Source organism: Chloroflexota bacterium (assembly GCA_020161265.1).
In the GTDB taxonomy this organism is placed as follows: Bacteria; Chloroflexota; Chloroflexia; order Chloroflexales; family Herpetosiphonaceae; genus Herpetosiphon.
The window spans coordinates 1-57671 of sequence record JAIUOC010000013.1 but is presented as its reverse complement, the minus strand read 5'-3'; the positions used below and the strand labels follow the sequence as shown (position 1 = coordinate 57671).

The following is a 57671-nucleotide window of genomic DNA, read 5'->3' as shown; positions in this document are numbered from 1 at the left end:
TTATATGGGCCATTCGTTGGCGTAGCCTTGATTATTTGTTTGCAATTGGTTGAACCAATCAGTGCCGCCACCGGCTTGCCCCGCGCAACGATCACGATTTTTGGGGTAATGTTGATGACGGTGATGATGCCAATTTTTATTGGGCGAATTCGACCAACCGTTGATACCTTGATTTATCGCCAAGATAGTGACGAAGTGCGTTGGATGCGCCGCTTCGAGGAGCGAGCTTTCACCCGCCAAGATTTACGCCAATTGCTCGAAAATACCTTGGTGGCAGTTTGTGGCTCGTTGCGGGTTGAATCAGGCTTTGTGCTGGCTCCTAATGAAGAGCATTTTACCGTTCAAGCATCGTGTGGCCCGCGCCGCACCATCAAGCAATTTTTGAATGTTCATGATATCAACGAGCTATTGCAAAATCTGCCGCACATGGCCTTCAGTAACGATCGCATTCCCGAAGTTGAGGATTTTAGCATTCGCGATGGCTTTTGTTTGCTACCACTGTACAATAGCCAGCAGGAATTATTGGGTGCAATTGGGATTGGTTGTCGGCCAGAACAACTGACCGTCCCCACTCGCCAGTTAATTGCAACCTTGGCGCATCAGATGGAATTGGCGCTGACCCATATGCAATTGCAGCAAAATCTATTTAGCTCGTTGCGTGGGCTAGCCCCCCAAAGCGCTTCGCTGTTACAATTAACCAGTGAAATTGAAACGCCCGCCACCGAAATGGCCGATGCGCTGGCTGATGTGGCCTTGCATCCTGAGTTTCCACAGTTGGTCAAGGATGCACTTTCACATTATTGGGGCGGTCCAAAACTGAGCGATAGCCCTTTGCTCGATTTGCGCACAGTGCGCCAATTGCTTGATACCCAGGGTGGCAGCCCAACGCGGGCTTTGCAAGGCGTGTTACGCCAAGCAATCGAAAACATTCGGCCTGAAGATCAACTTGATCCAACGGCTCCCGAATGGATGATTTACAATATTTTAGAATTACGCTTTCTCAAAGGCTTACGGATACGTGAGATTATAGATAAGCTCGCGATGAGCGAATCGGATTTTTATCGAAAACAACGGGTGGCGGTGGAAGAAGTGGCCCGTCAGTTGGCGCTGATGGAAGACCAAGGCGATCGCCCTTCCGGCTCGGTTGAGCGACAACGTCCCTAAGCGCGAGGCATCTGGAGATACCTGTATGGATAGCTACGAACGCCGTTCTCGTTTTGTTCACCGCTTTGCAACACCCCTGACCACGTTAAACGCGGGGTTGGCGTTGCTTGAGCGTTATTTAGCTGAAAGTAATGCCAACTCGGCCCAAATTGCTGAGGTAATGGGCTTGCTCAATCGCTCGGCAACCCGCTTGGGTAGTGCGATTGATGTGCTGCAAGAATATATGTTTGATCATCCAACTGGCATTCAGGTGATTATTCCCGATGAGGTGCTGGCGCAGCGCCCACAGCAGCCAACCCAAACGCCCACCGAACAGCCCAATTTGGCTTTGCCCAAATATCCACCTGATATCGACACCAGCAAACCATGTGTCTTGCTGATCGAAGATTCGCAAACCTATCGCGCAGTGGTTTCCGCACGTTTAACTCAATCGGGCTATAACGTGGTAACCGCTCCCGATGGCATGGCTGGCTTGGATTTGGCGCGGGCTTATCAACCAGTGGCGATTATTCTCGACCTGATGTTGCCCCACCTGAATGGCGAGCAAGTGGCTTTTGTGCTGGGCGAAGACCCTGAAACCAAGCATATTCCAATTATTATTTACACTGGTTTAGAGGCCAAGCAAACCGAAAAACTAGAGCTTGACCCACGCCTGCAAATTATTCGCAAAGACGAGGCCTTGGATCGTTTGCCAATCATGGTTAGCGAGTTGGTGATCAAAAGCCGCAAAAAAACCATCGCCGAGCTTTTGGTAATCGAAGATGATCAAGAGATTCAGCAAGTGGTCAGTCAAGGCTTATCGAACGCTGGTTATTCGATCACGGTCACGACCAGCGGCGAGGAAGGCTTGCGCTTAGCTATGCGCCAGCCCTTCGATTTGATTATGCTCGATTTGATGTTGCCCGATATTGATGGCTGGACGGTGTTGCGCCAGTTGCGCGAACGCACCCAAACCGCGACCACGCCGTTGATGCTGGTTTCGGCGCTGGGCAAGCCCGAAGAAAAAGTACGCGGCTTTCAACTTGGCGCAGACGATTATATTACCAAGCCCTTTGATTGGAACGAATTGCTAGCGCGAATCAGTGCCTCGTTGCGCCGCCGCGAAGTCGAAGGCAACGCCAACCCATCGACGATGCTGCCAGGCAATCGGGCGATTGAACGGGCGATTGCCGCTCGCTTAGATCGCAAACAGCCGTTTGTGGTGGGCTACTGCGACCTCGACCACTTCAAAGCCTACAATGATCAATATGGCTTTCTCAAAGGCGATGCGATTATCCACCAAACTGCGCGAATTATCACTGGTGCGGTGGAGCGTTCGGGAGCGGCTGGCGATTTTGTCGGCCACATCGGCGGCGACGATTTTGTGTTTCTAGCCCATCCCGACAACGTTGCAGCAATCTGCGAATCGATTATTCGTGAGTTTGATCAGCTTGCGCCTTTGTATTACGACATCGAATCGCGCCAACGCGGTTTTATTCGCCAAAACGACCGCGAGGGCAATCCCAAGCAATTTCCGTTTGTCAGCATCTCGATTGGCGTGGTTTCGAGCCTCAACCACCAGATTACCCACTTTGCCGAATTTGGCGATTTGGCCGCCGATGTGAAAAAGCGGGCCAAAGCCCACAAAGGCAGCGTCTATCTGATTGAAACTGGCGACAAAGCCACGGTCAACGCAGCAGGCTAAGATCCCTCACCCCAACCCCTCTCCCAATTGTTGGGAGAGGGGCTTTTTTATGTTATTTGAGCTAAATAGGGCTTGCGACCGATATAAATGATTAAGGATGAAGCTTATACTAGCTGTGATGATTAACAATGTGGAGGTTCTATGATTGAGCGCGTTCGTATCGCCGACATTATGACTCCCGCCGACGAAGTAATTTTCTATGATCCAGCGATGGAAGATGAATGTGTAAAATTTTGTAAAAACCGAAATATTGAATATTTACCTTCTCTTGAAGATCCTAATAATAAGGCGTATTGTAGGAGTGAAAAAGGCTTCTTTGAAGAAATAACCCTTGATGATTCCTTAAAAATCGATGTAAATTTAGACGCGTTTAGTGAGCAAGCTCTTAGTAAGTTCAAACAGAATAAAGTTCTATTTGTTTATAACTATGGTGAATTTTGCGGTATTATTCATTTCTCTGATTACAATAATGATAAAATTAAGGTTTATATTTATTCGATAATTCTTTTATATGAGACATCTCTGAGGAAAATACTTAGAATAAACAATATCAAAGACTTAAGAGGTATGGATTTTGAGAAGCATCGTATAGGAGAATTAATTGATGAAATCTCAAAAAATGATAAGATAAAAATGAGAATTACTAATAAAGATATATTAAGGAATTTTAGAAATAGCATAATGCATTTTCATACAACAATTAAAAATAAAGGAATAAATCTAGATAAATTTATTTATGAAGAAAATGATTTTATTGTTTTTACAAAAAATGTGAATATATTGATGTATGAAATTAGAAGAGTAAAAACATATATATTAACTAAATAATTTACCGAAAGCCTCGATTTTGAAATATAAAGCCGAGGCTTTCAACTTATCTGTCTTAGCGAAATTTAGGGGTGAGGTAAGGCTAAATCTTCGCCTCGATCAACGGCAATAGAAAGTAAACCAAGAAGGCTACGGCAACGAACCACAATAACGGATGCACTTGCTTGGCCTTGCCCAAGGCCAATTTCAGTACCACATAGCTGATAAAGCCAGCGCCAATGCCATTGGTAATGCTATAGCTGAATGGCATAATCGTCATGGTCAGCAAGGCGGGAAATCCCTCTTCAAGCTCGCCAAAATCAATTTCGCGAATGCCGCCGGACATCAAAAAGCCCACGATAATCAAGGCTGGCGCGGTCGCTTCGCTTGGCACAACCCCAGCAAATGGCGCGATCAGAATGCTTAGCAGGAACAAAATTCCAGTAACCACGGCGGTTAGGCCTGTGCGCCCGCCTTCGCCAACGCCCGCCGCACTTTCGATGTAGGTGGTGACCGATGATGTGCCGAATACGCCGCCAGCAATCGCCGCAACTGAATCGACCATCAACACCCGATTGGAATTGGGCAAATCGCCATCGGCTTTGACAAAACCTGCCTGTTCGCCCACGCCGATAATCGTGCCCATTGTGTCGAAGAAATCCGAGAGCATCAGCGAGAAAATCACCAAGACTGCTGAAAGCACCCCAGCTAATTTAAACACATCGAAATTAAGGCCTTGGCCAATGGTTTCGAAGCTTGGGCTAGCTAGTTCGGTGGGGAATGCGCCTTGCACGCCTGTCTGAGCACTGGCATCTGCACCAAAGGCGTAATGGCTTACCACCCCAATCACGGTTGTGGCCAGAATGCCAATCAGCAAGGCGGCTTTGACCTTACGCGCCATCAAAATCAAGGTCAAAAATAAGCCAACCACGGTTAGCAAGATTGAAAAGGTGGTGAAATTGCCCAAGGCCATAGGCGTGCCCGTGCCGCGTTGCACAATCCCAGCGTTATTCAACCCAATGAACAGAATGAACAAGCCAATGCCCACGCTAATCGCCCGTTTTTGCGAAAGCGGAATCGCATGCATCACCGCTTGGCGAAAGCCCGTTAGCACCAAGAGTGTGATCAAAACCCCTTCGAGCACGATCACGCCCATCGCTGCCTGCCATGGCAACCCCATGGTCAGAATTAATTGAAAGGCGACGACTGCATTCAAGCCCAAGCCTGGAGCCAAGGCAAAAGGATAATTGGTAAATAAGCCCATCGCGATACACATCAAGGCCGAAACCAAACAAGTAGCGGTGAGCGTTGCGTTGAAGGGTGGTCCAGCCTCAGCCAACGGCCCACTTGATAAAATCGAGGGATTAACAAAAATAATGTAGGCCATCACGAAAAAGGTGGTTACGCCCGCCAGAATTTCAGTCCGAAGGTTAGTTCCACGTTCGGCAAAGCGAAAATAGCCTGCCAAGCCAGCGTCAAGCCGCGAATTGCTGCGTGCCACAGGTCAACTCCTTTGAATCAAGCCAACAATGCACGCCCGGCAAATGCTGGCCATGCCCAAGAAAGCTCCATCCAGCAGGCTGCCGTAGGCTTCAAGATGGGGAAATATTGTTAAATTAGGCGTAGCGCTATTATACGATATAGCGGGGGAAAGGATGAAGGATGAGGGATGAGGGATGAAAATAAGAACATAGAGCAAAGAGCAAAGAACATAGAGGTTAGGGTTTATTGGATTAACAAAGGCCAATATGCCCTAACCCCCTTCTGGGCGTGCTCCCCTCGCCCGCCGCAGTGGGAGAGGGGGCTAGGGGTGAGGGAACGACTACTGGTTGTTAACTCAATGAACCATTACAATTAGGGGCTAGGGTTCAGGGGGCAGAAAATGCAATGGGAAAACAGAAAGCGGATTAGGTTGAGCAGCATAATCAAAACAATCTGTGGAATCTGTGGCTAAAAACTTACCCTTCGTGCCTTCGCGTCCTTCGTGGTTTCGTTCTTCGTGCCGTGGATCAACGACGATCCCCACGATAAAGAAAGATGGTATCATGGGGCGTAACAAACGAGGAACTCATGAATATTTACGATCTTGATTTGAAGGGCTTGACCGCGCAATTAACCGAATTAGGCCAACCAGCCTTTCGGGCGCGGCAAATTTATGCCCATTTATATAAAAAATTAGCTAACGATTTTGCCGCCATGACCGATTTGCCCGCCGCGCTACGTGAGCAATTGGCAGCAAATTTGCAAATTGGCAACCTTGAGTTGGTGCGCGAACAAACCACCGATGATGGCTTAACCCGCAAAGTGCTTTGGCGTTGTCCAGGCAATGCGGTGATTGAAACCGTGCTGATGATCTACCCGCCAGATCGGGCGACGATTTGTGTTTCGACCCAAGCGGGTTGTGCCATGGGCTGCGTCTTTTGTGCAACTGGCAAATTAGGCTTGTTGCGCAATATCTCCAGCGGCGAGATTATGGAGCAGGTGCTATATTTCGAGCGCTATCTGCGCAATGAAGGCGCTGCGATTGCCAAACGCCATGGCGGGCCAGTGCCCGACCATATCACCAACTTGGTGTTTATGGGCATGGGCGAACCATTTGCCAACTACGAGCGTTGGTGGGCGGCGGTCGAACGGCTCAACGATAAACAGGGCTTTAATCTTGGCGCTCGCAACATGACCGTTTCGACCGTGGGCTTGGTCAAAGGCATTCGCCAATTGGCCGATGAAGCCTTGCAGGTCAATTTGGCGGTTTCGTTGCATGCTCCCAACGATCAATTGCGCAGCGAACTTATGCCCGTCAACGATCGCTTTGATATCAGCGATTTGATGGATTCGATTCGTTATTACACCGATAAAACCCATCGGCGAGTTTCATTTGAATATGTGCTACTCGACGATAAAAACGATACGCCTGAACTTGCAGCCCAACTTGCCAATTTGGTTAAGGGCATGCTCTGCCATGTCAATTTAATTCCGTGGAATCCTATCCCTGGAACGCCCTTGACGCGTTCGCATCGTGAGCGGGTTACGGCTTTTCAACGAGTTGTGCAAGCAGCAGGCATTTCGTGCACCGTGCGAGTGGAGCGCGGGGTAGAAATCGCCGCCGCCTGTGGTCAACTTGCCGCGATTCCATCGCCAACCAGCCCGATAAACCTGTATTAGAAGGATGAAGGATAAATTATGAGGGATGAAAGGCTGAAATTATCCAATTCGTAAATTGATCATTGCAATAAACCATACCTGAATGGGGGATAGGCTGAACGTTCATACTTCATCCCTCATCCTTCATCCTTCCAAAGGGGACTTTTTTGTGCTTGATACCTATCGTGTTTTAATTAGTGCTGCGCCCGAGATGCTTGAGGCAGCGATAGATGAAATTCGTTATGGCAAATATGGGGTTGCCGTTCAACGGCTCGCGCCAGAAGTGGCCTTGGTTGAGTTAGAGCAACCACTCGCTGAATGGCATGCCTTCTTGCTCAAACGGCCAGCCATTTTTGTGCGCCATATCGCGCCAGTTCATCGTGAAGTCGTGCTCGAAGGTACGCCTGATGATTTAGAACGCCTAACCCAAGTGGCCTTGAATCTTGCGCCACATTTGCCAGCGCGTAAACCATTTGCAGTACAAACCCGCTTGCTCGATGAACATGTCAAATTAACCCGATTTGAAATTAACCAAGCTTTGGCCGAAGCAGTTTCGCAAGTCAGCGGACTACCGTTGGATGTGCGCAATCCGCAGGGCGTGCTTTCGGTTGCCTTGAGCATGGATCGGGCTTATTTGGGTGTTTCGACCGTGGAGTTTAATCGCTCGGCTTGGGCGGGTGGCGCACATCGCTTTGCCCGCGAACAAGGCCAATTAAGCCGTGCCGAATTTAAATTGCTCGAAGCCCAAGCCTTATTCAACATCGAATGGCCTGATCATGGCCAAGCCTTGGATTTAGGGGCTGCACCTGGCGGTTGGACGCGCATTTTGCGGCGAGCAGGCTTACCAGTAGTTGCGATTGACCCAGCCGATTTGCACCCCAGCCTGCGGTACGATCAAGGCGTGCGCCATTTACAAATCTTGGCTCAGCGCTTTTTGCCCACCCAAGAGCGTTTTACTGTAATTGTTAATGATATGCGAATTGATGCCCGTGATTCGGCGTGGTTGATGGTTGATGCTGCCAATGCGTTGACTAATGATGGTTTGGCCGTGGTGACGCTTAAATTGCCGCATGAGCATAGCGCCCAAATCGCCTATCACTCGCTGAGTATTTTGCGCACGGCCTATTGGGTGATTGGGGCACGTCAACTGTTCCATAATCGCTCGGAAGTGACTGCTGTGCTACGTAAAAAACATGAAAAACGCCCCAAACCTGAGCAATTACCAAGAGATTAACTGTGATCCACGAAGGGCACGAAGCTACACGAAGAACAAGGCTATAGGCTGTTGGCTATCGGAACAAGGGTTGATCTTTCCCAAGCATCACCGATTGCCCATAGCCCATAGCCACTTTTATTCTCTGCGCCTCTGCGTTAAGCGATTGGCGCATCGAGAAGTTTGCTGATGAGAGTCAACGTTTAGCGTGGAGCGATCAATGGATAAGAATGCTCTGTATAGTGCTAGCAACATTCAACTGCCAGCGAATCGTAGCCCAATTCAGTTTCGCCGCGAGAATGGAGCTATGTACTATGGTGGCAATGATGGCGAGGCAATTCAACGATTATTAGTTGAATATATCGATTTTCTCCTAAAAAACCAACATACTCAGCGCGTTCAGATAACCATCTTGCCCGAAGCCAGCTTTATTGTGCAAGATTTTGGGTCAACGATAGCATCGGTTGATGGTTGTGGTTTACCAGAAGATCAGGTATTCCATCTGCTTGGTGCTGCCCAAAAGTGCAGTGTCGATCTGCATTCTGCTGGGCAACATTATCAATTAAGCTACAATGGCGAGCTTACCGTCCCAACGTTACAGCTAGTTGGCTCAAGCCAAGCTGCCTATCACCGAATCTATTTTGAGCCAGATCGAACAATATTTAACAACCGTTCTATTTCAATTCATCAACTTCTGGGTTCGTTGCGCGGCTTGGCAATGCTATTTCGTGGCTGCCGCATCGAAATTGTTGACGTTATGCAAGCGACAACCAACCAGCTTTTTTACCCCAATGGCTTGCGTGATTATCTTGATGAGTTAATCTATCACGATTTGAATCCACAACGATATTTAGCGTTTGAGGGTGCTAATGAGCATGTTCAAATCAAGCTTGGCCTGCGATTTGGCTATTTCAGTCGGATCGAGCAATGTTTGCTGCGTTATAAGCATGTGCCGTTTGAGCCAAGTTATCGACGTGGGATGCTCAAGGGTTTGGCCGCAGGATTAACAACCTATGCTCAAGCTCATGGCCAAATTACTGCCAGCCAAATAATCGAGCCAGCCCAAATTCGTGATTTTGGTTGTTTACTCGTTTTGGATCAGCTGCCAAAAACACTCCAAGATGCAGGCGGACGGCCTAGCGATCAGCTATTAATTGAACCAACAATTCAACAAATAATCCAACAGCAACTCCCTGAGAAACTTGTAGAATTAACCGATGCTGAAATTCATGCATTGGTTATGTGGTAGGTTTCTGATCCACGAAGTTTTTTAGCCACGAATTGCCCGAATTACACGAATAATAATTATTGTAGCCACAGATTACACAGATCGTTTTGATTTATTCTGCTCGACCCAATCCGCCTTCTGTTTCGCCATTGCATTTTCTGTCCCCTGATCCCTGAATCCTGACTCCTCACATCCCTCTGCGCCTCTGCGTTAAAACGCGCAGCTACTTTATTCTTTCAATGCTTGTAGTAGACCAAGATTTTGCTCCATAACCACCCATGGCTTAAAATAGAGGGTTTTGGATTTGTGATCCATCTAATGATTTGGAGAACTTCAATGCATGACCCTTGGGGCGATACATTTACCGCTGACGAGCAGGCGATTCTTGCGCCATTTGTCACCAACCTCGATCAGCCAATTTTTGGCTTGCGCAACTTACCTGAAGTTGTCAAAGGTGCGTTGTTTTCGCGCTATAGCCGTAGCGACAAAAGCTTGCGCCGCATGTTGCTCGATGAGTTTATTCAAGCGCCAGAGGCTGGTTTTCAGGCGATTGTTGGCCATGCTGCGGCTAATGGCAACGATCAACTGGTAGCGACCAAACAAGCTGAGGCTTTTTACGAACGGGTGTTGCTGGGTTATGGCGATGATTCGGTCGCTGAATTGGGCGGGGCGCACGTTGCCTGCGAAGGCGTGAGCAACATCGTCGCCAAAGCGCTCGAAGATAGTCGCTTGGGCCTCGATCCGCTTGAAAAATCGACCCGTTATGTGCCGTTCGATCGCCAAGTGGCGGGCAAATATCGCTATCATCGGGTGGCTGAGCTTATGCAATCGCCGCATGCCACGCTCTATGAACAAACGCTTGATCAGTTGTTCAACACCTACCGCACATTGATCGAGCCTGTACAACGCTGGGTGCAAAGCGCCACACCACGCGATGCCACAACAAGCGAACGGGCTTATGCTAGTGCCACCCGCGCCAAAGCTCTCGATTTGCTGCGTGGTTTGTTGCCAATGGCGACGCTAACCAACGTTGGTTTGTTTGGTAATGGGCGGGCTTTTGAATATTTGCTAACCAAACTAGCCAGCTCTGAACATAGCGAGGTACGCAACGTTGGCGTTAATTTGCAACATGAGCTTGATCAATTAATTCCTTCGTTTGTGAAACGGGCCAAAACTGAGCGCGGCGCAGCCTATAGCCACTATCTCGCGACCATGCGCCAAGCAGGATCCGCTTTCCAGCCCGAAATTCCTACAAGCAACGATCTACAAGCAGTAACCTTGGTTGAATATGATCCTGATGCTGAGGCCAAAGTCGTGGCGGCGATTCTCTATCCACATAGCGACCAACCGTTGGAAACCTTGCAAGGCTGGGCACGAAATTTGCCAACTGAAGAGCGCAGCGCAATTATTCGCGCCTATGTCGGCGAACGTGGCTCGCGCTTCCATCGCCCAGGCCGCGCCTTCGAGGAAACCTACTATACCTTTGATTTCTTGGCCGATATTGGGGCGTATCGCGATTTACAGCGTCATCGGATTTTGACCCAAGAGCGCCAGCGTTATAGCGTGGTGCATGGCTACGCGCTTGCGCCTGAACTTGAAGCCGCTGGAGTTGCCGCTGCTTATTGTGCAGCACTTGATCAGGCAGCCGCAGCAGTTCAAGCTATTGAAGCCGATTTTTCGGCAGCCGCTCAATATTTGGTGCCGTTTGCCTACCGCATTCGTTGGCGTTTTCGCTTGAATTTACGCGAAGCCTACCATTTGATTGAGCTACGTGCGGCACCACAGGGCCATCCCAGCTATCGGGCAATCGCTCAGCAAATGTATTTGGCCTTACAAAACATCCACCCAAGTTTGATTGAAGGCATGCAATTCGTCGATTTGGGCGAGCATGCTTTAGAACGTTTGGCAGCTGAACAACGCTTCGACCAAAAATTGGCTGAGCGTCAACAATAGGAACGAACTATGTGGCGGCGTGAATTTGATGATTTGCTGAATGGAATTGCTGGCGCGTTTTTGTTTGGTATTCCATTGCTCTACACCATGGAAGTTTGGGATATTGGCAGCGATCTCACGCCGCTGCATATGTTGTTGTACCTTGGCTTAACCTATGTTGCTTTGGTGGCGCTCAATCGTGCTACCGGGTTTCGGCGCAATTCCGACGAAACGTGGAGTCGCTCGCTGGCTGATAGTATCGAAGCCTTGGCACTGGGCGCGTTAGTTGCTAGTTTCAGCTTAATTATTTTGCAGCGGATTACATTTGATCTGGCCTACGATGTGATTCTGGGCAAAATTGTTTTAGAAACTATGCCCTGCGCGATTGGCGTTGGCATGGCCAATGGCTTGTTGCGGCGTGAAGATAACGACGAGCAGGAGGCAGAGCAACGCAGCTTTTGGCATGCAACCTTGGTTGATGCAGGCGGCACCATGCTTGGGGCAACGGTGGTGGGGCTTTCGATTGCTCCAACCGATGAAGTTGGCGTGATTGCTGCATCCTTGCCGCCATGGTGGTTATGGCTGATTATGGCAGCTTCGTTGCTGATCTCATACGTAATTGTGTTTCAAGCTGAGTTTGGTGATCATCAGCAGCGCAGGCGTGAACGCGGCTTATTTCAATCGCCGCTCAGCGAAACGATTGCCTCATACATTATCTCGCTGGTGTTTGCCTTAGTAACGTTGCGGGTTTTTAATCAGCTTGGGACTGGCACATCGCTGCATCAAGTGATCGATTACACAATTGTTTTAGGCTTGCCTGCCACAGTTGGCGGCGCAGCTGGGAGATTAGCAGTATGAGCCGTGAAACTCGCAGCACTGCCGAATGGATTTCGCTGATTATTTCAATTGGGCTATTGAGTTGTTTGGTTGGCTTGATCGGCTGGCTTTGGGTGACCGAAGGCGATCGGCCTGCCCAATTCAGGCTTGAACTGGGCCAAGTGCGTCAGGTTGAGCAACAATTTTACCTCGATCTAACCGTGAGTAACGATGGTGATCGGGCAGCAGCGGCGGTTGAAATAGTTGGCAGTCTAGATGATCAGCAAAGCAATGTCACGCTTGATTTGCTGCCTGGCCACGCTGAGCAAACCGTTACTTTGATTTTCAATAGCGATCCTCAGCTAGCCAAAATTGCCGTTGTGGGCTATAGCGAGCCGTAAAATATGGCTATAGGCTATGGGCTTTTGGCGAAAGGATTTTGATTTATAAAACGCACCAAGAATGAAACCACGAAGGACGCGAAGAGCACGAAGGTTAAGTTTTTAGCCACAGATTGCACAGATTATTTTGATTATTGCTCTATTCCACACACCTCACATGCTCATCCTGTTGGAATTTCATCCCTCATAATTCATCCCTCATCCCTTGATTCTCTGCGCCTCTGCGTTAAGCGATCGATCCACAAAGAGCATGAAGGTTAAGTTTTTAGCCACAGATTCCACAGATTTGTTTGATTGTTCTGCTCCGCCCAAACTACGTTCTGTTTTGTCATGGCATTTTCTGTTCCCCGATCCCCGATCCCTGGCCCCTAGTCCCTTAAAGTTTTCAGCTTTTTATCAGCAGCAAAGCGAAGCAACCATGGTACACTACGCAACGTTGAGATGAACAATGGATTGTACAAGGGATAAACTGCAATGCACAAACGCTTGCTCCCTCTGGTGCTGGCGCTGGTGCTCGTCGTCACACCGTTTTTGCTAGCCAACCCCGCTACTCCCGCCGCTGCTGCCGAGATTCCATGGGGTGATAAATCAACGCCATTTGGCATGGTCGTGTCGCTGGGCAATCGCGTGCGCTCCGATGAAATGCCGACGATGATTCGCTTGATGCGTGAAGCTGGTGTTCAGTGGAACCGCGAAGAAATTTGGTGGGATCAGGTTCAGTTTGAGCCAAATGGTCCCTTTCGTTGGGATGGCGATAGTTCGCGCTTCTATAATTATGATCGGGCAATTCAGTTGCAAGCTGAGGCTGGCATCAGTATTTTGGGCTTGCTCGATTATAATCCTGCTTGGTTCAAAGGCCGCAACCCACACCCCGAAGAATGGCTCAGCGATTGGGGTGATTATGTATATGCCACCGTCGCTCGTTATGGCCGTGATCGCGGCCAGATCAAATATTGGGAAGTTTGGAACGAGCCGAATCTCGTGCCATCGGGCTATGAAAGCGGCCTCTACAACGTTGAAGATTTTGTACGAGTGCTGCAAACTGCCAGTGCTGCAATTCGAGCGGCTGATCCTGAGGCCAAAATTGTGCTAGGTGGGGTGGCCGATATTTGGAGCGAAATTCCTGAATTTGCCTATGATACTCCCGATTATCTCCAGCGTTTGTATGCGCTTGATGCTTGGCCGATGTTTGATATTTTGGGCTTGCACCCCTACCGCCCTGATGCACCCGAAGTACCGGTGCTGCGCCGCGATCGTAACCAAACCTACCGCGAACAGGCTGCCGAAATCGATGCTCTGCTCGCGCAATTTGGCAACAAGCCGATTTGGTATACCGAGGTTGGTTGGTCTACCGAAAGCGATGGGATTGTCAGCGAAGATGAGCAGGCGGCTTGGCTCCAACGCTTCTATCTGCTGGCCATGACCCATCCTGGGATTGAAAAAATCTTCTGGTATGATTTTCGCAACGATACTGGCGATAACAGCAATTACACCCGCCCGATTAACGACCCAACTGAAAATCAATTTCATTTTGGTTTGTTGCGGCGTACCTACCCCTTAAATTTTGATGATCAACGCATTCGTAAGCCAAGTTATAGCGCCTACTACCACCTGACCCATAATTTGGGCGGATTAAGTTGGCAAGCCAATTATGCCTTGCCCTACGATGGCGGGCTTGGCTGGCAACACTGGACTAACGGCGATCGCTCGGTGGATATTTTGTGGTGGCTGCACGAAGCTCAATCACCGCCCTACCTTGAAATTAACTGCGATTGTAGCCATGTGCAAGTGCGAGCCTACGATGGAACCTTACTGCGTGTGATCAATACCGAAACTGGCAATGTCAAAATCCAGCCTGATCAACGGGGTATGCCAATTTGGGTTGAATATGGTGGTTATAGCCGCACTGGTCGTACTTTCGATGAAACTCCACACTCGATTATCGGCGGTTTCCGCACCTATTGGGAGCAAAATGGTGGCTTAGCTCGCTTTGGCTTGCCCTTGACCGACGAATTGACTGAGCCTGGTGCTGGGCGAATTCCCACGATTGTGCAATATTTTGAGCGCAACCGCTTCGAGTTGTTTCCCAATAATCGACCTGAATTTCGCGTCCAACTTAGTCTGCTTGGTGTACGTTCACTCGAACGCAATGGCGTTGATTGGCGTGGCCTGCCGCCAGCCCAAAATCCGCCTGCCGAATGTAGCTATTTCGTCGAAACCGGCCATAGTTTATGCTATCCCTTCAAAGAATATTGGGAGCAAAACGGCGGAATCGCGATCTATGGCTTTCCGTTGAGCGAGGCCTTTTGGGAATACGACCCAGTGCAGAATAAGGGCTTTTTGGTGCAATATTTCGAGCGTAATCGCTTCGAGCACCATCCTGAGCTAGCCGGAACTTCCTACGAAATTCAGTTGGGCTTGCTTGGTCGCCAACTGTACCAAAGTTGGGCGCAATATCCCTAAAGAACATAGAGCATAGAGCATAGAGCATAGAAGCTGAAGGCGAGGATTACAATATCACGAAGGATATGAAGGTGGCTATAGGCTTTTGGCTATAGGCTATAGGTTTTTGTTGGTACATGGATTTTGGAAACAGCCTTACTTGTTCCGATAATCCATAGCCTATGTTCTATGTTCTTTGTTCTATGCTCTCAATTACGGAGTTGTTATGCCAATTGAATACAAGCGCGATTTGGATGGTATTGATTGGGCACAATTAAAAGCTGAGCTTGCTAGCGATGATTTTGACAATGGCCGCACGCCTGAGCAATATCAACGTTCGTTTGCTGCAAGTTATAGCGTTTGCTTTGCGCTTGATGGCCAGCGAATTATCGGCAAAGCCCGCGCTTTATCCGATGGCGTGTGCAATGGCTATATCGTCGATGTTTGGACGCACAGCGATTATCGTCGCCAAGGCATTGCTAGCACGATTGTTAAGCAGATTCTGGCTGATTTGCTAGGTCAGCACGTCTGTTTATTTACCGACGATATGCAAACCTTCTATCTACAACTCGGCTTTGCCGAAGAAACTACAGGCATGTCGCAAGTGATCGGTCAATGGCTTCAGAAGGCATAAACAAGGCGTGGCGCATCGGAAAGATTGCGCCATAGCTTTGAGTTATGGCCGAATATCCTTGACTAAGCGCAGGCCTTGGGCATCGCTGACCCAAAGCTCAGTGCCATGCTGCTGATCAGGCAGGCTAAAAAAGCTGCGTTGGGAATTACTGGCTGTATCTGATGGATGGAAGGTAAAGCTAGATTGACTCAATGCTGAACCTTGATAGTGCATGGTTTGATAATCGCTGGCGCTGCGGTAGACTCGCACCCGATTGCTGAGCAGTTCCCAGCCAATCAAGCCTTGACCCGTATCGACAAGCATGAGGTTGAGTGGGCTGAATTGGCGCAAACTGGCATCTGCATTCAGTATCCACCAGCCAGCCTGTTCAGTGCCTTGGTACAGCTGGAGATAGAATGTATTATTGGCGGTTAGCAGGCGATAGGGACTCTTGTCAGCTAAATCAATTACTTGGGCTTTTTGACCATTGGTGCGCCAGAGGCTTGTGCCAACCCCTTGCGTAATCACCGTATAAAATACCTCACCATTAACCTGAGTGAGTTGCGAGGCGGGAATTGGATTACGAATGCTGCCGGTAATCCACGAGTAAGTAGCCAAGTTTTGTTGCTCGCCAGTGGTCATGTTCAGTTTCCAAATGCCGAATGTGCCTTCATTGCTAGCTGCCACGATCAAATGCTGGGCATCCAACGGCTCTAACTCAAAAACACTATGGATTTCACCAGCAAAATTGCTGATTTGGCGTGTGCCCGCCTCAGTTCCATCAGTCCACCAAACTTGTGCACCCGCCTGGGCATTTTTGGCCAAGAAGGCCATTCCGCCTGCCATGGGCGTATATTCTGTCCAAAAATAACTATAGCCAGTTTCAACATTCGAGTGGCCTGCGCCTGGATTAATGTCTCGTAGCAGCCGTGTCCCAGCTTCGGTGCCATCGCTATACCATGGCTCAATGCCGCTCAGCCCATCGTTGGCGAGAAAGAGCACACCGTCACCGAAAGCAACCAAGTTGGTCATATAGGTTTGAGAATTTAAAGGAATCGTTTTAACGATTTGGGTATTGTTTGTGCTGCCATCGCTAAACCACAATTCATAGGCTGTCTTGTTCAATTGTAAGAAAAAGACACCATGTTTGGCTGCCGCTAGTTGATATGGCCAATTTGATTCAGCGCCAACTTCCAGATCCTTGACTAATCGCGTACCGGTTTCAGTGCCGTCGCTTGTCCATAATTCACGGCCATGCACGCCATCGTCGGCGCTGAAAAAGAGCGTATCGCCAACCAAAGTCAATTCTAATGGCTCGGCACTTGCGCCATAGGGCAATTGTAGCGATTCTTTGCCGACTAAACCTAGCAGCACTTTAAATTGATCGGGCTGGGTTGGATGCCACTCGAAACGGGCACGTTCGAACTGTTGGGTCAGCACGCTATCACCATTGGCGTTAGTTTCCATGGCTGGCTCGGTCAGCGGGTAACCAAATAATTGCAACGAACGACCAAAGCTATCAAGTTTGGGATCATTCAGGCCATGGTTTTGCCAATAACTCATAAAACCAAGGCCATTGGCTTGATTGCAGACGTTGTGCCCAGTCGTTTCAAACCACAAACAGCCTGATTTTGCGCCTGCCTCACGCGGCAGCATTGGGCTATCGATATTGCGATAGCGCAACAGGTCGTCGCCCAAACGACCAAGCAATACATCGTAGGGTGGAGCAAACTCAGGGTGCAACTCAAAGCGAGCACGCTCAAATTGCTGAGTCAAAAAGGCTTGTTGGCTATCTTGATTATAGACATCTTGGGCGATACCCAGCGGATAGCCAAACACCTGCAAGCCGCCATTTTGCTGCCAATATTCGGCGAAACGGCCTGCGATACAAAAGCCCGTTTGCTCGAAGCATTGTTGTTCGGCGGCCCTGCTGGCTTGGGGCAAGCTCAAACTTACAACCATCAACACGAATAACATCCAGCGTTTCATCATTATTCCTCCACATCAATATAGGTTGAGTATAGAGAACTGGCTGACGAATCACGATGAAACTTGGCTGGTAAACGACTTTGAATCTACTTATAAGCTGAACTCAAACTGAAAAGTTGCTGAGTATAAAACAACTCCACCTGTAGCTACAAGTGGAGTATTGAAGTTTATTGGGCGAAGCATTTATGGCTGAATATCTTTGACCATCCGCAGGGTACTGCCATCTTTAGACCATAGCTCAGTGCCATACTGAAAACTAGGGATGGCGAAAAATCGATCATTGGACATATCAGGGAAGTATGTCTGCTTGCCCATTACAGAGCTACGATAGCGTAGGGCTTGATTTGGCCCATTACTGCTATAGAATCGTAACCCTCCAGCGATCGATTCCCAGCCCAATAGGCCTTTCGCCGAGGCATAAATACGCAGCGGCAATGGTGTTAATTGAGCCAACCCTTGGCTTGAATCGAAATACCACCAGCCAGCCTGAAGGCCTTGAGGATTACGCAGTTGCATATACAATTGATCGTTTGCCGCAACGATATTTTCGGCTTTATAGCCTTGCAGATTGGGTTGGACGGTTTGATCAGCTTGGCCATTGGTTTGCCATAGACTAAGCTCGCCTGCTTGGGTTTTGCTAAAGTAATAGACTTTGCCGCCAGCTTGGGTTAGTTGTAGAGCTGATGCTGGATTACGGGTTGTGGCAATTGCAGGATAGCTGGCTAATAGTTGCTGTTCGCCAGTCGCCAGCGTTATATTCCAAACTCCCATCGTTGTATTTTGATAGGCTGTTGCAATTAGATGTTGCTCATCTAACGCCTCTAGCTCAAGCATGCCGCCAAATTTATCTAAATGGCTGACTTGGCGAGTATTGGCAATGCTGCCATCTGTCCACCAGATTTGGTTGCCAATGTAGTTGTTTTGGGCAAAAAAGGCCATACCTCCCGCGATGGGGGCATAGTCAATCCAATAAGATCCATAATTGTTGGAAACTGCTGAATCTGCAAGGCCTGGGTTGATATCACTCAGCAAATATGTACCAGCTTCGGTGCCGTTGCTATACCATGGTTCAATCCCATGAACTGCATCATTTGCCCAAAAGATAATTCCATTGCCCAATGATTTGAGATTGTTAATCTTAGCGTTTGAAACAAAACTTTTGATTAAGCGTGTGCCAGCTGCGCTACCATCACTGAACCATAATTGATAGTCCTTATCCTGCTTGTTGACGGCAAAAATAACCCCCTGATTGACAGCGGCTAATTCATAAATTCCACCCCACTCAGTGCCAACGCTCAGATCTTTGACTAAGCGTGTACCTGCTTCTGTCCCATCGCTTGTCCATAATTCACGGCCATGCACGCCATCGTCGGCAGTAAAAAAGAGCGTATCGCCAACCAAGGTCAATTTTGATGGATCGGCACTAGCGCCATAGACTAATTTTTGCGATTCTTTGCCGACTAAGCCTAATAACACTTTGAATTGATCAGGTTGGTTGGGATGCCACTCGAAACGGGCACGCTCGAAATGTTGGGTCAACACGCGATCGCCATTGGCATTAGTTTCTATGGCTGGCTCAGTCAGCGGGTAACCAAATAATTGCAACGAACGGCCAAAAGCATCAAGTTTGGGATCGTTGAGTCCATGATTTTGCCAGTAGCTCATAAACCCAAGGCCATTGGCTTGATTGCAGACATTGTGTCCAGTCGTTTCAAACCACAAACAGCCTGATGTTGCACCAGCCTCACGCGGCAGCATGGCACTATCGATATTGCGATAGCGCAACAGATCATCGCCCAACCGCCCAAGCAACATATCGTAAGGCGCGGCCAATTCAGGGTGAAACTCAAGGCGAGCACGCTCAAATTGCTGAGTCAGGAAATGCATCTGGCTATCCTGATTGTAGACGGTTTCAATTGTGCTCAACGGATAACCGAAGACTTCTAAGCCACCATTTTGTCGCCAATACTCTAAAAAACGACCATCGGTACAAAAGCCTGTTTGCTCAAAGCATTGCAATTCGGTAGCTTGCGTGGCTTGCGGTAATCCTAAACCAACGACGAGCATTGCCAACAGTATCCAACGTTTCATGGTCATTCCTCCACTACAACGATGCGTTGAGTATAGAAACATCGCGAGCTGAGCACGATGAAGCTTGGCTGGCAGGCGACTGCGAATCTGCTTACAACCTGAATTCAAGCTGAGACAGTGCTGATGAGCATAAAAAACTCCACCTATATGTTGGGTGGAGTTTTGAACGTGAATATTGGGCGTTTATGGCCGAATATCTTTGACCATGCGTAGGGTGTTGCCATCGCTATACCACAGCTCGAAGCCATGTGCCATATCAGGCAGCGATAAAAAGATGCCTTGATTGCTGCTGAAACGGCTGACTTGGGCAAAGCTTGGGCTGTTGCTCAGATAATGCATGCCTGAACCAATATAGCCCAAATTCTGGTTAGCTGAAGCGTTGGCATACAATCGATAGGGCGAATTTGTACCAGTCAAACCAAATAGGTATTGGCCATTATAGGCAACTTGTTGAAAATCGAGTAAGCTAAGTCGTTGTAGTTGCTTGCCATCCCAAACTGCTAGCCCAGCAGCACTGCCATCATTGTTGCTCAATTGGAGATGCAATTTGGTTTGAAATGAGCTTGGGATAATGCGTTTAATTTGATAGTTTGCCAGATCAAGTTGGGTTGGGTTTGCTTGAGCATCGAGTTTCCAGAGCTTTACATGATAATCGGTATCAAAAACTGTGTAATATACCTGATCTGCAATATTGGTCAAATCATAGGCTGTCACCATCAGGCGTGTGCCTACATGAAAACGACCATGGCTGGTTAGTTGGCTATGCTTGCCTGTTGCTAGCTCGATCTTGACGATTTGTACCACATCAGGTTGTTGCACCGCAGCGATGATCTGATCATTATTTAAGCGTTCAAGTTCAGTAACCAACTCATTATTTTGCTCGAAGGTGCTGATCTGACGGGTATTTTCGGCGGAGCCATCGCTCAGCCAAATTTGGTTGCCTGCGTTGCCTGTTTTGGCCATAAAGGCAACGCTACTGCCCATGGGGGTAAATTCAGTTGCAAAAGAATAGCTGCAACAGGTGCTGACTTTGATTTCCGAGCCAGCTTTGCCAGGATTAATATCGCGAATCAAAGCCGTACCTGCATTGCTGCCATTACTGAACCATGGCTCGATGCCAAATTCAGCAGTGTAGCCCATCACAATCACCCCACTTGCGACTGGCGCAAGATCAACAATTGCCGGTTCTTCGGCGGCTGGGCGACTGAAGCTATAGACCATGGTTGTGCCTGCTTCTGTGCCGTTGGTTACCCATAATTGCTCGTTATTACCAGCGCTGACCACAAAAAAGAGTTGACCAGCAGCGGCGGTTAGCTTATAGGGGTTGGCCGAGCCAGTTGGGTTAATATCTTTGACCAAGCGGGTACCTTGATTGCTACCATCGCTGACCCACAGCTCTTGCCCATGTACTCCATCATTTGCCGTGAAAAATACCCGTGAATCAAGTTGGGTTAAGTGACTGGGGCTTGAGCTTTCGCCATAGCGTAGGGCAGTAGTTTCTTTGCCAACCAAGCCAAGCAACACTTTGAATTGATCAGGTTGATTGGGATGCCACTCAAAACGGGCGCGTTCGAACTGTTGAGTGAGCACGGTATCACCATTAGCATTGGTTTCCATGGTTGGCTCGGTTAGCGGATAGCCAAACAATTGCAATGAACTGCCAAAGCTATCAAGTTTGGGGTCGTTGAGGCCATGATTTTGCCAATAGCTCATAAAGCCAAGGCCATTGGCTTGGTTACAAACATTGTGTCCAGTCGTTTCAAACCACAAACAACTTGCTTTGGAACCGGTTTCTCGCGGCAACATTGGGCTATCGATATTGCGATAACGCAATAAATCATCACCAAGCCGCCCCAGCAGCACATCGTAGGGCGCGGCAAACTCAGGGTGCAGCTCAAAGCGAGCACGCTCAAATTGCTGAGTCAAAAAGCTTTGTTGGCTATCCTGATTATAGACATCTTGGGCGATGCCTAGCGGATAGCCAAACACCTGCAAACCGCCATTTTGTTGCCAGTATTGCAAAAAGCGACCTTCGATACAAAAGCCAGTTTGCTCGAAGCATTGCTGCTCGGCGGCGCTACTTGCCTGAGGGAGCGCCAAACTTACGACGACAAGAAATAACAACATCCAACGTTTCATTGCCAGAACTCCTTGATAAATTCGACTACAGGCAAGAGTATAGCGATCGCTCTGAGGAAGCACGATGAAACGTCACTAGCATAAATCTTGTAATTTGCTTAAAAACTGAAATCAAGCTGAAAATCGGCTGTTAATGCTTCGCAGGTTTGGTGGGTTTGGCTTGCCGTGCCTCGGCGAGCGCAATCAGCACTTTTGGCGGCAACAGCCAGCTGACTTGGCCATGTTCGCCTTGCACTTCAACCCGACAAACTGTACCTTTTTTGAAAATCAGATTGGTGCCATAGCCCGCCAGATGCGCCACATACTCACTGAGATTGGGCTGGTGGCCGACGATCATCACCTCTTGCCAATCGGGATTAAGGCATTCGGTGAGCAAATGGCTATTAGCTCCGTCAGGTTGTAATTGCGCTTTGAGCACTGGTGGGTCAGTGCCAAGCGCTTCAGCGATAATCAAGGCGGTTTCGGCAGCGCGTGGGTAAGGGCTGCTCAAAATAATCTGGGGCTTAATTTCCAACAAGCGCAGCGCCTGAGCACATTGGCGAATCCGCTTACGCCCACGCTCAGTCAAGCGCCGATCTTGATCAAGGCCACTTTCGGCCCAATCTTCAGCAATTCCATGGCGCACAAAATAGAGAATCATGGCACACTCCCGCAAACAACCAATTAAGCATATGGTTATTATGCCCGATTAAAGCACAACAGGGATCACACATCCATGTGATCCCTGTCGAAAGCAAAGAGGCTTAGCGTGGCATAATCAAGCCATAATTGCCATCGTTACGGCGATAGACGACTTGAATTTTTTCGGTTTCAGCATCGCGGAACACAAAGAACGAGTGGCCGAGCAACTCCATTTGTTCGATCGCTTCATCGCTAAACATAGGCCGCAGCGTTACATCCTTGGCGCGAATAATTTGACGTTCTTCGGCTTGTTCGGCATCTTCGGGCAAGGCTGGCAGCGGAGCGGCAATAATTTCGCCAGCAGTGCGGCGCAATTTGCCACGGCGATAATGTTTTTCCTTGAAGCGCCGGATTTGGCGTTGCAAATTATCGTGAACTGCTTCAACCGCAGCATACAATTCACGATCGCGTTCTTCTGCCCGTAGAATGATCCCATGATCGGCCAACAGCGTTGCTTGGACGGTATATGTTTCGCCGCTACCACGGAGTGTTTCAAAACGGCATTCCACTTTCCAATCATTAATTCCGTCGAGGTAGCGTTCTAATTTGCCTAATTTTTCTTGAATAAATGCTTTTTGCGCATCGTGTAGCTTAATATTACGGCTCTTAATGTTCCATTCCACGGTACGCCTCCTTACAAAAACCTAAAACACGCCAGCTTCCTACCCAAGCAAGGTAAGAAGCTGGCAATAGGCTGCTCCTAGTGGAACGTTATTCAATTGGATGCTGCGATCTTGCATAAATCCTCAACCCGCATCAAAGCCCCATTGCAAACCAAAGGGCGAGGAGATTTTACCGTCAAACGTTCACGATCCAAGTGTTGCCAAGCTGAGGTGCCGAAACGTAGTTCCCAATCTGTTCGCTAGCTACCGGTTGGATGATCGTCCTTTTGGCGGTTGATCACTTGGTCCTGTAGCTCACTTGGAGCAGTTGCCAGTATTGTACTATGCCCATGAGGTGAACGCAATAGAACCAACATCCGATTGTAAAAGCGAGGGATCAGGGATCAGAGGTTAGGGATCAGGCCTCATTATTGGACAAAGTAATTATCTAGCCCCTTGTTCTTCGTGTTCTTCGTGGATCAAACGTTAACGCTGAGGCGCAGAGCGAGCGAAGGGCTAACCTACAGCCAATAAGCTGAGATTCTGATTCCCTGACCCCTAGCCCCTGAATCCTGACCCCTAGCCCTCAATACTCCCTATTGACAACTGCTCAATTCATGTTTATACTTTGTGTCATAATAACACTATTAGGAGCAGCTATGACAGAAACTGCTGAAAACTACGATGCGACAAAATATGAACGGCCTTCTGTAACGGTCGATGTGGTGATATTTGGCTTGCGCAGTGGCCGTTTGCATGTGCTGATGGTGCAGCGCAAACATTGGCCCTACGCCGAACATTGGGCTATTCCTGGTGGCTTTGTCAACATGGATGAATCGTTGGAAATGGCTGCTCGGCGCGAGTTGGAGGAAGAAACGGGCGTTCACGATGTGTATATGGAGCAGCTGTATACCTTCGGTGATCCTGGGCGCGACCCACGAACCCGCGTGATTAGCGTGGCCTATTTTGCCTTAATTCGCACCGAAGAGCAAGCTTTGCAAGTTTCCGACGAATCGAATGATGTTTGTTGGTTTCCAGTCGATGAACTGCCCAAGGACTTGGCCTTCGATCATGAAAAGATTCTGCGCTTTGCAATTGATCGCTTGCGCTCGAAGCTGGAATACACCACTTTGGCCTTTCAATTGCTACCCAAGGAATTTAGCTTGCCCAAACTCAAGCGGATTTACGAAGAGATCTTGGGCGAGCAGCTCGATAAGGCCAATTTCTATCGCAAACTGCGTGATTCCGATTTGCTTGAAGATACTGGCAAATTGCTAAATAGCCGAGGCCGACCAGCTCGCCTCTACCGCTTCCGCGATTCACGCATCGAGGGCGATTTTGTGTTTCGCTACCGCGAAGCCAAAAAGAAGGACGAACAATAAATACAAGGATAAATTATGAAGGATGAGGGATGAAAAATCTTTCAGGCTTGACGCTTAAGCCTTAAATCAAGGCTTGCTCCAAAATGTTCATAGTTGGATCTTTGTAACAGATAATCGATTACCCGAAGGATGAACGAAAAGGGTTAGGTTCGATTGATTATTAATTTTCTCGACAGAAGGATGAACAAAAAACTCTTTTAGAAGTTATTCATCCTTCAACCCTCATCCTTCATCCTTAATACTACGGGGTGTTTATGTACACTTTAGCTTTAGCTCAATTTCGCCCACGCAAAGGGCATTATGCCGTTAATTTGGCGCGGCTTGGTGAAATTTTCGCCCAACTTGGCACCGCCGAACGTCAGCCCGATGTGCTGATGTTGCCTGAAACCGCCTTAACTGGCTATTTCCTTGAGGGTGGTGTGCGTGAGCAGGCAGTCACCGCAGGCCAATTGTTTCACGATTTGCAACAAACCTATTTGGCGGCACGCGGAGCCGATGCACCAGCCCTCGATATTGTGATTGGCTTTTACGAACGTTGGCGCGAACGTTTTTACAATAGCGCTCTGTATGCCACGCTTGGCAGCGATCACAGCTTGGCGGGCATTCGCCATGTGCATCGCAAGATGTTTTTGCCAACCTACGGCGTGTTTGATGAAGCGCGTTTTGTTGAGGCTGGCCGCCAAATTGCGGCCTTCGATACGCGTTTTGGGCGAGTGGCAATCTTAATTTGCGAGGATGCATGGCACTCGCTGAGCGGCACGGTCGCAGCGCTTGATGGGGCGCAAATGCTCTACGTCGTCAGTGCTTCGCCTGCCCGTGGAGCCAACGAAGATCGTCCGAGCAACCTCGCCCGTTGGGATGATCGGATTCGTGAGATTGCTGGCGAGCATGGGGTCTATCTGGCAGTTTGCCAAATTGTCGGCTTTGAAGGTGGCAAGGGTTTTGCTGGTGGTTCAGTTGTGGTTGGCCCACGCTCCGATGAACGTGCCCGCGCTCCATTGTGGTCGGAAGCAGTAATCTTGGTCGATATTGATCTCAGCGATTTGACCTTGGCCCGCGCTGATTTGCCGTTGTTGGCCGATTTGGAAGAACGTTTGCCCTTTATGTTGCGCGATGTGCATGCTGCCAGCGAGGGCCAACATCGCCCAAGCACGTGGGATTCAGCGCTTTCTAGCGATTCGCAAGGCCTAAGCGATGCCAGTTCGTATCAACGCACCGTCGATAGCGAGGGCGAAAAGCGGGCCAAAGCCACAGTTGGCAAGCAAAGCTTCCCAATTATTGCTGCGCCACGCTTTGATCCTGAGAGCGACGAGCCACTACGGATCAATCCTGAATTGACGATTAATTGGCTGGTCGAGTTTTTGCGCGATGAAGTTGGCTTTCGGCGTGGCTTTAAACAAGTTGTGATTGGGCTTTCGGGCGGGGTTGATTCGGCTCTAACCACCTATTTATGTGCCAAGGCCTTTGGCGCTGAAAATGTGCTCGCCGTGCGTATGCCCTATCGCACCTCATCCTCGGATAGTCTAGATCATGCCCAGTTGGTGATTGACGATCTAGGCATTCAGCATCGCACGATCGAAATTACTAACGCAGTTGAAGGCTATTTGAGCTTTGAGCCAGATGCTGATGGCCGACGGCGGGGCAATGTGATGGCTCGCACCCGTATGATTGTGCTGTTTGATCAATCGCAAAAGCTCGGTTGTATTCCGATTGGCACTGGTAACAAAACCGAGCGTTTATTTGGCTATTACACGTGGCATGCCGATGATGCTCCACCAGTCAATCCTTTGGGCGACTTGTTCAAGACCCAAGTTTGGGAATTGGCTTCGGCGATCGGCGTACCCGATGTGATTGTGCATAAGCCAGCTTCGGCTGATTTGGTGGTTGGCCAAACCGATGAAGATGATTTTGGCATCTCGTATCGCAAGGCTGATCGGGTGTTGGCCTATTTGTTGAGCGGTTATCGACCTGAGCAATTGGTGGCGCGTGGTTTCAATCCCGATGAAGTAGCAATTGTTCAACGGCGGGTCAATTCGACTCACTGGAAACGCCATTTGCCTAGCACTGCCATGCTCTCAAGCACTGCCATCGGCGAATACTACTTGCGGCCAGTCGATTATTAGAAATTATGAAGGGTGAATTATGAAGGATGAAAACGAAATCCCCATTCATAATTCATCCCTCATACTTCATAATTTCAAGGAGTTTTTATGCTCGCGAACAATAGCCAAGCATTTTTGGAATATTTGGATGATTGGTATGCCAACTTGCCCGAATTGCCACTCGACGATTTATTGATCGATGGGGCTGATCGGGTGGCGGTGACCTGTGTTGATATTATTGTAGGTTTTTGCACCGATGGTGCTTTAGCTAGCCCACGGGTGCAAAGCATCGTCGCGCCGATTGCCGAATTATTCAAAGCAGCTCATGCTGGTGGTGTGCGCCATTTCATCCTGCCTCAAGATTCGCATCCTGTTGATGCGGTCGAGTTTGGTGCGTTTCCAGTCCACTGTGTGCGTGGTACGTCTGAGGCTGATACTGCGCCAGAATTACGGGCTTTGTCCTTTGCCGATAGCTTCACGATTTTTGAAAAGAACTCGCTGAGCGCTGCTTTGAGCACGGGTTTTCCGGCGTGGGTGACTGAGCATCCCGAAGTTGATACCTACATTATCACTGGCGATTGCTCGGATCTCTGTGTGTATCAATTGGCCATGTTCTTGCGGCTTGATGCCAATGCCCGCAATCTACAACGCCGCGTCGTGTTGCCCGCGCAATGTGTCGATACCTACGATACGCCGCTAGAAGTGGCCCGCGAACTTGGCCTATATGCCCATCCTGGCGATTTCCATCATGTTTTTTCGTTGCACCACATGGCCGCCAATGGCGTGGAAGTGGTCAAAGCGCTGAAATAAGGTTTGAGGTTAGTTCAATCCACACCCGCTCTTGCTTAGCAGGAGCGGGCTTTTTTGGGTTGCACCGCTTTTATATATAGATCATATGTTCTGTTAATGCTATACTCGTGAGTGATTAGCTAGCCATGGAGGAATGGATGCAGACATTGCGCTCACAAGATGGCACAACCTTGGCCTATGATGTTTATGGCAGTGGCCCGCCGCTGATCTCTATTACCGGGGCAACCTGTTTTCGTAAGTTTTTTCCAATTGTCAAAGATGCCAAAGCCCTCGCCCAAGCCTTTACTGTTTATAGCTACGATCGCCGAGGTCGTGGTGATAGCAGCGATACCCAGCCGTATACGCCGCTCCGCGAACTTGAGGATTTGTTGGCGCTGATCGAGCGGGCTGGCGGGAAAGCACATATCTACGGGCATTCATCGGGGGCCGTCTTGGCGCTTGAAGCTGCACTTCAGTTTCCCCAGTTTGTTGATCATGTGGTGTTGTATGATCCGGCCTATGTTCACGATTCAACTGAGCAGACTGAGTATATGCTGCTGCAAAAACAGATTGAGTCGTTGCTCGCCAACGGCCAGCATGTCCAAGCAATCACCAGCTTTTTAAGTGGCATTGGCATGCCAAAAGTGGGTGCATGGCTGATGCGACTCATGCCTGGCTGGAAAACTATGGTTAAACTTGCTCCGACGTTGGCCTACGATTTGGAGTTAACTGCCGATTTGCCCCCGATTGAGCGGGCCGCGCGGTGCAGTGTGCCAATCCATGTGATGGTTGGCGCAAAAAGCCCAGTTGGTATTCGCAAGGTCGGCCAAGCATTAGTCGAAGCAATTCCTAATGCGACCTTTGATCAGTTAGCTGGAAAAGGCCATATGATTGATGGAGCGGATTTATTACCGTTCTTCAAAAATTACCTAAGCAAGCTGGATTCAACTAGTGTTGCTACTCCCTAAACTGAAGTACACCTAATTGATTATTGCGTATCAGCCGTCTCTTACGATCCATTGAGCCAAAAATGGCTGATACGACGCTAATTTTATGCATTTCCGCATCCCAAACCACGCCAGCAAGCAAGCAGCATATAGGTAAAAGTAGCCTTATATAGGTAATAGATTGATACTTTTACCTATAATTTGCGATTTCATTACCTCTTCTCATTGATTTTTAATGGTCGAAAGACCGCTTGGGCGTGGGCCGAGTGCCCGTTGGCGCAAGCTGGTTTAGGCGGCCCATTGTTGGCCTTGCACCGCCCGATCAATCAACAGTTGATAAATCGCTTTGCTCTTGGCACGAAAAATTTCTTCAGTGTAACTTCTTGGGAGTGTATCATCTAGCACAGCCTCTAGGGTATTCTCAACAACCATTCGGCTTTGTTGATGTTTGTACCAATCGGCAATCAACACTTTTGGTTGCTGGCTGCGTAGCCGTTCAATCAACGCTTTGGCGGCAAGTTTGACCCGCTGCTCGTCGGCTTGGCTCATGCTTGGCTGTTTCAGAATATCGAAGATTTCTAATTCGCTCTCGGTTAAGCCCTCTCGTAGATGGCGCTCGGTTTCTTGTTGCAGATCTTTGGTAAATTCGACTAGCTGCTTGAAATAGTGATCGGTGGTGCTACCACCTGCATTGTAGCTGTCGATAATTGCTTGCAGCCGTTGAACAAAATCAACCCGATTGTGGTTGGTTTTGAGCATGCTGGCTAATTTTTGCTCAATAAAGGCGCGTAGATCGCTAATGTGCAAATGTTTAAACGGCGTTTGTTTAAATGTATTGTTCAGCTGAGCAAAATCGAGTTTGCTCAAATCCCAGGCTTGGCTAGTAGGAATAATTTGGTAGTTTGCTTGCTGCTCGCGTACATGTTCGCCCTGATTGTCAACCGCAATGCTTTCATCAAGCAAGTTGCCAATTCGTTGGTTGAGCGCTGAATTATCAGGTTGATACAACCGTGCATCAAGCATTTCGCGCAGATAATCGAAAACGAGTAGGGGCTTGCGCCGCGCTTGTTGCATAATTTCAGGCTTGCAGGCTTCGTATAATGCTCTAACAGTATTATGATAGACATAAAAGGTTTTGCGCCGTTGATCATTGGCTAAAAGAGTATCAGCCGCTGCATTCAATAGGTTCAGTTGTTCAAATGTTCCTAAGCTCGCTTGCAGTGCTTCAATCGTGATCCCGTTCGTTTGGCAAAAAAGTTTGGCTTCTTCAAGCGCTTGATCGAAGAGCCGAAATAGCTCGCTTTTTTCGCGAACTGGCATATCACGCAATCCAGCTGTGCCTTGGGCATAGGCCTGCAAGGCTTGTTGCATATTGCGAAATACATTGTAGTAATCGATGATTTCGCCATTGAGTTTGCTGACGTTGTTGATCGTATAGGCCGAAACCCGATTGGCACGCGCAATCGTTTGCATCAGGCTGTGGTCTTTCAGCGGTTTATCAAGGTAGAGGGTCGAGACCGTCGGCGCATCGAAGCCAGTCAGCCACATCGAACAGACAAACACCACTTGGAGTGCATGGCGCGGATCTTTGAAGTTGTGCTCAAGATCATGGCCATGCTCATCGAGCTTTTGCAGGCGTTGACGATGAGGCGCAATATTCAGGCCTACTTGCTGGAATTTTTCAAGTTCGCCTGCTTCTTCGCTGATAACCACGGCCATTTCAAGCTGGCGCATATAATCAAGTTGTTGTTTAAGTTGTGCCTTCAGTGCTTGATCGTTGGTTGCGCTGATTTGGCGATGCAATGCTCTGATGGCGCTTTTCCAGTGGGCTTGCACTTTGTTGTACATGGTTACTGCGGTAAATTTATCGACACAAATTACCATGGCTTTGCCCAAATAGCCGCGCCGAGGCAGATGATAGACAATATCTTGGGCGATGGTTTCAAGCCGATCATCGCGCTTGATAATTTGAATTTCGCTGGCAAATTGGCGTTCTAAGCGGGCTTGTTGGGCATCATCCAGGTGTTCATCTTCGAGAATCGCGTAGAATTCTTCGTTCAGGGCATCGTTGTGAATCAGCACTTCGGGAACGCGCTTTTCGTAGAATAATGGCACCGTCGCGCCATCATCGATCGATTGTTGAAAATTGTATTCGGAAACGTAATTGCCAAACCAGGCATTGGTTTTGCGCTCTTTGCCCAGTAAAGGTGTGCCCGTAAAGGCCAGAAATTGGGCATTCGGCAGGCCTTGGCGCATGTTATCGCCCAAGGCTTGGTATTGGCTGCGATGGGCTTCATCCACAATCACCACAATATCAGCGCGAGTTGATAACACTGGGTAGGCTTTGCCTTTGTCGTAGCCAAATTTTTGAATCAGGCTGAAAATCAGGCGTTTCTGCTGGCCTAAAAATGTGCGTAACCCGGCTCGATTAGTGGGCTGGGCAGCCTCATTGGCACTAACCGTTTCGGTGTTGAGAAACGTCCGATAGATCTGGCGATCCAAATCGTCGCGGTCGGTGATGATTAGAAAAGTGAAGTTGCCGCCTAGTTTGCGCAGGATTTTACGCACATAAAACACCATCGAAAAGCTTTTGCCCGAGCCTTGGGTATGCCAAAAAACGCCTAATTTGCCGCCAAGCTCGGCGCGATTGGTAAAACGCTCGATGGCATGATTGACCCCGATAAATTGGTGGTTTTGGGCAATAATCTTTTGCTGTTGGTTGTGGTAGATGATGAAGTTTTCGATGTAGTCGAGTAGTTTGGCTTTGGCACATAGCCCCGCCAGCACTAGCTCTAGGCTGATCGCTTGCTCTTGGATGGCTTGACGATCAATTTTGCTGCTTTCGTCTTCGACGCGTAGCCAGTTGAAAAAATGGCTCCAATCGGCAGTGAAGCTACCAAGCTTGCTTTCAATCGCGTTCGAAAGAATACAGATGGCGTTGGTCAGAAAGAGTTGCGGGATATCATGTTTGTAGTTGGTTAAGTTTTCGCGGTAGGCGGTGTGCAAAGCAATATTGGAGTTTTTGAGTTCGATAAATACCAGCGGCAGGCCGTTGATATACAGCAAAATGTCGGGGCGGCGATAGTCAAGTTGGCCTTGAATCCAAAGTTGCGAAACCGCGAGAAATTCGTTGGCCTCAGGCTGATCAAAATTAATCAGTTTGAGCCGATCATGCACGGTTTGGTTGTTGGCATCGGGGTAGCTCACGATAATGCCATCGCGGATGAGTTGGTAGAGTTCGTAGTTGGCGCTGAGCAAATCTTGGGCTTGGCGCAGGTCGTTGATCAACGGCCCAAGTGCTTCGTCGATGCTGGCTGGCGGGATGTGTGGGTTGAGTTGCCGCGCCATTGTTTGCAAACGCCCGGGCAGCACGACTTGGCGTTTGCTACTGCGACCTGTCCCATCGTTGAGGTCTTCGCGATCGGGCGTATGACAATTCAGCAGTTGATAGCCATAGATCTGTTCTAAGAGCGCTAAAGTTTGAGCTTCGATCTGGGCTTCTTTGATCAGATTGGCCATGGTCGGCTCCTCTCAACAATCGCTTAGCGCATGCTTGGTGGGTAATGCACATCCAAATCGCTCACATCGAGCGTGCCCGCCATCAGTTTTGGCAGCAGTTGATCACGAGCTGTTTGAAGTTCTTTATTGATTGTATCTAGCGCAGTAATATAGGCAAAGTTTGATTCGAATACCTCTTGATATTTAACCAGAATATCCTTATCAGGTAATCTTATTTCTAGATTTTTAAGGAAATCCCAATCTGCTCTAGGCATTTTAGTTCCTTTAGATGACACATTTGCTAATTCTACAAAATCGTCACTAAATAGAGTATAAAACACAAAACCTTCGAGGAAAGTATGCTTTACACGAAGAATAATTGTATCGGTAGAACAAATGCCTGAAAAATGTGCTAGCGATATTTTGTGTAAATACGGTCTAATTTTCCCAAATAGTATATCTCGTGATTCAAATAATAGCTTATCGCTTTCAAAAGATTCAAGATTTCCTGAATTTGAGATAAGTATTGATTTTCGAGGAATATGTTCTAATCCTATATATTTTGTATTGTCCGATTCTATGTTTTTCTTTTTGATACCTTTACGAATTTCACTTACTACACTATTTAACTTCACAACTTCCCAGCCCTGAGGAATCCCATGCTCAATTGGCGTGTGCTCATAGCCCGGGAAGCGCATGCGTACAAACCACTCGCGATACAGTTCTTCGGCAGCTTGCTCAAGCAAGGCGATGCGCTGGCGATTGACTTCGATCAACTCGTCGTAAGCCGATAGTATGGCTGCGATCTTGCGTTGAATTTCTATAGACTCAGGGAAATAAACTCTAATTTTATGGATATGATTACGATTCAAGGTCGGATTTGAAGAGCCTGTATCAAAATTTTCTAGGTGCAACGTTTTAAGGAAGTAATAGATAAACTTTGGAAAATTCCCTTTAAAATCCTTAACCCATAATGTTGTATCATGAGGCCAGTAATTATTGTTAGTGTAGTAAACTGCTCCAAGCGTTCCCTTTCTACCTATAATAACACCAGGTGCAATAACTTTTGACTCGTTATGAAAACTAGTTATTCCAGAGGATGAAATTATAGGTATTGTGCCTGGCAATTGTTCTGCTTTTGTTATATCAAATCCTCTTTGAAAAGTAACTATATCGCCTAAATCCATCTGTTTGAATAGAGTCATACTTCATCCAAATAATTGCTGCAAATTATGTTCAATTACCGCTTCAAGGGTTTTGGCTTGGCTGTTGAGCTGGGCTAGCTCTTGATGAATGCTGTGCATGCTGGCTAAAAACTCAGCTGGCGTTTTGCCATCATCTTCGATCACCACGCCAACATAGCGCCCAGCATTCAGCGAATAATCCTGCTCGGCCACTTCGGCAGGGCTAGCCAACTTGCATAAGCCTACCACATCGCAATATTCCGCCTCGGGGAAGCGTTCGTGCAACCACTGCACATGCTTGACGAAGCTTTCGGCAGCTTGAATGCTGCTGGCGAGGCTATCGAGCTCCTGTTTAAGCTGCTTGAATTGGCGATCTTGGCTGCGTTTGCCAGCGGCTTTGGCGGCCTCGTTGCATTGCTGCTCGGTGTTGCGCAAGGTTTGTTCAAGTGCATGCTGGGCAGTTTGTAAGCGCTCGAAAAAGTGTTCGAATTCTTGGCGCAAGCCATGCTGCGCCTGATTTTGGTGGGCAATCTCGGCTGATTGACGTTGCTGATAATCGCCTAACGAATCGGCTAAGCCAGCCACAGCATACCATTGATCAGTATAAAAATTAATCGTTTGCTGGTCGGCTGGGTTGGTTAATAATTGAACTAATTGCATGGTCACGGCTGGCAAATGAGCCTGTTGCTGCTGGAGTAGCTCAACACTTTGCTGCAAATAACTGGCGACCAGATCGATCAAGGCTTGGCGTTGGCCACGCTGCAATTTAACGATCATAGCAATATTTTGCAACTGCTGATCGCTAAATTCACGCTGAGCACGCGAAATTTGGGTGAAAATATTGCGAGCATCGATAAATAATATTTGATCGCTGGTTTTCGCTTTATCAAAAAACCACAAGGTAGCAGGCAAGGTTACGGTGTAGAACATATTCGAAGGCAGGGTAACCATGGCATAAATTAAATTCTCTTCGATCAAACGCTGACGAATCTCGGCCTCGGAGTTACGGGCATCGGAAGCCGAATTGGCCATGACCAGGGCTGCGCGTCCCTTGGGATTGAGCGCAGTAGCGAACAAATTGATCCACAAATAATTGGCGTTTGGTACTTTCTCGCCACCTTCTTCAGCCTTTGGCTGTTTGCTTTTATTGCGTGGAATGCCAAATTTGGTAAAACGCGGATCGCTTTTGATCTGCTCATAACTAACTTCATCGACATTGAAGGGCGGGTTAGCCAGCACATAATCATACTGCCCAACGCTGGCAAACGGGTCTTGATAATAACTAATCGCCTGCTTAATCTCGCCGCGTACCCGATTAACCGCCAAGTTCATGGTTGCCAATTTAACCGTTTCGAGGTTCTTCTCTTGACCGTGAAACACAATATTATGGCTGGTAAGGTTGGGTTCTAGCCCTTGAGCACGCAAATGCTCAGCAATATAATGCGCCGACTGCACAAACATACCACCAGAACCACATGCAGGGTCGAGCACCTTGCCCTCGGTTGGCTCGATAATTTCGACCATCAAGCGCACAACTGAGCGTGGCGTAAAGAACTCACCGCCGCCTTGCCCCTCGACCAAGGCAAACTCGGCCAAGAAATATTCATAAATCTGGCCAAACAAATCGCCAGTGCTATCGGTTGGAATGTTGGCAAACGTTAGCAACAAGCGTTTCAAAATCTGCGGGTTACTGCGCATAATCCGCACATATTCTGCTTGCGGCAACATGCCTGCTAAGGCCGTGGTATGGGTTTCGATTGCTTGCATTGCTGCGATCACAGCCTGGGCAATATCCTGATCTTCGGGCAAGCTGAGCAAATAGTGATAACGAGCGTGGTCGGGCAAATAAAAACCACAGATTGCCACCGCGATCTTATCGATTGGCTTTGGCTCACGGCGTGAGTTTTGCAATTCGCGATAGGCCTGCTCAATTTGCGGTTGATAGCGCTGATAAATATTATCGACAAACTTAAGAAAAATAAGCCCCAAAACCGGAGTTGCATACTCGCTGGCCTTAAGATCCGAGTTGGAGCGTAGGGCATCGGCGGCTTGCCACAATTGGCTTTCTAATTGTTTAAGTTGTTCACGGTTCATGGTTGCCAAATCTTCATAAGTGAATCACCGGATCGTGATCACACCACAATAAAGTGGATTTATCGCATGCCATTGCTTCTGGGAATTATCAAAGAGGGTAGCCCCAAGGGTTGGGGCAATTATAGGCGAGCCTTAGCTTGATGCCTAGCCCTGAATAACCCCTTTGGGCTAGTAATTACGGGTGATTTTTAGGATGATTATGCTGTTGGTTGCTGCTCCTGATACCACAAACATTGTGCAGTCAGCGGGCATTGGCTGCAACGCGGTCGTTTGGCTAAGCAGATGCGTTGGCCGTGGCGTAATAGCGCAATGTGATAGTTAAACAGCCATTCAGCGTCGTGCGGTAGCAATTGCCACAGAATTTCGTGAGCTTCAGTCGGTGTTTTGGCCTTGACCAAGCCTAAGCGTTGGCTGACTCGATGCACATGGGTATCAACAGGCAAAATCGGCTTGCTAAAACAAAACAACAGTACCAACGAGGCGGTTTTTGGCCCAACGCCGCGCAGCCCAGTCAGCCAAGCCATTGCTGCTTCAGTCGATAGCTCAGCCAGAAAATCAATCGAAATTTCGCCGCGCTCAGCCAGAATTTTAGCCAAGGCAGCTTGAATATTGTTGGCTTTGGCGGGAGCATAATTGGCAGGCTTGATCGCTTCGGCCACGGCTTCGACTGGTGCTGCTAAAACGGCTTCCCACGTTGGAAACGTTGCCCGGAGATTTTGGTAGCCACGCTCTTCGTTGGCCTCGGTGGTTTGATGCGAAAGCATGGTCGAAATCAGTTCGTGCATTGGTTCGCGGCGTGGTACGAGTTGGTTAAATCCATGTAAGGCAACTAACTCGCGATAAACCAACTCGGCCTTGGCTTGGAGATCGTGCATACATCTGCTCCAACATGCACAAAGACACGCCGAAGCGTGCCTTTGAATTGACGATTTGACGCTTAGTGGCTGGCTTCGGCAACTTGTTTGAATGACTCGTTGCTTGTGCTTGGGCTAACAGGCAAGCGATATGCCAGCAATACCAAGGTCATCAAACAGCCAATTAGCAACGAGCCAACGATCAGGTGAATCGCTTGCAACGGCGGTGGCAAGGCTGCATAAGCCAGTCCAATCCCAGCCGCAACTTGGGTCAATACCAAGCCGCTGGCAATCCAAGCGGTGCGATGAATCCATGGGTGCAAACTGCGATTATGTACAATTGCATAGGTTGCTGCCAAAATCGAGATCGTGAAAATGAGTGCTCCGGTGCGATGCAGCGGGTCGGTGATCCCAACTTGCGATACCCAATCGCTGCGCGGAATGTTCATTTTCGAGCTAACATCGTCGATATGACCACGGACTAATGCCCCCAAAGTCAATTGCACTAAGCCAAAGCCAACCAACGCCTGCCCCCAGCGGGCTACCGTGCGTCGTTCAGCTGGAACATTAGCGATTGGTCGGCCATTGGGGAAGAAGGCGCAAACGGTGGCATACAGCAACAAACCCACAATCACCAAGGCCAAAATCATGTGCAAGGTCACGATCCAGCCTTCGAGTTCGAGGTGTACGACCTTGCCACCCAGCCAGCCTTGGAATAAAGTCAAGGCTAATGCGCCAAGCACTGACCAAAACACCCGCTTCGATTTGCGATAGTGACGGAACATCAGATAGGTGGTGATCAACAAGAAAAAGCCAATCAACATGCCGATCAAACGGTTAATATATTCGATCCACATCAAGGTTGGGTTGAATTGGCTAGCATCGAAGCCATGTTGGGCAATCATGTCGGCGCTGGCAGGTGGTAGCCAATAGCCAAAGCATTTGGGCCAGTCGGGGCAGCCCAACCCAGCCCCCGAGGCGCGAACAATCCCGCCCACAAAAATCAAGAAATAAGTAGCAATCGTGGTAATCATCGCCCATTTTTGAAAGCGATCTAAACGCCGCCAAGAAAAACGCACTTGGTCGGTCGGAACACGCAGTTGTTCCATCGGTATGGCTCCCACTTGAGAATAAATATCTGGTATTGGGATAGTATCATAGGCCAAGCATCGCTGGATTGCATCGCATCGCGACCTGATGTTAGCAATTTTTAACGACTTCGCAGCGATTAAATAGCAGTTGATCGGCTTTTTGCCAAACCAATTGGGGCACTTTAAGCTGATCAGCAAGCATGGTGTTCCAGCGTAAGCCTGGCCCACGAATCTCGCGATCAGTCGCCGCTTGGAAGATTAAGCCGCCATTCCACACAATGAAGAGCAAGGCTAGGCTAGCAATCGCCGCTTTGGGCCAGCGAATTCGCTCAATCAGCAGCGCCAAACCAATAATGAAAATCGGCGTGCATTCGATCAAGCGCCGAAAGCCAAATGAGCCTTGCAAATGCCAGGTCGAGCCAAACGCCCCGTTCAGGTAAATTTGAGCAAATAAACCTAAACTGAGCAATCCAGTCAGCAACCGATCCTTACGCCAGAGCCAAATCAAGCCCGCCAAGCCAATCAGTAGTAGCGGATGCCACATAAAGGCCCCGCGCCGTGGATCGAACAAGGTATGGAAAAATTTGTAGCTGATCAGATTCAATTTGCCCGAAACTGTGCCCGATGGCTTGGGCTGGCCATACAGAATGTTGTAGCTGATCAGCTGTGGGGCGAGGCTCAAAGCAAATATCAGTACAAAAAACACATGCTTAGCCAAAAGTTGGCGTACTTGCAGCCATTGACCTTGGCGAATCAAGCTAGCATAGGCGACTAAACCCTCAACTGCTGGCAACAGCAAAAACAAGCCAAGTTGCTCACGCGTCAGGGTCATCAAGCCGCCGACGATCGCCAAGGCCAGCCAACGCACCCATGAACGCTGCGAACCTTGGGCGAGCAGGGGTTGATCGGTAGGCCCAATCCAGATCGTGATAAACAAGGCGACCATTGCAAAGCCCGCGCCATGCGACCAAGGCACTTGAATGTAGGTGTACCAGATCAGCGGTGAGGCCAGCCAAATGCTTAATGTGGCTAAGGTGGCCGCCCACATGCCAACCCAACGCCGTGCTAAACGATAGGAAAGCAGCAAACCAAACAGGGTATAGCAGGCCGATGCCAAACACACCGCAATAATGTAGGGCTGGCTAAATCCATCACGCGGCACATCGCCAAATAAGCCCACGCCAACCAAACCATCGGCAACCACATACCACGGCGACCACAAGATTGCCGAGCCAACTGGCGCAACATTGCGATATAAGCCTGTGGTTGGGTTGAGCGGCGGATCACTTGAACGATCTTTGAGCAGCGCGTTATAAACCGCTGGATCGCCTTTTTGCATGCCGAGATCGGCGAAATAGCCATATTCGTTGGCAAAATTCAAATCGCCATCGAAATAAACTGAGCGCAAATAGGCAAAATATTGCACTTCGTCGGTGGCATACAGCCGAAACAAACTAATTGGCAGCAGCGCCAGCCATAGGGCCACAATCACCACCGGCCCGGCTTGAGATAAAAGACGCTTCATAGTGGGCCTAGATTCCTCATGTGTAATGGCTTATTTGCTGGGCTTGGTACCAACGATCAACAGCATCGAACGCCATTCGGGCCGCAAACTCGTCAGCACCCATAAACCAGCTTTGGTGGCAACCCGCAATGGATGGCGCAAAATTCGGCTTTTTTCGATACCGACACGCTCCCAAGCATCGCCAAAAAACTCTTTGGCAACCTTGAATCCGGCTTGTTCAAGCATCCAACGCAATTCGGCCATAGTGTAGAGGCGGCTATGATTGTAGTAGCGCTGCGGCCCATCAAGCTGCATCGAGCGCGTAAATTCCTTGAACGACTCGAATGGTCGTGCCAGCACTACATCGCCAAGGGTTTTCATGCGGCTTTTGAAATAAAATTGATTTGGTGTGGAGATAATCACGCGGCCACCTGGCTTGAGCACCCGCAGCATTTCGGCCAGCGGCTTGAGCGGCGAGCCAGCTAAATGCTCGATCACCTCGGAAAACACGACCGCATCGAATTCGCCATCGCCATAGGGAATTGGCTGTTCGTCGAGATTACAAAACTTGACCTCAACATTCAGTTTTTGCCAAAGTTCAGCCCGGTCTTGGGGAAAAAGATCAATGCCAGCAACTTGGTAGCCTGCTTGGCGCAAAATTCCGGTGAAAGTGCCTGGCGTTGTGCCAATTTCGAGGATGCGAGCTGGTGCTGCTGGCAAGGCTCGGAGCAAGGCTCGAAAACGGTAGCGATGCAGGCGAAAATAGGCTGGTTTGGCCTCGTTGGGCATCGTGCGCCCATATTCTTCAACAAGTTGATCTAAGCGATGCATACTATCCTTATCATGCTGAGTAGCAATTTGCTAGTTAAATTTTTGGCTAATTTGTTGGCACAAGGCCTTGATCCGACCAGCGCGGGCGCGATAGGTATGATCTTGCACACATTGGCGGCCAGCCTGCTCACGCTCAGGGCGCAGCGGATCGGTCAAGGCATCGGCGAGCGCTTGCTCTAAGCCTTGGATACTGCCACGCTCAAAATAATAGCCGATCTGTTCGGGCAAAATTTCGCGCAAGGCTGGGATATTCGGCAAAACGACCGCTCGCTCGACCGCCAAGTATTCGAATAATTTGAGCGGCGAGGCGGTTACGTCGGTGACGGTATCGGGAATGACCAAAACATCGGCGGCATGTAAATAGGCTGGCGTGGCGCTTTGCGGCAAGGCTCCCAGAAAACGCACGCTCTCGCCAAGCCCCAAATGGTTGGCCTGTTGGCTAAATTGGGCGATTTCGGCTGGTCGCCCGCCGATGAATAATAATTGGGCATTTGGCATGGTTTGCTGCAAGTTGGCAAAAGCAGCGATCAAGCGATCAAGCCCACGATACGAGAAGGTCATGCCAGCGTAGACAATTAATGGTGCAGTTGGATCAATCCCAAGCTGTGCCCGCGCCTGTTGGCGATCGTGGGGTTGATACAGCGAATCATCAAAAGCATCGGGAATTACCGCCACATCGCTGGGTTTACGCCAGCCCAAACGTGCCAAGAGTTGGCGAAAATCATCGGTCAACGAAGCTACAGCAGCGCTCCGCCCAAGCGTCAAGCGATCAAGCAAATTGAGCACGGGCTGCACCCAGGTTTCTTTGGCGCGTGACGGATTCCAGCTTTCCAGATCATGGGCCTCGTAAATCACTGGAATGTTGAGCAACGGCCCCCAGAGTGTCGCCCACCAACCAGCGGCAATCACCTCGCGCACATAGACCACATCGATAGCCTCGCCGCGCCAACGTTGGCTGGCTACGACGGCAGCACTCATGGCGGCGAAAACGCTACGCTCAGCGTAATACCACAAGGTCGATTTTTTAAAGCGCGAGAGCTTGCCAATCGCTGGGCGTTGCAGGTGGGTTGCGCCGACCTCTTTAAAGCGGCTTGGTTCACGCAACCAGCGCGGAATAATAATCAAAGTATTGGGCGCTTGTTGGCGCAATTCGCGTAAGGTCGTCCAGGTTTGAATCGCGTTGGCCGAGGCTAGCATCAAACTGGTTGGATAAGCAATATAAGCAATTCGCATAAGTTAATTTAAAAGCCATGATTAAATTGAGTTCAGCAAAGCCATAGTGGCAGAGACGTAGTAACTCCAATGAGCACAAAATCATGCCAATAAGCAGGCTTATAGTACCACTATTGCCTAAAACTAGCGCATTATTCACGAAACTTGGAAATTTGATGAAGTTTTGAGGGTTAAACGAACAGGGACAGCCATTGGCTGCCCCTGTTCGTTGGAACTTATTGATATTTGTAAATCAATGGAAGGTAGTTGGGTAGACCACTATAGTTTGGCTGCAAGGTAATTGCTGGCGAAGTCAAGCCAGTTTCGGTGTAGTTGCCTGCACCATCCAAGAAGCGCATATGCACATGGCGTGTGCCGGATTCAGTGCCAGTTAAGGCGTTGACCAAACGCACATAATCGACATGAGTTGCGCCATCTTCCAAGCCAATCACGTCGCCATATTGCAAGAAATCTTGCGGAGTTGGGAAGTTGCTGCTGGTAGTAGCGACAACCCACACGCCCCAATAGCGCTTGTCGGCTGGCGCGGTATTCATAAAGCCATCATCAGTCACCACGGCGGTGAAATCCAATGGAATTACTGAGACGCTGGTGCTTGCGCCATTGGGCAAGGTGATGCTGCCGCCAGCAGTCAAAACAGGCGCATCATCGTCGTAGGTAAATTGCTTGCTGACCAAGCTTTGATTGCCCAAGGTGTCGGTTAGAATCACGGTTGCATTGACCGTTTGTTCTTCAAAGCCCGTGCCAGCGCTATCATTGCCGGTTACAAAGCTATCGAAGGCCGAGAAGCCACTATATGGATAGCTTGAGCCGTTGACCACGAATGGCCCAGCTTTATGCCGCGTAACGCCTGAACAACCACTAGTTTCTTGAGCGATGGTATAGGCGAAGGTCATGTTACGGGTATATTTTTCAGAAACCCGATCAGGCGCGAATGGTTGCACCTGTACTTGGGTCAAGCTGGCTGGGCGAGCGCTTGGCGCAGTTTCCATGGTGTAAATTTGGGGTGTGCTTTGCAGCGAGCTGTCAATCACAGCACTAACCGTTTGCACACTTGAAATGCCACCATTGCTACTATTGCGCAACTGCACATAAACTGTGGTAGCACATGAATTTACCCCAGCCCCAGTATTCACGGTTTTGCTTGTATTCAAGCCTTCCCATGCTGGCGAGGCCGCTTGGGCAGTGAAGGCGCTGGTGCTAACCCGCATTTGGTCGGGGTTGCCAGTTAAGTTCGACAATGCCAAGGTAACGCTAGGGTTGCTACTTGGGCTGGCACTGCTACGGGCGACCGTAAAGCCAACTGGTGGCAGAGTTGGGGTTGGTGATAAGGTTGGCGTTGAGGTGGCTGGAGCTACGCCGCTGGTATTGCCAGTGATTTGGCGAATATCATAGCGTCCGATCGCTTTATCCTGCCAAATTACCCCAATCGCCGTACCTTGAACCGCAGCGCGAGTCCATTTACGCTCGGCTTTTGATGAAGTGGCGTATTGCAAATTAGCAATTGCTCCACCAACGATAATTTCGCGGTTAACGATATAGAGATTCTTTTCGTCAACCCCGCTCATCCACAAAGCATAAATCCGATCAGCGGTTGGGCTGTAGATAATTTCAGGGAATTCATCGAACGATGAGCCGCTACTGACCAATACCCGATTCGACCAGCTTGTGCCATAGCCAATGTGATAGTACATTTTGCGGCCACTGCTGTCGATGCTATACAAGGCGGCAACCGTGTTGCCTTTTGAAGTCAACGAGACTTGCTTGATTTTGCCTGAGGCCAAATCGGAGCCAGCCGTCCAAGTCGTGCCATTGAAAGTCGCATAGCGCACCGAGCTATCGCCGCTAAATGCAACGTGAATCACGCCATCGCTGGTTTGGGTTGCCCCGATATAGCGTTGGTTATTGCCATCGTTGCGAATCAACCGACCCGTGTTGGCTTCCCATGATCCATTGGCCCAAATACGGTGGACAACTTGAGGCAAGCTGCTAGCACGGCGGTCGCCCCAGAAGGCATGGATTTTGCCGCTACTATCAGTCAAGAGTTCAGGCGTTGAGGCCTTGGTGGTGCTGAGGGTTGTAACACTACTTTTGGTAATATCCGAGCCGTTGACCGTCAGATAGCGGTGAGCTGCAAAACCTGAGTTAGCAACATACACAAAGTGCACACGGTTGCTTTCCAAGGTCATCGAGTGTAATGGGTCAGTGCCACGGGCAACCGAGCCAGTTACTTCATAAGGGGTCAGCCATGCGCCCGAAACGTTGTTGGTATAGAGCAAGCGTGCGCCATCGGCATCAGTTGCTCCATATTCAACCCAAGCAACGTGGCTTTTACCATTACCATCGTATTTAATATCAGGATAAACATTGGTATTGGCACTAACGTAGCGAACTTCTACGCTGCCCCAGCCAACCGCCTGAATTGCCGCCTTAACCCCAGTTCCGCCTTGCTTGAAAGCCAATGGAATTAGGAGACAAACCAGCAAGAACAGTACAACACTGGCTCGCTTCATCGATGTAGACTCATTCATTGATCGGTTCCTTTTGTATGCGGCAATCGCTTTATTGGATGATTAGATTGTCGAATGCAAGGTTGCCTTCAGCATAGCCATAGACTCCTGCTTGTCCGGCAGCGTAACTCTCATCCTCGGCTCGCAATACTTCGATGCCATCAATGCTGGCAATAATTGTCTTGCCTTCAAAGCGTAGTTCTAGCGTTGCCCAGGTTTTGTTGCTCCAGCCTTTATCGGCGCTTGAGGCCAACAATGTGTAGCTATCGGTTGCCGCATCATAGCGTTGCAAGCTGACGGTTTTGCCACCTTCAGCACCTTCGGGACGCACTACAAAGGCATAGAAGCCAGCATCATTGACCCGACCAATCACACCCATAATGCTGTTGCCAAACGAATAGGCTTGAGCACGGATGCTATAGTCGGCCCAAGCTTTATCGCCGGTTACCAAGCCAGTTGGGGTGCTTGAACCATAGCCATCGGGGCCAGTAACTTGTTCAACCACCCCTTGCTTAACTTCCCACCTCGAAAGCTCAGTCGAATTGCTCCAGATATCGAAAACCTGCCATTCGCTCAACGCGCTATCAAAGCTATTGCTATACCGAACAGGCGCTTTGTTGGGGTTTTCGACGCTTGGCGCTTCAGGAATCGCCTCGGCCTCAATTGGGGCATAGGTTGGGGCTGGGGGTGCAGTTGGAATCGTAATTTGTTGCTCTTGTTGAGCGCTGGTTACCGCACCACAACCACTGATAACAATGGTTAGGAGCGCTAGCCCACCCAATGAACCCATAATATTTCGTCGCATTGAACTCCTCCTAAGTTCTAGTGAGAGTTTGGAATGAATCCCGCAGCATGTGTGGATTGCAGTTATTGAGCGTAGCACGATGCTGTTGATTCTGTCAACGTAAAATCAACGTCCTTAGTAGGTTAAAAGATGAAGATTAGCTAAAAGTTCCCTGATAGCGGCTGATTGGCTAAAATTGTTGCATAAAGCCGAGCGAGCCGCTGGGCGACTTGAGGTGAATAAAATTGTTGGGCTTCTTGTTGACAGGTTTGGCTGCGAGCCTGGGCTTGTTCCGAGGTTTCAGCTAAAATTGTGGCTAAGCCAGCCCAGAGTTGATCAGGCCGATGTGGCGCGATGTTAATGCCGGCAGCAGCGCTAAAAAATTCGGGTGTGCCAGCGCTACGAGTCGCCACGAAGGGCACTCCCAAGCTTGCTGCTTCTAAAACGGTGCGGTTGCCACCTTCAATAATCGAAGGCACGGCTAGCACGTCGGCTCCAGCAAAATACTGCGGCATTTGCTCACGGGGAATGCCTCCTGTAAAGATTACTCGATCAGCCACGCCATGGCGATGGGCCAATTGGCCTAAATATTTGCCATAATCGCCAAGCTTTTCATCAACTCGATTTGGCCCGCAAATCAGTGCTACAGCCTGTGGTAAACCAACCAAGGCCTGAATCAAATCATCAAAGCCTTTGACGGGCAATAAGCGTCCTGCCGCGACGATCACTTTGCGTCCAGCAATCGCTGGGTATTCTTGACGTAACCAATCCCGACTTTCAGCCCGAAAGGCCGCTTGATCACGTTCGAAATATTCATCGCGAATATTCCGGCCAATCGTGATGATTTTCTGCGTTGGGCAGCCAAATTGCTCGGCCATCGCACTGGCACTCGGTGAAACCGAGCGTATTGCCGCCGCTCGTGCAAAGGTTAATTTGAGCAAAGCGCGGACTCGTTTGTAACGCGCAAAACCATAGCTAATCGAATCATCAGCAATTAAGTCGCCACCACGGATGGTTGGCACAAATGGCCGTTGATCAATCAACGAAGCCACGGCAGCAATCGCGCCCAATGGGTAAACTGATTCAACATGGATAATCTCAATTTCGGGGTGTTGGCGCAAAAAGCTTAAATAATCGCGCAGCAAACTGAAAAAATAGCTATATTCAGTCAAGCGTCGGCCTAAATTATTTAATAGCCGATCGCTGGGTTGCATGCTCACCGCTGGCCGATAAACCTGAATCGCGCCATCTTCAACCAACCACCGGCTTTGACGGTCGCGGCTAGGGTCGGGCACAAGAATGCTGGTTTCATGGCCAAGGGCTTGCCAGCGCAACAAAAATTCTTCATGCACCCGATCAAGCAAGGCAGCGTTGTAGGCAGTGGTGAAGTAGAGCATGCGCATTGAATTTAGGCTCCCTGAGTGCGATACCAATCCAGCGTGTGGGCGATGCCAGTTTCAATATCGACACTTGGATCAAAACCCAATACTGCTCGTGCAGCACTAATATCGGCCAGTGAATGCTCAACGTCGCCAGTCCGGGCTGGGCTGTAAATAACTGGTAGCTCTTTGCCAACTAATTTATTCAGCAGCGCTACAATATCGTTGAGGCTAACGCGCACGCCACAAGCAATGTTAAACACGTTTCCTGCGGCGGCAGGCACGCTTGCTGCCAGCAAATTGGCCTGCACCACATTCGCCACATAGGTAAAATCGCGCGATTGATTGCCAGTGCCATTCATGGTGTACGGTTCGCCTTGCAATGCCAAGGTCATAAAGCGGGCCAGCACCCCTGAATATTGCGAAGTCGGGTCTTGACGCGGCCCAAAGACGTTGAAATAGCGCAAGCCAACCGTTTCTAAACCATACACATGATGAAAAACCTTCAAATAGCTTTCGGCGGCCATTTTGCTGACTGCATACGGCGATTTGGGGCTCATGGCCATGGTTTCGACCTTGGGCAAGATCGGGGTATCGCCATAGACCGATGATGATGCGGCAAAAACGACGCGCCGCGCACCATGCTGACGCGCCGCTTGCAACACATGCAACGAGCCGCCAGTGTTGACCGCATCGGTGGTTAGTGGGTCGCTGACCGAGCGCGGCACTGATGGCAACGCACCTTCGTGAAAAATTACTTCGCAACCCGCCACTGCTTGGCTCACCGCTTCGGCATCGCGCAAATCGCCGCGCACCAACTCAATATCATTAATGCAATGCGCCAGATTATGCTCATAGCCAGTCGAAAAATTATCGAAAACCCGCACAGCATCGCCGCGTTGCAAGAGCGCATCGACCAAATGCGAGCCAATAAAGCCTGCGCCACCAGTTACCAAATATCGCGCCATAACTACAAATCCTTTTTAATTAAGTTCAAAAATCGCAATCGGATTATTGCTATCGTTTGGCCGTGGGAAGCGCTGAATCACCGTGGTGATGCTGCTAAATGGCTGATTTGGCTCAAAACCATCGCGCCGATCAAGCACTGGTTTATCGGCTAGCCCCAAACTGCTCAGCAATAATTGACCATAGATTTTGAATTGAGTGAAGGTTGTGGGCACACGATGCTCGGGCCGTTCACCAAACTGAGAGCTATAAAACTGAATATGATCGGCTATGGTTCCCTCTTGATCGATCAAGTGGGTCACGCCTTTTTCACGCAAGTAATCGAGCATGCGCCGTTGATCATAGACCTCAAGAATGTCGTTGTTCAATTTGCCATCAATATTCAGCACATGATGGCCTGAATAATATTGATAAATGCCCGAATTTTTCGCCCCGATCAAGGCATCACTGGGCAAATTATCGCGCATCCACAAGGCCGCTTGATACATCGTTGGTTGCGATTGGCTGGGCGCGGTTTCTTTTTCTTGCCAAAAGCGCGAGCTATCGAGGGTTTGCACAACCAGCAAGCCGGCAATCATCGCTGGCACTGCTAAATAGCTGATTGATGGCAAGCGTTGCAGCATCGCAGCCAAGGCCCAAGCCAGCAAAATAATCACTGCCAACGACCAAGGTACAAAGTGCCGTGGATTATCTTGCTGCATCATATAGCCATAGTAGACCAACGGAATGGGCAGATAGAGCAATAATGGCAATCCGAGCCAAAGTTGACGACCAATCCAAAAGCCCACAAATGCCGCAAAAATGGCCAAACAAATCGCTGCGCCAACCACTGAGCGCCCCAATACTTCCATCGAAATGGCGCTATTGACGTACCAACCATCAAGCCCATTCGAGAGTGCATACGAGTTGACGTAGCTGTGCAAGTAGGTCAAGGCTTTGCCGCTGCTGGGCGAAAACGAGCCAAATACCGTCAGATTGCGCCAGAAATAGGGCACTAACAGCGTAAAGGTAACCACGATATAGCTGGTGAGCATGGGCAATTCACGGCGTAAGCGTTTGGCTCGCCAAGCCCAAATCAACCGCGCCGCCGCGATCGCAGCAAACAACAATGCCCCATCCAAACGAGTCAGAATCATGGCGGCAGTTAAGACGGCAAGGCCTAGATTATGGCTTAATTTTTTGGGATCGATTTTGACCGCAACTAGTAAGGTGGTGACCCACATTAACAAGGCCATCGAGGTTTCCATGCCGTTGACGGTTAATCGTACCAACGTTGGGTTCAAGCCATACAAAATCAAGCCAAATAAACCAGCCTGCCAGTTCATCCAATGTTTGAGCAAATGCCATAGTGGCCACATCACCGCACTCGCCAACAAAGCACATATGAGCAAATTGGCGGTAAAGCCCAAGGCTAAATTGTCGGGCGCAAGCAAATACGGAATCGCCCCCAAGGTCAATGGGTACAACGGATGAAAGCCATTGGTTGGCGTAATGCCGTCGGCGGTGATGCCTTGGCCCATGGCCCAATTCCGCGCAATAGCCGTGACCATCCAAGCATCATCTTCGAGCACCAGCAAATGAGTTTGCAGCGGCAGCAAGGCGAAGATTAGCCGGATGATAATCCCAGCCCCGACAATTGAGGCGATGATCCAACGGATGGTTTTTGGTGATGTGATCATAACTATAATACGCGCCGAAGCACGCCCTTGAATGGAAGTTTCATGCTCAATAAACGCTCGCGCTCAGCCGGATCAAGTCCGCCGAGCAACTTTAGTGTGAGTAAATAGAGGCCAGCGCCAATTGCGGCAAACAACATCAATGGCAACAGATTGATTAATTTAGTTTGCCAGCCAGCCGCTGCTTCAGGCATTGGCCAAAGTTGCATTAATCCAATTAAAGCAACCGCAAAACTGGCGCTGGCAGCACAAACCCGTAGCCAAAACCGCCATGGCAATTGCAGCCCCAAATTGCGCCACCCATAATAGAGCGTGATCAAGCGGGTGGCAACTCGCACTGCGCCAACCGCAATCGCCACGCCCAACATGCCATAGCGTGGTAGCAGCACAAAAACCAATGGCACGCTGATAAAGGCAAACAAGCGCGAAATAATCACCGCCCGATATTGCTCATAAACCATTAATACATTATGCGGCACGCTCAGCAACGATTCGCCAAAGGTAAAGGCAATAAACACGATAATTAAACTGCTGGCATCGGTATAGAGTGGATACAGCACCGCCACCATGCGCGGAGTGAGCAGCGCCAAGCCCACGCCTGCTGGCACAATCAACAGCCAAATCATGCGTGCCAAGCCACCATGAGCATCTTGCAGCGATTGGGGATCGCGGCGTAATTTGATCCGCGAAAGCAGCGGAGTCATCACGCCGTTGAGCGGCATCCAAATATAGCCAAGGTAATCTTTGGCAAATTTATAAGCAAAGGCCAAAATCGCCACATCGCGGGCATTCAGCTGGGTCACCGTAAACAGCGTTACAAACTGAATATCATATACCCAAGTGGTGATTTGCATTAAATAGGAGACTGCGGCAAATTTGGCAAAACGCTTAGGTAATTCGGGATCGCTCGCCTCGCCCTCGCCAATATCGGATAGCTCGCGGCTAGCGCGTAATGCTTGCCATGCTGCCATCAACACGCTAACCAACGGCGTGAGCACCAAGCCAATCAATACCCCCGTGATGCCCCAACCAAGCAAAATAAAGATTGTTACTAAAATTGGTTGGAGCAAGGTTGTGACTAAAGTGATTAGATTCCAAGCGCGTTGTTTGAAGTAAGCGGTCAGAAACTGCATAAAGACATCAAACAGTGCACCCAAAATTAATAAAGCACTGACTACTAGCATAAACCAGTGGCTTTGGCTCTCAATTTGGTCAATCACCGTAAGCGTACCAGTGCGCTGATTTTGCAATTTGCTGAGTTTGCTTATTTGGTCGGGCGTGGCTGATTGCTGCTCAAGGCTGCGGATTTGGCTTTCGAGTTCAACAACCTCAGTTCGTTGTTGCTCGATCAAATAATTGCCCATGGGTTGGGCCAGCAGATTCAAACCGAGCACCAGCACGGCCATAATTGCCAGTTTAAGCCCGATCATACGCCAGAGAAAGCGCAAAACACCTTGGCGACCTTGACGTTTCTCGACTTCAGGGATGAAGCGTGGCAAACTGCGCTCGATCCCAAGGTCGGCGTAGGTGCCAATTGAAGCAGCCAAACTGGTGAGGAGAAAAATCAAAGCGACCTGCTCAGGTGCAAGCCGCCCGTAATAAATCACACTGGTGATGATGCCAACTAAAAAGCGGGCTGGAAACAGCAGCGTATTCCAAAGCGTTGCGCTCCAAACCTCACTGGTGAGGCTCCGCTGCGGTTTGTTCGATTGCACTTAACGTACTCCAGTGGCTACCATCCCATTTCCGATCAAGGGCGGGTAGGGAATAGCAAGCGGGTTGCGATGTGGTGGCAACCAGCGAATGGGTTTAAAGCCAGTTTTGATCCGTGGTTGTTTAAATCCGGCGGCTTTGAGATCGTTTCGCAAGCGCCAAGGGGTATATAAATTAATATGAGTGGGGTCGGTATCGCCCGACCAAACTTTGCCAACCAAGGGAGCCAGCACCCGTCGAATATCCCAAAGATTGGGTGTGGTTAAAAAGACCATTCCGCCAGGTTGTAGCACCCGAGCGCATTCAAGCAGAAATTCCACGCCATTGGGTACATGTTCAATCACCTCGTTGGCGAGCACCATGCCAAAGGTTTGGTCGGCAAATGGAAAACGCGGCGCAGCATCCATCTGCACCAGATCGACATCAATCAATTTGGCTGCTTCGCGCAAAGCATAAATGCTAGGGTCTACGCCAATTGCGGTTGTGCCACGGCTGCGAATATAGCGCAACCCCGGCCCCGCGCCACAACCCACATCGAGCACTGGCCCTTGGGGTAAGTGCTTGGCCAAGCCACCAAACGCAAACATCCGGCGGTATTGCACAGCAATTTTGCGGTCGGATTTGCTGACCTGCGGCGCAAAATAGCTGGTTTCGTCGATCTTAGTGCTCATTGATTACTCGCGTATAGACCTGCTCTAAGGCGGTCGTCCATCGGGCCGGATTATACCATACCTCGCATGTTTGCTGCCCACCACTGCGGAGTTTGGCGGCTAAACGCGGCTGCCCAAGAATCAAATTGGCGGCTGCGGCCAAGGCTTCGGGGTTGTTGTAGGTCGCTAGTAAGCCATTTTCGCCATGGCGCACAATTTCGTTGACTACCGGAATATCACTGGCAACCAAGGGCGCACCCGCTGCCATGGCTTCGAGCAAGGTCAATCCAAAGCCCTCGTAGCGGGTTGGCGTGAGATACACATCGCAATGCCGAAAAAGGTTGACCAAGGTTGCATCATCAACTCGCCCCAAAAAATGAATCTGTTGTTGAATATTCAGTTCTTGGGCGATTCGCTCGACTTCGGCCCGTTCGGCGTGGTTAATCCCCGATACCATCAATAAATTGGCATTGGGATATTGCTGCAACATTGCTGGCATGGCCCGCAAGGCCAAATCGTAGCCCTTGCGCGGAGTCAATTGCCCAACAAATAAAATCCATGGGCGGCTTACCTTCAAATCAGGTAAAACAACCGGGGTAGTCTGAATCGCCGAATCATCAATCCATAAGGGAATCACGCTTGATTCTTGCTGCAACCCCATACGTTTAAGTTCATCGGCCTCGAATTGTGAGCATGGAATCAGCTGATCGGCTTCCCACAACGGGCGATGCAAGCGCCAATTGCGTAGATGGTCGCGCATTGTGCGCCACGAATGGGCTGATTTGAGGCGTTGCCAAAATTGCTGTTTGGTCCAAATTGGCCGCTGATAGTGGATGGTTGTTTCAAATGGGCGCTCACGATCATCAACCAAATAGGCATCGTGATACGGCCCCAGCCATGTGTACACCGTGGGAATCTTGTGTTGTTTGGCCCAGGCACTGGTTTGGGCGGCCAGCACATTGCGCGGATGCATAAAATGAATCAAATCTGGCTTTGGGCCGTGCTCCAAGGCTTGTTGCAACTCGCGATTTGGCGCGTAACCCGAACGCACTCGTTGTACCGTTACGCCCTCGATGATTTCATGGCGGGCAGCTAAGGCAGGTCGTTTGGGATCGTGGGTTCCAATCGCGCGAACGGAATGACCGCGTTGAGCCAAACCGAGCGCCACAATTCGCTCAGGCCAGTTGCGGAAGGTTGCGGTTACCCCGCCTAGCCCAACAATCAATATTTTCATCGATCTATCCTTAATTTTTTAGGGATCGGGGTTCAGGGGTTAGGGATCGGTTAGTTGTTCTGGCTCAAATAGTTGTCCCAAACAACCAACTTCCACCTGCCATCAGTCCATAGCTTTCCCCGATTCATGGTTTTCTTATGTTCTATGCTCTATGTTCTATGTTCTTAATGATGCTTCAATAAGGCAAAATCGCCAGCCTCGGCCACAATCACCCACGCAGGGTCGTTCAAATAGCGCTCGATTGCAGCACGAGTTTCGGCGCTATTGCCTGGTGGCCGCCGATCAAACACCAAATACTCGGCTCGCTCAATATATTCGGCGGGATACGATTTGTTGCCAGGGAAAAAGTAGATTTCTTGGCGCTGGGCGAGGTGTGGTGCCAGAAAGGTGCTGGCGGCAACGGCGGCATCAGCAGGCACTTGAGCCAAAATTGATCGGGCATCAGCGACCCGCGTTGGGTTTTCGCGGTTGCTCAACGCCGTTTTCACCACATTATTCAAGGTCAAATTCCCGATAATCCCAATCAGCAATAAAACCAGCACCGCGCCATGTACTGCCCGTTCATGCGATTGCGGGTTGCGCACTGTCCAGCGGGTGAGATTCAGCAAACCTTCGACCGAGGCCACAAGCAAAAATGGATAAACTAACGAGCCATATTGATAATTCAGGCTGAATTGGACTGCATTGGGCGAGATGAGGTTAAGCGCCAAAACTGGTAAAGCCAACAGCAAGGTTGGGCTGAGCAAGGCCAAAAAACCACCAAGCCCAAACAATTGCCACAAGTATTTGAGTTTGGGTGGTTCGGTCATGACGCTAAAAGCAAGGGCTGGGTTGGTGAGCATGGTTGTGATCACATCGCCAACAGTTTTGCCAAGCCTGCCATAACTGTAAATATCAGCAATAAAATTACCCTCGCTGAAGGCTGGCACGATTACGCCCAAAGCTATCGCAACCCAGGCTGGCCCCAGCACCAAAGGAAATGCAGTAAATTTCCAAGGCTTGCGCTGCCAAGCTGCATATAAACCAAAGGCAATTAACGTAAAACCAGCCTCAGTTTTGGTGCACATCATCAAAAACAGAAATAAACAATACAATCCTAAACGTTCACGGCGCAAATATAATAACGCTGCCAAGGCAAATGGAATCATAAATGAGCGCAATTGAAACTCGTACATATTGATATGCTGAGTTGTGGGATGTAATAAATAAATGGCAGCAATTACCAAAGCATGCCATGGCTTTGGTAAAAGATCACGCACGATCAAATATAAAGGCCAAGCTGCAATCCCCAAGGCGATTGTTTGCAACACAAGCAGCGTATAGGGCGATTGATATATGCCATACAATAATGCTAATGGCAATTGCAATAACACAGGGCCATCATCAAAATCGTAGCGCATCATGGCAAACACCGAAATTTGGAATGGCCGCCCATGCAAAGTATTCCAAATCGTTTGCTCGTTGCCCGCCATATCGAAGCCTTGGCGAAACCATGCCAATTTTAGGCACGACAAGGTGGCGAAAACCCCGATATAGCCCACAATCATCGTTGTGAGCAGCGCCTTGGCATATGTATCGATCGTTGCAAAAAATCGTTGCATTGTTGTTCCGTATTAGCTAGGGATCGGTTGTTGGGGATCGGTTATTGGGATAACAAAATCCAAAACTACGAAGAGCACGAATTTTGCTGCTGTTGACCAGAAAGCCATTCCTAACCCTAAAATAATATGCTCTATGCTCTATGTTCTATGTTCTGATACACCACTTCAACCCGCTCGGCGACTGCCGACCATGGAAACAATTGCTGTACCCGCTGGCGACCAGCACGCGCTAGTTGCTCACGATAGGCTGAATCATTGCAAAGTTGGCTAATAACGCGAGCTAAATCGGCTGAATCTTGGGCGATAAAGCGTTCGCCAGTGCTGCCAGCTTGCACCACATCATCATAACCGCGCCACGACGAGGCGATAACGGGGCGGCCACAAGCTTGAGCCTCAGCTAAGGCCATGCCAAACGTCTCAGATGTGTAACTTGTACCAAGCACCAAATCGGCGCAGGCCAAATAGCGCGGCAATTCGCTGTGAGCAATTGTGCCCAGAAAATGCACGCGCTCAGTTAAACCCAAACTTTTGGCATAATCAGTCAAGGCTTGGCAGGTTTCGCCATCGCCCAAAAAGGCCAAATGATAGGTATGATCGAGCAAACTCAATGCACTAATTGCATCACGCTGACCCTTCCAAGGCATCATGCGCCCAGGATGCATCAATAACCATTGGGCATCGCCAGCAATTGCTTGGCGTAATGCTGGATCTACTGCCAAAGGTCGAAAATGCTCGATATCAACGCCGTTATAGACCACGCTCGCCGTGCGCCCATAATGTTGCTGCAAGGTTTGGGCATTGTAGCTAGAGCACGAAAGCAGCGCGGCGGCTGACTGCATGAGCTGGACATCGCCGCGAAAAAAATCTTCGCCATGGCCGTGATAAACCGTGGGAATGCCATGCCGTTTGAGCAACGGAGCCACGACCAAATCATACGGTTTGTGAATATGCACCAAATCGGCAGTTTTCAAAATTGGCCAAGCCCGTGGCAGCAACGACAGGCGTTCGGCCAATTTGCGCCAAGCATAAGCGCGACGTAATGGCCCCCAAGCCAAACGTGCCCGATCAATAAATGGGAATTTTAGCACTCGTAAGCCCTGATTTGGCCGTTGAATTGGGCCTTGGCCACCAACAATCGTAACCCGATGGCCGAGCCGAACTTGCTGCTGCGCCAATTCCCAAACAAAACTTTCAACTCCGCCGACTTTGCTAGTGGTCGTCAGATTGTAGTGAATAATATGCATTACCACAGCACCAATTCGTAGGTTCCCTTGACCCAATCGCGGTACAAATAATAAGCAGGCAAGCCTAAACCAAGCCGATAGGCCAAATCGCGCAGTTTGCCTTTGAGGCCTTGGGCGCGGCGTTTGCTGCCATGCTGAATGTCCAAAGCTTCCATATCGGCAACCTTGAAGCCATACTGCTGGGCCAAATCACGAAATTGATTCATCGTGTAATAATGCATGTCGCTCAAACGCTGGCGATCTTGCAAGCCCATCGCTTGTTTGGTTTTGAGCCGTGTGGCAACCAAGCGATCAGCCATACTGCGCGGTAACCAATTGATCCCACGAATATGGTAATGCGGGTCGCGCCATGCCCAGCGGTTGATAATTGTGAGCAATACCCGACCACCAGGCCGAATCACCCGCCGCAACTCGGCCAACATCGCCGCTGGATCTTGCACATGCTCAACAATATCCCAGCAAATTGCCAAATCGAAGCTATTATCGGCAAACGGCACAGCCTCGCCAACCGCATTCAAAATTGGCACATTGAGATCATAACGAGCTGCGCGATGCTTGCTAATCTGGCAATAATCACGGTTGAATTCAGTCGCGACTGGCTGAGCACCAGCTTGAGCCAAGGCCACCAGCGTGCCGCCCATACCACAGCTAATTTCTAGAATGCGCGTGTTAGCCAGCTCGCCGCCAAAACGCTCAATTAATGCTAAGCGTTCGGCTTGATAACGCTCTTGCCAAATCCGTTTTTCGCGCCAAGTGGCGTAATCGGGTCGCCAGTTCATCGGCTCAACCCAACGATCGATCTGCTCGATCAATGCCATTTCATTTGAATCAACTACCATATTTGTGTCACCGTTGCGATCCGCCGTGTCCATAATTCAATCGACATAGCAAATAGCCCAAGGTAGGCCAAGCCAAATAGAATGCTACTCCAACGCCAGCGTTTGAGCGCCATATCCATCAACATTGCCATCAAAATCGCCCACACTGGAATCAAGAAAATAATATGCTTATCGACCATCGGCACATTGCGATCAATCACGGTGAATAGTAACGAAACGGTTACCATGGCACACATCCAAATTGATCCCATCCACAAACGAGTTTCGGGCTGGCGCGTGCGCAAGCGGGCGATTACCCACAAAGCGAATGGCAGTAGCAGGAATGGAATCATCAAGCCATGGTTCCATAAGCGGGTGCGATAAGCGAGGAAATTATCGTAGGCTGTGGGCTGATATTGAATTGCGCCAACCGCCTCTTGGCCTTCGGTAAAGGTTGTGGTGAAGTAGGGAATCGTTTTTTCGATGATGCCTGGAATATACAATCCATAATAAACAATCGTTGAACCAAGCACCCCGACCAACATTGCTGTGATTACTGAACGGGCTTGGTGACGTTCGCTACGCTTGGTGATGGCGATATAGCTCATCCAAATACACAGCAGCAACCCCAAGAATACCGCCATCACCGTGTACATCAAAAATGCCACAGTCAACAAGGCGGCGAAACTCCACCAAACCTTGCGTTGATCAAGCTTGCCCCAAGCCCCAATCACAAAAGCAATGCTCATAAATGTCCACCACATACCAAAGGTGGTTGGCACATTGCCCCATGAATGCAGTAAATAGGTTAATGGCACAACATTATAGAACGCTGCTGCCAACAACCCGACCCGCCGCGAGAAATCAAACGAACGGGCAAAGAAATAAATCAAAAAGATATAACTTGAATCGATGATCGAGCTAAATACCTTGGCAGTTGTTTCCATTTGGAAGGGCAGCAAGGCAAACGAGGTGGCAAAAATATGGAAAAACGGCGAATACGGAATAATTGGCCGATCCTTGCCGAATTCCTTTTCGGGCATCACCGACTCGTTGAACGCACCTGGCTTATACATTTCAGCCAAACGGCCATCCAAAATCCAGCGTACTCGCTCCATATGCCAATGAATATCGATCGCGATCATATATGGATAAACTTGGCCCGCAGCTTTGACCCAAAAGCCAAATAAAAACAAGCCAAGCAAAATCGTCAAGGTTTGTGGCTCTAATTCGATGCCACCCTTATGCATCAACCACGGCACAATTTTGCGTAGCGCAGCAACTAAGCCAACGCTCAAAACCGCCAGCACCGCCAAATTTGGCAACCAAAAAGTATGCGGCACACGTGCCAGCATCACTGGCAGCGCCAAACCAACGCCAATTGCCGCGCTAAGGCCAATAGCCCAAGGCCAATTGATTCCAGTTAGTAGAATGCTCGCGGCGATGCCAAGCAAAATAATGCTGAGCAAAACCACTGCAATCAATGGTGGTAACCAAGGGCGGCCTGTCGTTGAAGCAACCTCGACATTGAATAAGGCTACGCCCAAGGTTCGGGCACTTGCCGTTTGCTCCTGATATAGATTTGAATTCAGCCCAATTGCCAGATTGCCATTACTGGTTGCGGCAGCTGGAATAAAGGCATGAATAATTCGTGTCTCATTGCTGTCTGGCAGCGCCACAGCGACATTCGGGGCGAAATTTAGGGTTGCCTTGACTGGACTAGCATCAGGATGTTGAGTTAACAAATCGATTTTCGTTGTCCAACTGCCGCGACCAGCTAAAGGAACGGCAATGGTGGCATCGCCGGTTGTCCAGCGAAACGAACGATTATTACCCTGACTGACCTCGCCAGGTGAGAAATTGCCTTGGAGAAAGGGCGGATCATAATAATCGCCAAGCGTAATCGTGGCTTGAGCTTGCCACTGATAAGTAATGGTTAAGAGCAATACCGCCCAAAGCACCAAGCCCCCAACCGTAGCGAGCCAAACCCGCCATGGTTCGGCAAAAATCGATGATCGATCTCGAAAAAGGGTTGAACCAACCAATTGCATGCGTTATCACTCAATCACTAAAAGGTGTTTAATCTCATATTTTGCTGAGCAATTATAGGCGATCACCCTACCTTTGCAACCAATTTGACAAGCAAGGCCATCTGCGGTAGACTTCACGGGCTGTCAACGAATGACTTAAAGATGGTCACGACGCGATAAACCGAATGAAATCAACCACAAACAAGGGTTTGACAAGAACGATTGAATGTGGTAGACTTCACGGGCTATCGACTGATAGCAACGATGTGAGATAAACATCAAACAACTGGCAACAAACTTCCGTTTGGTTAGTAAAATAAACCTGCGGATTTTTTATCGCCAAAACTGCACCTTTCCAACTGATGGGTGCTGCGTCCGCAGCACATTCCATGCATCATAACAATATTTGTTTCTTTGTCACCGTCAATGCAATTGGTTTGTTGATCTACCAATTATGAGTGACCGTGCTACCGCTCAATAAATTAGTAGCACACGCAATCGCTTCGGCGATTTGTCGGCGAGTTTGATCCTGGCTCAGGACGAACGCTGGCGGCGTGCCTAATGCATGCAAGTCGAACGCATTCTTCGGAATGAGTGGCGCACGGCTGAGGAACACG

The 57671-nt window shown here is 49.3% G+C and carries 41 protein-coding genes and 1 rRNA gene (1 of these 42 running past the window's edge); 16 read left to right on the top strand and 26 right to left on the bottom strand.

The features are described from left to right. From LCH85_24545 to LCH85_24535, 3 genes are all read left to right on the top strand, one after another. Positions 1–1164, top strand: the 3' portion of a protein-coding gene (locus LCH85_24545) for a hypothetical protein (protein MCA0355176.1). It extends 774 nt beyond the left edge of the window; only the last 1164 of its 1938 coding nucleotides appear in the window; its start codon lies off the left edge, out of view; its stop codon occupies positions 1162–1164. Positions 1165–1189: 25 nt separating this feature from the next. Beyond that, on the top strand, positions 1190–2848 hold the full coding sequence (locus tag LCH85_24540) for a response regulator (protein MCA0355175.1): 1659 nt from the start codon (positions 1190–1192) through the stop codon (positions 2846–2848). A 141-nt stretch (positions 2849–2989) separates the two neighbouring features. Continuing rightward, complete coding sequence (locus tag LCH85_24535) at positions 2990–3676, top strand: hypothetical protein (protein ID MCA0355174.1); 687 nt, start codon at positions 2990–2992, stop codon at positions 3674–3676. Positions 3677–3758: 82 nt separating this feature from the next. Here the strand turns inward: LCH85_24535 and LCH85_24530 are convergent, their stop codons facing one another. Then, positions 3759–5156, bottom strand: coding sequence for an NCS2 family permease (locus LCH85_24530; protein MCA0355173.1), 1398 nt, complete (start codon positions 5154–5156; stop codon positions 3759–3761). Between the two features lie 569 nt (positions 5157–5725). Here LCH85_24530 and rlmN point away from each other — a divergent pair. The 8 genes from rlmN (at position 5726) to LCH85_24490 (ending at position 15462) form a co-directional block, all read left to right on the top strand. Then, complete coding sequence (gene rlmN, locus LCH85_24525) at positions 5726–6817, top strand: 23S rRNA (adenine(2503)-C(2))-methyltransferase RlmN (protein ID MCA0355172.1); 1092 nt, start codon at positions 5726–5728, stop codon at positions 6815–6817. 148 nt (positions 6818–6965) lie between these two features. After that, complete coding sequence (locus LCH85_24520) at positions 6966–8030, top strand: THUMP domain-containing protein (protein MCA0355171.1); 1065 nt, start codon at positions 6966–6968, stop codon at positions 8028–8030. A gap of 199 nt (positions 8031–8229) precedes the next feature. Then, positions 8230–9258, top strand: a complete 1029-nt coding sequence (locus LCH85_24515; protein ID MCA0355170.1) for a hypothetical protein — start codon at positions 8230–8232, stop codon at positions 9256–9258. 315 nt (positions 9259–9573) lie between these two features. Then, complete coding sequence (locus LCH85_24510) at positions 9574–11190, top strand: FAD-dependent thymidylate synthase (GenBank protein ID MCA0355169.1); 1617 nt, start codon at positions 9574–9576, stop codon at positions 11188–11190. Positions 11191–11199: 9 nt separating this feature from the next. Next, entirely contained in the window at positions 11200–12027 is an 828-nt protein-coding gene (locus tag LCH85_24505; GenBank protein ID MCA0355168.1) for a TIGR02587 family membrane protein, read from the top strand. Then, positions 12024–12386, top strand: coding sequence for a hypothetical protein (locus tag LCH85_24500; GenBank protein MCA0355167.1), 363 nt, complete (start codon positions 12024–12026; stop codon positions 12384–12386). Before LCH85_24505 ends, LCH85_24500 begins: the two co-directional genes overlap by 4 nt. Positions 12387–12860: 474 nt before the next feature. Continuing rightward, the gene (locus LCH85_24495) at positions 12861–14849 is read left to right on the top strand and encodes a cellulase family glycosylhydrolase (protein ID MCA0355166.1); all 1989 of its coding nucleotides are present in this window, start codon (positions 12861–12863) and stop codon (positions 14847–14849) included. Positions 14850–15054: 205 nt separating this feature from the next. Continuing rightward, positions 15055–15462: a GNAT family N-acetyltransferase gene (locus LCH85_24490; protein MCA0355165.1), complete on the top strand. Its 408-nt coding sequence runs from the start codon at positions 15055–15057 to the stop codon at positions 15460–15462. A 42-nt stretch (positions 15463–15504) separates the two neighbouring features. Here LCH85_24490 and LCH85_24485 read toward each other — a convergent pair whose 3' ends face one another. From LCH85_24485 to raiA, 5 genes are all read right to left on the bottom strand, one after another. After that, entirely contained in the window at positions 15505–17433 is a 1929-nt protein-coding gene (locus LCH85_24485; protein MCA0355164.1) for a hypothetical protein, read from the bottom strand. A gap of 180 nt (positions 17434–17613) precedes the next feature. After that, positions 17614–19521, bottom strand: a complete 1908-nt coding sequence (locus tag LCH85_24480) for a hypothetical protein (GenBank protein ID MCA0355163.1) — start codon at positions 19519–19521, stop codon at positions 17614–17616. Positions 19522–19704: 183 nt separating this feature from the next. After that, on the bottom strand, positions 19705–21660 hold the full coding sequence (locus LCH85_24475) for a hypothetical protein (GenBank protein MCA0355162.1): 1956 nt from the start codon (positions 21658–21660) through the stop codon (positions 19705–19707). 130 nt (positions 21661–21790) lie between these two features. Continuing rightward, the gene (gene sixA, locus LCH85_24470) at positions 21791–22300 is read right to left on the bottom strand and encodes a phosphohistidine phosphatase SixA (GenBank protein ID MCA0355161.1); all 510 of its coding nucleotides are present in this window, start codon (positions 22298–22300) and stop codon (positions 21791–21793) included. Positions 22301–22403: 103 nt separating this feature from the next. Beyond that, on the bottom strand, positions 22404–22964 hold the full coding sequence (raiA, locus tag LCH85_24465) for a ribosome-associated translation inhibitor RaiA (protein ID MCA0355160.1): 561 nt from the start codon (positions 22962–22964) through the stop codon (positions 22404–22406). 638 nt (positions 22965–23602) lie between these two features. Between raiA and LCH85_24460 the strand changes: the two genes are divergently transcribed. The 4 genes from LCH85_24460 to LCH85_24445 all read left to right on the top strand — a co-directional run bounded on the left by LCH85_24460 (position 23603) and on the right by LCH85_24445 (position 28184). Further along, a complete protein-coding gene (locus LCH85_24460; GenBank protein MCA0355159.1) occupies positions 23603–24325 on the top strand; it encodes an NUDIX hydrolase in 723 nt (240 codons plus the stop codon). 254 nt (positions 24326–24579) lie between these two features. Further along, positions 24580–26448, top strand: coding sequence for an NAD+ synthase (locus LCH85_24455; protein ID MCA0355158.1), 1869 nt, complete (start codon positions 24580–24582; stop codon positions 26446–26448). Between the two features lie 87 nt (positions 26449–26535). Further along, positions 26536–27237: a cysteine hydrolase gene (locus tag LCH85_24450; protein MCA0355157.1), complete on the top strand. Its 702-nt coding sequence runs from the start codon at positions 26536–26538 to the stop codon at positions 27235–27237. A gap of 137 nt (positions 27238–27374) precedes the next feature. Next, positions 27375–28184 (top strand): alpha/beta hydrolase, encoded by an 810-nt coding sequence (locus LCH85_24445; GenBank protein ID MCA0355156.1) that lies wholly within the window; start codon positions 27375–27377, stop codon positions 28182–28184. A 267-nt stretch (positions 28185–28451) separates the two neighbouring features. Here LCH85_24445 and LCH85_24440 read toward each other — a convergent pair whose 3' ends face one another. From LCH85_24440 to LCH85_24345, 20 genes are all read right to left on the bottom strand, one after another. Further along, positions 28452–31682, bottom strand: a complete 3231-nt coding sequence (locus LCH85_24440) for a type I restriction endonuclease subunit R (protein ID MCA0355155.1) — start codon at positions 31680–31682, stop codon at positions 28452–28454. A gap of 23 nt (positions 31683–31705) precedes the next feature. After that, positions 31706–32866 (bottom strand): restriction endonuclease subunit S, encoded by a 1161-nt coding sequence (locus LCH85_24435; protein ID MCA0355154.1) that lies wholly within the window; start codon positions 32864–32866, stop codon positions 31706–31708. Between the two features lie 3 nt (positions 32867–32869). Then, the gene (locus LCH85_24430; GenBank protein ID MCA0355153.1) at positions 32870–34939 is read right to left on the bottom strand and encodes an N-6 DNA methylase; all 2070 of its coding nucleotides are present in this window, start codon (positions 34937–34939) and stop codon (positions 32870–32872) included. A gap of 197 nt (positions 34940–35136) precedes the next feature. Next, a complete protein-coding gene (locus tag LCH85_24425) occupies positions 35137–35814 on the bottom strand; it encodes an endonuclease III (GenBank protein ID MCA0355152.1) in 678 nt (225 codons plus the stop codon). Between the two features lie 62 nt (positions 35815–35876). Next, complete coding sequence (locus LCH85_24420) at positions 35877–36902, bottom strand: COX15/CtaA family protein (GenBank protein MCA0355151.1); 1026 nt, start codon at positions 36900–36902, stop codon at positions 35877–35879. A gap of 91 nt (positions 36903–36993) precedes the next feature. Next, a complete protein-coding gene (locus LCH85_24415; protein MCA0355150.1) occupies positions 36994–38409 on the bottom strand; it encodes a hypothetical protein in 1416 nt (471 codons plus the stop codon). A 30-nt stretch (positions 38410–38439) separates the two neighbouring features. Next, positions 38440–39219: a class I SAM-dependent methyltransferase gene (locus LCH85_24410; protein MCA0355149.1), complete on the bottom strand. Its 780-nt coding sequence runs from the start codon at positions 39217–39219 to the stop codon at positions 38440–38442. A gap of 30 nt (positions 39220–39249) precedes the next feature. After that, a complete protein-coding gene (locus tag LCH85_24405; GenBank protein ID MCA0355148.1) occupies positions 39250–40452 on the bottom strand; it encodes a glycosyltransferase family 4 protein in 1203 nt (400 codons plus the stop codon). A gap of 215 nt (positions 40453–40667) precedes the next feature. Beyond that, positions 40668–42980, bottom strand: coding sequence for a hypothetical protein (locus tag LCH85_24400; protein ID MCA0355147.1), 2313 nt, complete (start codon positions 42978–42980; stop codon positions 40668–40670). Between the two features lie 31 nt (positions 42981–43011). After that, positions 43012–43764 carry a hypothetical protein gene (locus tag LCH85_24395; protein MCA0355146.1) on the bottom strand — a complete coding sequence of 251 codons (753 nt, stop codon included), beginning with the start codon at positions 43762–43764 and terminating at the stop codon, positions 43012–43014. A gap of 140 nt (positions 43765–43904) precedes the next feature. After that, entirely contained in the window at positions 43905–45146 is a 1242-nt protein-coding gene (locus tag LCH85_24390) for a glycosyltransferase (GenBank protein ID MCA0355145.1), read from the bottom strand. Positions 45147–45151: 5 nt separating this feature from the next. Further along, complete coding sequence (locus tag LCH85_24385) at positions 45152–46090, bottom strand: SDR family oxidoreductase (protein ID MCA0355144.1); 939 nt, start codon at positions 46088–46090, stop codon at positions 45152–45154. Between the two features lie 15 nt (positions 46091–46105). Then, positions 46106–47767 (bottom strand): glycosyltransferase family 39 protein, encoded by a 1662-nt coding sequence (locus tag LCH85_24380; GenBank protein ID MCA0355143.1) that lies wholly within the window; start codon positions 47765–47767, stop codon positions 46106–46108. Between the two features lie 2 nt (positions 47768–47769). Further along, positions 47770–49479, bottom strand: coding sequence for an oligosaccharide flippase family protein (locus LCH85_24375; protein ID MCA0355142.1), 1710 nt, complete (start codon positions 49477–49479; stop codon positions 47770–47772). Further along, a complete protein-coding gene (locus LCH85_24370; protein MCA0355141.1) occupies positions 49480–50148 on the bottom strand; it encodes a class I SAM-dependent methyltransferase in 669 nt (222 codons plus the stop codon). Further along, entirely contained in the window at positions 50138–51361 is a 1224-nt protein-coding gene (locus tag LCH85_24365; protein ID MCA0355140.1) for a glycosyltransferase family 4 protein, read from the bottom strand. The genes LCH85_24370 and LCH85_24365 overlap by 11 nt, the downstream gene beginning before the upstream one ends. A gap of 164 nt (positions 51362–51525) precedes the next feature. Further along, positions 51526–52962, bottom strand: a complete 1437-nt coding sequence (locus tag LCH85_24360) for a DUF2079 domain-containing protein (GenBank protein ID MCA0355139.1) — start codon at positions 52960–52962, stop codon at positions 51526–51528. A 131-nt stretch (positions 52963–53093) separates the two neighbouring features. After that, positions 53094–54206, bottom strand: a complete 1113-nt coding sequence (locus tag LCH85_24355) for a glycosyltransferase family 4 protein (protein MCA0355138.1) — start codon at positions 54204–54206, stop codon at positions 53094–53096. Further along, positions 54206–55045: a class I SAM-dependent methyltransferase gene (locus tag LCH85_24350; GenBank protein ID MCA0355137.1), complete on the bottom strand. Its 840-nt coding sequence runs from the start codon at positions 55043–55045 to the stop codon at positions 54206–54208. The genes LCH85_24355 and LCH85_24350 overlap by 1 nt, the downstream gene beginning before the upstream one ends. Continuing rightward, a complete protein-coding gene (locus tag LCH85_24345; protein MCA0355136.1) occupies positions 55039–57075 on the bottom strand; it encodes a hypothetical protein in 2037 nt (678 codons plus the stop codon). The genes LCH85_24350 and LCH85_24345 overlap by 7 nt, the downstream gene beginning before the upstream one ends. 490 nt (positions 57076–57565) lie before the next feature. Between LCH85_24345 and LCH85_24340 the strand changes: the two genes are divergently transcribed. Beyond that, positions 57566–57671 (top strand): 16S ribosomal RNA (locus tag LCH85_24340); the annotation flags it as partial.

Bases quoted from the DNA above. Each gene is read 5' to 3' on its own strand.
- LCH85_24540 (MCA0355175.1), top strand. From the start codon at position 1,190: ATGGATAGCTACGAACGCCGTTCTCGTTTTGTTCACCGCTTTGCAACA.
- LCH85_24535 (MCA0355174.1), top strand. From the start codon at position 2,990: ATGATTGAGCGCGTTCGTATCGCCGACATTATGACTCCCGCCGACGAA.
- rlmN (MCA0355172.1), top strand. From the start codon at position 5,726: ATGAATATTTACGATCTTGATTTGAAGGGCTTGACCGCGCAATTAACC.
- LCH85_24515 (MCA0355170.1), top strand. From the start codon at position 8,230: ATGGATAAGAATGCTCTGTATAGTGCTAGCAACATTCAACTGCCAGCG.
- LCH85_24510 (MCA0355169.1), top strand. From the start codon at position 9,574: ATGCATGACCCTTGGGGCGATACATTTACCGCTGACGAGCAGGCGATT.
- LCH85_24505 (MCA0355168.1), top strand. From the start codon at position 11,200: ATGTGGCGGCGTGAATTTGATGATTTGCTGAATGGAATTGCTGGCGCG.
- LCH85_24500 (MCA0355167.1), top strand. From the start codon at position 12,024: ATGAGCCGTGAAACTCGCAGCACTGCCGAATGGATTTCGCTGATTATT.
- LCH85_24495 (MCA0355166.1), top strand. From the start codon at position 12,861: ATGCACAAACGCTTGCTCCCTCTGGTGCTGGCGCTGGTGCTCGTCGTC.
- LCH85_24490 (MCA0355165.1), top strand. From the start codon at position 15,055: ATGCCAATTGAATACAAGCGCGATTTGGATGGTATTGATTGGGCACAA.
- LCH85_24485 (MCA0355164.1), bottom strand. From the start codon at position 17,433: ATGATGAAACGCTGGATGTTATTCGTGTTGATGGTTGTAAGTTTGAGC.
- LCH85_24480 (MCA0355163.1), bottom strand. From the start codon at position 19,521: ATGAAACGTTGGATACTGTTGGCAATGCTCGTCGTTGGTTTAGGATTA.
- LCH85_24475 (MCA0355162.1), bottom strand. From the start codon at position 21,660: ATGAAACGTTGGATGTTGTTATTTCTTGTCGTCGTAAGTTTGGCGCTC.
- sixA (MCA0355161.1), bottom strand. From the start codon at position 22,300: ATGATTCTCTATTTTGTGCGCCATGGAATTGCTGAAGATTGGGCCGAA.
- LCH85_24460 (MCA0355159.1), top strand. From the start codon at position 23,603: ATGACAGAAACTGCTGAAAACTACGATGCGACAAAATATGAACGGCCT.
- LCH85_24455 (MCA0355158.1), top strand. From the start codon at position 24,580: ATGTACACTTTAGCTTTAGCTCAATTTCGCCCACGCAAAGGGCATTAT.
- LCH85_24450 (MCA0355157.1), top strand. From the start codon at position 26,536: ATGCTCGCGAACAATAGCCAAGCATTTTTGGAATATTTGGATGATTGG.
- LCH85_24445 (MCA0355156.1), top strand. From the start codon at position 27,375: ATGCAGACATTGCGCTCACAAGATGGCACAACCTTGGCCTATGATGTT.
- LCH85_24440 (MCA0355155.1), bottom strand. From the start codon at position 31,682: ATGGCCAATCTGATCAAAGAAGCCCAGATCGAAGCTCAAACTTTAGCG.
- LCH85_24435 (MCA0355154.1), bottom strand. From the start codon at position 32,866: ATGACTCTATTCAAACAGATGGATTTAGGCGATATAGTTACTTTTCAA.
- LCH85_24430 (MCA0355153.1), bottom strand. From the start codon at position 34,939: ATGAACCGTGAACAACTTAAACAATTAGAAAGCCAATTGTGGCAAGCC.
- LCH85_24425 (MCA0355152.1), bottom strand. From the start codon at position 35,814: ATGCACGATCTCCAAGCCAAGGCCGAGTTGGTTTATCGCGAGTTAGTT.
- LCH85_24420 (MCA0355151.1), bottom strand. From the start codon at position 36,902: ATGGAACAACTGCGTGTTCCGACCGACCAAGTGCGTTTTTCTTGGCGG.
- LCH85_24415 (MCA0355150.1), bottom strand. From the start codon at position 38,409: ATGAAGCGTCTTTTATCTCAAGCCGGGCCGGTGGTGATTGTGGCCCTA.
- LCH85_24410 (MCA0355149.1), bottom strand. From the start codon at position 39,219: ATGCATCGCTTAGATCAACTTGTTGAAGAATATGGGCGCACGATGCCC.
- LCH85_24405 (MCA0355148.1), bottom strand. From the start codon at position 40,452: ATGCGAATTGCTTATATTGCTTATCCAACCAGTTTGATGCTAGCCTCG.
- LCH85_24400 (MCA0355147.1), bottom strand. From the start codon at position 42,980: ATGAATGAGTCTACATCGATGAAGCGAGCCAGTGTTGTACTGTTCTTG.
- LCH85_24395 (MCA0355146.1), bottom strand. From the start codon at position 43,764: ATGCGACGAAATATTATGGGTTCATTGGGTGGGCTAGCGCTCCTAACC.
- LCH85_24390 (MCA0355145.1), bottom strand. From the start codon at position 45,146: ATGCGCATGCTCTACTTCACCACTGCCTACAACGCTGCCTTGCTTGAT.
- LCH85_24385 (MCA0355144.1), bottom strand. From the start codon at position 46,090: ATGGCGCGATATTTGGTAACTGGTGGCGCAGGCTTTATTGGCTCGCAT.
- LCH85_24380 (MCA0355143.1), bottom strand. From the start codon at position 47,767: ATGATCACATCACCAAAAACCATCCGTTGGATCATCGCCTCAATTGTC.
- LCH85_24370 (MCA0355141.1), bottom strand. From the start codon at position 50,148: ATGAGCACTAAGATCGACGAAACCAGCTATTTTGCGCCGCAGGTCAGC.
- LCH85_24365 (MCA0355140.1), bottom strand. From the start codon at position 51,361: ATGAAAATATTGATTGTTGGGCTAGGCGGGGTAACCGCAACCTTCCGC.
- LCH85_24360 (MCA0355139.1), bottom strand. From the start codon at position 52,962: ATGCAACGATTTTTTGCAACGATCGATACATATGCCAAGGCGCTGCTC.
- LCH85_24355 (MCA0355138.1), bottom strand. From the start codon at position 54,206: ATGCATATTATTCACTACAATCTGACGACCACTAGCAAAGTCGGCGGA.
- LCH85_24350 (MCA0355137.1), bottom strand. From the start codon at position 55,045: ATGGTAGTTGATTCAAATGAAATGGCATTGATCGAGCAGATCGATCGT.
- LCH85_24345 (MCA0355136.1), bottom strand. From the start codon at position 57,075: ATGCAATTGGTTGGTTCAACCCTTTTTCGAGATCGATCATCGATTTTT.